Origin of the sequence: Actinoplanes sp. NPDC024001 (assembly GCF_040638955.1) — a bacterium.
In the GTDB taxonomy this organism is placed as follows: Bacteria; Actinomycetota; Actinomycetes; order Mycobacteriales; family Micromonosporaceae; genus Actinoplanes.
In genome coordinates this window covers 1-46,304 of sequence record NZ_JBEZZB010000081.1, presented here as the reverse complement: position 1 = coordinate 46,304, position 46,304 = coordinate 1, and the positions used below count along the sequence as shown (strand labels likewise).

38 protein-coding genes and 1 other RNA gene are annotated in these 46,304 nt (G+C 72.0%); 15 read left to right on the top strand and 24 right to left on the bottom strand.

The window, feature by feature from the left end; translation table 11 throughout:
- Positions 1–316 (top strand): hypothetical protein (locus tag AB0F81_RS28605; RefSeq protein ID WP_360202130.1); only part of this gene is annotated, 316 nt, incomplete at its 5' end.
- Between the two features lie 3 nt (positions 317–319).
- Here AB0F81_RS28605 and AB0F81_RS28600 read toward each other — a convergent pair.
- Positions 320–715: an RDD family protein gene (locus AB0F81_RS28600; RefSeq protein WP_360202128.1), complete on the bottom strand. Its 396-nt coding sequence runs from the start codon at positions 713–715 to the stop codon at positions 320–322.
- Between the two features lie 176 nt (positions 716–891).
- Here AB0F81_RS28600 and glnA point away from each other — a divergent pair, with 176 nt between their 5' ends.
- Together glnA and AB0F81_RS28590 are read left to right on the top strand one after the other, a co-directional pair.
- Positions 892–2,316, top strand: coding sequence for a type I glutamate--ammonia ligase (glnA, locus tag AB0F81_RS28595; RefSeq protein ID WP_360202126.1), 1,425 nt, complete (start codon positions 892–894; stop codon positions 2,314–2,316).
- 114 nt (positions 2,317–2,430) lie between these two features.
- Entirely contained in the window at positions 2,431–2,688 is a 258-nt protein-coding gene (locus AB0F81_RS28590; protein ID WP_360202124.1) for a hypothetical protein, read from the top strand.
- A gap of 248 nt (positions 2,689–2,936) precedes the next feature.
- Here AB0F81_RS28590 and AB0F81_RS28585 read toward each other — a convergent pair whose 3' ends face one another.
- On the bottom strand, positions 2,937–3,584 hold the full coding sequence (locus tag AB0F81_RS28585) for a YdcF family protein (protein ID WP_360202122.1): 648 nt from the start codon (positions 3,582–3,584) through the stop codon (positions 2,937–2,939).
- A 61-nt stretch (positions 3,585–3,645) separates the two neighbouring features.
- Here AB0F81_RS28585 and AB0F81_RS28580 point away from each other — a divergent pair, with 61 nt between their 5' ends.
- Entirely contained in the window at positions 3,646–6,786 is a 3,141-nt protein-coding gene (locus tag AB0F81_RS28580) for a BTAD domain-containing putative transcriptional regulator (RefSeq protein ID WP_360202120.1), read from the top strand.
- Here the strand turns inward: AB0F81_RS28580 and AB0F81_RS28575 are convergent.
- The 5 genes from AB0F81_RS28575 to mptB all read right to left on the bottom strand — a co-directional run bounded on the left by AB0F81_RS28575 (position 6,673) and on the right by mptB (position 13,018).
- Positions 6,673–7,425, bottom strand: a complete 753-nt coding sequence (locus AB0F81_RS28575) for an ABC transporter permease (protein ID WP_360202132.1) — start codon at positions 7,423–7,425, stop codon at positions 6,673–6,675. The genes AB0F81_RS28580 and AB0F81_RS28575 overlap by 114 nt on opposite strands.
- Positions 7,426–7,430: 5 nt before the next feature.
- Positions 7,431–8,369, bottom strand: a complete 939-nt coding sequence (locus AB0F81_RS28570; protein ID WP_360202118.1) for an ATP-binding cassette domain-containing protein — start codon at positions 8,367–8,369, stop codon at positions 7,431–7,433.
- A gap of 66 nt (positions 8,370–8,435) precedes the next feature.
- Positions 8,436–10,541, bottom strand: coding sequence for an esterase-like activity of phytase family protein (locus tag AB0F81_RS28565; protein ID WP_360202116.1), 2,106 nt, complete (start codon positions 10,539–10,541; stop codon positions 8,436–8,438).
- 10 nt (positions 10,542–10,551) lie between these two features.
- Positions 10,552–11,688, bottom strand: coding sequence for a glycosyltransferase 87 family protein (locus AB0F81_RS28560; RefSeq protein WP_360202114.1), 1,137 nt, complete (start codon positions 11,686–11,688; stop codon positions 10,552–10,554).
- A complete protein-coding gene (gene mptB, locus AB0F81_RS28555; protein ID WP_360202112.1) occupies positions 11,615–13,018 on the bottom strand; it encodes a polyprenol phosphomannose-dependent alpha 1,6 mannosyltransferase MptB in 1,404 nt (467 codons plus the stop codon). Before mptB ends, AB0F81_RS28560 begins: the two co-directional genes overlap by 74 nt.
- 57 nt (positions 13,019–13,075) lie before the next feature.
- On the opposite strand from mptB, the gene AB0F81_RS28550 reads away from it, so the two are divergent.
- Positions 13,076–14,602: a hypothetical protein gene (locus tag AB0F81_RS28550; RefSeq protein ID WP_360202110.1), complete on the top strand. Its 1,527-nt coding sequence runs from the start codon at positions 13,076–13,078 to the stop codon at positions 14,600–14,602.
- Here AB0F81_RS28550 and AB0F81_RS28545 read toward each other — a convergent pair whose 3' ends face one another.
- Positions 14,603–14,812 (bottom strand): hypothetical protein, encoded by a 210-nt coding sequence (locus AB0F81_RS28545; protein WP_360202108.1) that lies wholly within the window; start codon positions 14,810–14,812, stop codon positions 14,603–14,605. It lies immediately after the preceding gene.
- 84 nt (positions 14,813–14,896) lie between these two features.
- Here AB0F81_RS28545 and AB0F81_RS28540 point away from each other — a divergent pair, with 84 nt between their 5' ends.
- Positions 14,897–15,334: a MarR family transcriptional regulator gene (locus AB0F81_RS28540; RefSeq protein ID WP_360202107.1), complete on the top strand. Its 438-nt coding sequence runs from the start codon at positions 14,897–14,899 to the stop codon at positions 15,332–15,334.
- Here the strand turns inward: AB0F81_RS28540 and AB0F81_RS28535 are convergent.
- Positions 15,295–16,806 (bottom strand): hypothetical protein, encoded by a 1,512-nt coding sequence (locus tag AB0F81_RS28535; protein ID WP_360202105.1) that lies wholly within the window; start codon positions 16,804–16,806, stop codon positions 15,295–15,297. The two genes, AB0F81_RS28540 and AB0F81_RS28535, sit on opposite strands and share 40 nt — an antisense overlap.
- A gap of 207 nt (positions 16,807–17,013) precedes the next feature.
- Here AB0F81_RS28535 and AB0F81_RS28530 point away from each other — a divergent pair, with 207 nt between their 5' ends.
- Positions 17,014–17,733, top strand: a complete 720-nt coding sequence (locus AB0F81_RS28530; protein ID WP_360202103.1) for a hypothetical protein — start codon at positions 17,014–17,016, stop codon at positions 17,731–17,733.
- Here the strand turns inward: AB0F81_RS28530 and AB0F81_RS28525 are convergent.
- The 3 genes from AB0F81_RS28525 to AB0F81_RS28515 are packed head-to-tail and all read right to left on the bottom strand — an operon-like array spanning position 17,730 to position 21,964.
- Positions 17,730–20,717 (bottom strand): bifunctional [glutamine synthetase] adenylyltransferase/[glutamine synthetase]-adenylyl-L-tyrosine phosphorylase, encoded by a 2,988-nt coding sequence (locus tag AB0F81_RS28525; RefSeq protein ID WP_360202101.1) that lies wholly within the window; start codon positions 20,715–20,717, stop codon positions 17,730–17,732. The two genes, AB0F81_RS28530 and AB0F81_RS28525, sit on opposite strands and share 4 nt — an antisense overlap.
- Positions 20,717–21,502 (bottom strand): type 1 glutamine amidotransferase, encoded by a 786-nt coding sequence (locus AB0F81_RS28520; RefSeq protein ID WP_360202100.1) that lies wholly within the window; start codon positions 21,500–21,502, stop codon positions 20,717–20,719. Before AB0F81_RS28520 ends, AB0F81_RS28525 begins: the two co-directional genes overlap by 1 nt.
- Before the next feature lie 9 nt (positions 21,503–21,511).
- Entirely contained in the window at positions 21,512–21,964 is a 453-nt protein-coding gene (locus AB0F81_RS28515) for a GNAT family N-acetyltransferase (protein WP_360202098.1), read from the bottom strand.
- 29 nt (positions 21,965–21,993) lie between these two features.
- Between AB0F81_RS28515 and AB0F81_RS28510 the strand changes: the two genes are divergently transcribed.
- Complete coding sequence (locus AB0F81_RS28510) at positions 21,994–23,145, top strand: low temperature requirement protein A (RefSeq protein ID WP_360202097.1); 1,152 nt, start codon at positions 21,994–21,996, stop codon at positions 23,143–23,145.
- Between the two features lie 376 nt (positions 23,146–23,521).
- Here the strand turns inward: AB0F81_RS28510 and AB0F81_RS28505 are convergent, their stop codons facing one another.
- Positions 23,522–23,947: a DUF350 domain-containing protein gene (locus AB0F81_RS28505; RefSeq protein ID WP_360202095.1), complete on the bottom strand. Its 426-nt coding sequence runs from the start codon at positions 23,945–23,947 to the stop codon at positions 23,522–23,524.
- Between the two features lie 177 nt (positions 23,948–24,124).
- Between AB0F81_RS28505 and AB0F81_RS28500 the strand changes: the two genes are divergently transcribed.
- Positions 24,125–24,715 (top strand): RNA polymerase sigma factor, encoded by a 591-nt coding sequence (locus tag AB0F81_RS28500; protein ID WP_360202093.1) that lies wholly within the window; start codon positions 24,125–24,127, stop codon positions 24,713–24,715.
- 23 nt (positions 24,716–24,738) lie between these two features.
- Entirely contained in the window at positions 24,739–25,407 is a 669-nt protein-coding gene (locus AB0F81_RS28495; protein ID WP_360202091.1) for a hypothetical protein, read from the top strand.
- Between the two features lie 84 nt (positions 25,408–25,491).
- Here the strand turns inward: AB0F81_RS28495 and AB0F81_RS28490 are convergent, their stop codons facing one another.
- The gene (locus tag AB0F81_RS28490; RefSeq protein WP_360202089.1) at positions 25,492–26,844 is read right to left on the bottom strand and encodes a glutamine synthetase family protein; all 1,353 of its coding nucleotides are present in this window, start codon (positions 26,842–26,844) and stop codon (positions 25,492–25,494) included.
- 89 nt (positions 26,845–26,933) lie between these two features.
- Between AB0F81_RS28490 and AB0F81_RS28485 the strand changes: the two genes are divergently transcribed.
- Together AB0F81_RS28485 and panB are read left to right on the top strand one after the other, a co-directional pair.
- Entirely contained in the window at positions 26,934–28,715 is a 1,782-nt protein-coding gene (locus AB0F81_RS28485) for an NAD+ synthase (protein ID WP_360202087.1), read from the top strand.
- A gap of 142 nt (positions 28,716–28,857) precedes the next feature.
- The gene (gene panB, locus AB0F81_RS28480; RefSeq protein WP_360202085.1) at positions 28,858–29,688 is read left to right on the top strand and encodes a 3-methyl-2-oxobutanoate hydroxymethyltransferase; all 831 of its coding nucleotides are present in this window, start codon (positions 28,858–28,860) and stop codon (positions 29,686–29,688) included.
- Between the two features lie 40 nt (positions 29,689–29,728).
- On the opposite strand, the gene AB0F81_RS28475 is transcribed toward panB, so the two are convergent.
- The 4 genes from AB0F81_RS28475 to AB0F81_RS28460 all read right to left on the bottom strand — a co-directional run bounded on the left by AB0F81_RS28475 (position 29,729) and on the right by AB0F81_RS28460 (position 38,509).
- Complete coding sequence (locus AB0F81_RS28475; RefSeq protein WP_360202083.1) at positions 29,729–31,318, bottom strand: RNB domain-containing ribonuclease; 1,590 nt, start codon at positions 31,316–31,318, stop codon at positions 29,729–29,731.
- Positions 31,319–31,431: 113 nt separating this feature from the next.
- Positions 31,432–36,660: a hypothetical protein gene (locus tag AB0F81_RS28470; RefSeq protein WP_360202082.1), complete on the bottom strand. Its 5,229-nt coding sequence runs from the start codon at positions 36,658–36,660 to the stop codon at positions 31,432–31,434.
- A 480-nt stretch (positions 36,661–37,140) separates the two neighbouring features.
- Positions 37,141–37,347 (bottom strand): hypothetical protein, encoded by a 207-nt coding sequence (locus AB0F81_RS28465; RefSeq protein WP_106316737.1) that lies wholly within the window; start codon positions 37,345–37,347, stop codon positions 37,141–37,143.
- A gap of 136 nt (positions 37,348–37,483) precedes the next feature.
- Positions 37,484–38,509 (bottom strand): aspartate-semialdehyde dehydrogenase, encoded by a 1,026-nt coding sequence (locus AB0F81_RS28460; RefSeq protein ID WP_360202079.1) that lies wholly within the window; start codon positions 38,507–38,509, stop codon positions 37,484–37,486.
- Between the two features lie 102 nt (positions 38,510–38,611).
- Here AB0F81_RS28460 and AB0F81_RS28455 point away from each other — a divergent pair, with 102 nt between their 5' ends.
- Positions 38,612–39,400, top strand: a complete 789-nt coding sequence (locus AB0F81_RS28455) for a methyltransferase domain-containing protein (RefSeq protein ID WP_360202078.1) — start codon at positions 38,612–38,614, stop codon at positions 39,398–39,400.
- A gap of 2 nt (positions 39,401–39,402) precedes the next feature.
- Here AB0F81_RS28455 and AB0F81_RS28450 read toward each other — a convergent pair whose 3' ends face one another.
- The 4 genes from AB0F81_RS28450 to AB0F81_RS28435 are packed head-to-tail and all read right to left on the bottom strand — an operon-like array spanning position 39,403 to position 43,148.
- The gene (locus tag AB0F81_RS28450; RefSeq protein WP_360202076.1) at positions 39,403–39,996 is read right to left on the bottom strand and encodes a M15 family metallopeptidase; all 594 of its coding nucleotides are present in this window, start codon (positions 39,994–39,996) and stop codon (positions 39,403–39,405) included.
- A complete protein-coding gene (locus AB0F81_RS28445; RefSeq protein ID WP_360202074.1) occupies positions 39,978–41,129 on the bottom strand; it encodes an ABC transporter permease in 1,152 nt (383 codons plus the stop codon). The genes AB0F81_RS28450 and AB0F81_RS28445 overlap by 19 nt, the downstream gene beginning before the upstream one ends.
- Positions 41,130–41,169: 40 nt before the next feature.
- Complete coding sequence (locus AB0F81_RS28440) at positions 41,170–42,078, bottom strand: threonine/serine dehydratase (protein WP_360202072.1); 909 nt, start codon at positions 42,076–42,078, stop codon at positions 41,170–41,172.
- An 11-nt stretch (positions 42,079–42,089) separates the two neighbouring features.
- A complete protein-coding gene (locus AB0F81_RS28435; RefSeq protein ID WP_360202070.1) occupies positions 42,090–43,148 on the bottom strand; it encodes a type I glyceraldehyde-3-phosphate dehydrogenase in 1,059 nt (352 codons plus the stop codon).
- A 203-nt stretch (positions 43,149–43,351) separates the two neighbouring features.
- On the opposite strand from AB0F81_RS28435, the gene AB0F81_RS28430 reads away from it, so the two are divergent.
- On the top strand, positions 43,352–43,717 hold the full coding sequence (locus tag AB0F81_RS28430) for a toll/interleukin-1 receptor domain-containing protein (protein ID WP_360202068.1): 366 nt from the start codon (positions 43,352–43,354) through the stop codon (positions 43,715–43,717).
- Here the strand turns inward: AB0F81_RS28430 and AB0F81_RS28425 are convergent.
- Entirely contained in the window at positions 43,707–44,474 is a 768-nt protein-coding gene (locus AB0F81_RS28425) for a sulfite exporter TauE/SafE family protein (protein ID WP_360202067.1), read from the bottom strand. The genes AB0F81_RS28430 and AB0F81_RS28425 overlap by 11 nt on opposite strands.
- Positions 44,475–44,557: 83 nt before the next feature.
- Here AB0F81_RS28425 and rnpB point away from each other — a divergent pair.
- An RNA gene (rnpB, locus tag AB0F81_RS28420) (RNase P RNA component class A) lies at positions 44,558–44,969 on the top strand.
- 12 nt (positions 44,970–44,981) lie between these two features.
- Here rnpB and AB0F81_RS28415 read toward each other — a convergent pair.
- Complete coding sequence (locus AB0F81_RS28415; RefSeq protein WP_360202065.1) at positions 44,982–46,199, bottom strand: pentapeptide repeat-containing protein; 1,218 nt, start codon at positions 46,197–46,199, stop codon at positions 44,982–44,984.
- Positions 46,200–46,304 lie beyond the last annotated feature (105 nt).

The following is a 46,304-nucleotide window of genomic DNA, read 5'->3' as shown; positions in this document are numbered from 1 at the left end:
CCGGCGCCGGACATGGCGAGGGCGCCGGCGGCCAGCAGCCGGACCCACCGATCGCGTCGCATCCACTCCCCCTCGGTCCCACGGCGATGCCGGCCCTCGGCCGGTCGAGCAGACCTCGCCGTCACGGCCCGGCACGGTCGCGCCTGAGCTGGGCAAACGCCGCCACGGCGGCGAGCCGGCAGCGGCGCGCGAGGCCGACGACATCGTCACCGACACCCAGGCTTTCGGGGTACGCACTCCCGGCGGCGGCGTGGTGACCGGCCGGGAGGAGCCGGGCGCCGAGCCGGAGATCAAGCGCGCGTTCCGGGGGAAGTGATCGTCAGCGGCGCGGCTGGGTGGCCATGATCGAGTGCGCCGCCCGGTCGTGCACGCCGCGGCCCTGACTGTTCAGGATCATCGCGGGGATGAAGAGGCCGAGCAGGACCGCCCGGATCAGGCCGCGCCGCAGGCCGAGCACCCCGCCGTCCGGGTAGGACGCGCAGCGGATGCGCAGCAGCCGCATCCCCGGCGTCTGCCCGAACAGGCCGGCGAAGAACGTGTTCACCACGACCAGGACGAGCACCGCGGCCCAGGGCTTCTCGTTGGGGCTGGCGTAGAGACTCGCGACGAGCAGGCAGAGAACCCAGTCGATCACCAGAGCGGCCAGCCGCGGGCCCAGTCCGGCGGGCTCCAGACCGGCCGGTGCCAGGGGCGATTCGTTCACGGAAGCAGCCACGTCTGCCGAGCGTACGCGATAGGGTCCGGGTGGTCCGCCGACGCCTGCTGCGCGGCGTAACACGACGGAAACAATAGGGATACGCCGGGGCAACTCCGCACCCATAACGTCGCGACCAGCCTTGCCAGGTGGCGGCCCGTGCCGCCCGGTATCGGAAAACTGTGCCAGGAGGACGTGTGTTCGCCAATCCCGAGGAACTCCTGCGATACCTCAAAGACGAGGACGTCAAGTTCGTCGACGTACGTTTCTGTGACCTCCCGGGTGTGATGCAGCACTTCAACATCCCGGTCGAGTCGTTCGACGACAGTGTGGTCACCGACGGCCTCGCCTTCGACGGATCCTCGATCCGCGGGTTCCAGGCCATCCACGAGTCCGACATGATGCTGCTCCCGGACGTCGCGACCGCGTTCGTCGACCCGTTCCGGATCCAGAAGACCCTCGCGCTGAACTTCTTCATCCACGACCCGTTCACCCGCGAGGCCTACTCGCGTGACCCGCGGAACGTGGCGAAGAAGGCCGAGGCGTTCCTCGCCTCCAGCGGCATCGCCGACACCGCCTACTTCGGTGCCGAGGCGGAGTTCTACATCTTCGACTCGATCCGCCACGAGACCTCCGCCCACCAGTCGTTCTACTACATCGACTCGATCGAGGGCGCCTGGAACTCGGGCCGCGAGGAGCCGGGCGGCAACCTCGGTTACAAGACCACCTTCAAGGGCGGCTACTTCCCGGTCTCGCCGGTCGACCACTACTCCGACCTGCGCGACATCATGGTCCGCAAGCTGATCGACACCGGCTTCACCGTCGAGCGCTCGCACCACGAGGTCGGCACCGCCGGCCAGGCCGAGATCAACTACAAGTTCTCGACCCTGCTGCACGCCGGCGACCAGATGCAGCTGTTCAAGTACATCATCAAGAACACCGCGCGGGCCGAGGGCAAGACCGTCACCTTCATGCCGAAGCCGCTCTTCGGTGACAACGGCTCCGGCATGCACACCCACCAGAGCCTGTGGCTGAACGGCGAGCCGCTGTTCTACGACGAGACCGGCTACGCCGGCCTGTCCGACATGGCCCGCTGGTACATCGGCGGCCTGCTGCACCACGCGCCGTCGCTGCTCGCGTTCACCAACCCGACCGTCAACTCGTACCGGCGCCTGGTGCCCGGCTACGAGGCCCCGGTCAACCTGGTCTACTCGCAGCGCAACCGCTCCGCCTGCACCCGAATCCCGGTGACCGGCAGCAACCCGAAGGCCAAGCGCGTCGAGTTCCGCGTGCCGGACCCGTCGTCGAACCCGTACCTGTCGTTCTCGGCCCAGATGATGGCCGGCCTCGACGGCATCAAGAACAAGATCGAGCCGCCGGCTCCGATCGACAAGGACCTGTACGACCTGCCGCCGGAGGAGTGGGGCAACGTCAAGCAGGTGCCGGGCTCGCTCGACGCCGTGCTCAACTCGCTCGAGGCCGACCACGAGTACCTGACCGCGGGCGGCGTCTTCACCGAAGACCTGATCTCGACGTGGATCGACTACAAGCGCACGAACGAGGTCGACCCGGTCCGCCTGCGGCCGACCCCGCACGAGTTCGAGATGTACTACAACGTCTGACCGGCGTCCCGAACGGCGGTCACGCCCGGCACCGGCCGGCCGTGGCCGCCGTTTCGTGTATGCCCGGCAGGTTCTGCCACTGCGGGATCGCGCTCTTCGGGTTTGACTGTCTGCATGACTGACAGCGAACTTACGGACCTGCGGCATCAGGCCGCGCAAGGAGACCGGGACGCCATCGATCAGCTGGTGGAGCTGGCGGCCGAGCGGGGTGACTTCGACGAGCTTCGCCGCCTCGCCGAGGCCGGCAGCAGCGACGCCGTGGATGTGCTGGTCGAGCTCGCCGGTGAGCGCGGCGACACGGCCGAACTGCGCCGCCTCGCCGCCGCCGGGAGCAGTGATGCCGCCGAGGTGCTCGCGGAGCTCGAAGACTAGAGACTCTCCGGGGGTCGGGCTGCGGCGGCTGGCCCGCAGTGCTCGCTCGCTCCGGCGCTCCCGCACGACACTGGCCGCCAGCCGACCGACCCGGCTGACGCACAGCGCTCGTCCAGCGGGCGAAACACGACACTGGCCGCCAGCCGACCGACCCAGCTGACGCACAACGCCCGTCCAGCGGGCGATAGGCGACACTGGGCGTCAGCCGAGAATGGCTGCGGCGGGCAGGTCCCGACCGCGGAGGCTGTCTAGTGGTAACCGCGTTTGCCGAGGCGGCGGGCCGTACCCCAGAGGAGCTCGGCGCGGTGCGTGGCGGCGGCGATCGCCGCCGCCGGGTCGGCCGGCAGGCGGGCGCTGATCAGTCTGCTGACCGGTACTGCGAGCGGGTTCTCCCGGGTCGCGTCCGCCGCGGGCACGACTACGCCGAGGTAGGCCCGGCGCAGCGTGCGCGGAGCGATCACCGACAGGATCCGGCGCAGGTGGCCGCGCTGGGCCACGACGGCGACCGGGCGGTCGTCGCCGAAGTGCCCCTCGTGCTCGGCGCGGAGCAGGTTGGTGACGGTGTCGACGGAGTGCCGCTCGACACGGATGACCGCCTCCGGGATCCCCGCGGTGAGCAGCCAGGATCGCATCAGGTCCGCTTCCGGCACACCCTGGAAGGTCTCGCCGGCGACCGTCCACGGTCGACCTTTGCCGTCGATCGGCGACTTGTAACCGGAGCAGACGATCACCCCGGGCAGACCGGAACGATGCAGTTCGGCGGCCTGCCGGCAGCGGTCCGCCCCGCCGGGGTTGAGGCCGGCGCCCTCGCTGTCGCGGCCGTGGCCCGGCACGAGGATGTGCGCGACGTCGGCGAGCGTCAGACCGGCCGTCCCGGGCAGCACGTCGAATCCCACAGTTGATCAGTCTGCCAACGGGCGCGGAAAGGTGATTGCGCGGCGCGGCAGAATCGGGCCTGTGGACATCGCAGTGCTGGGGCCGGTCGAGCTTCGGGCCGGCACCGGGGAGGTCGTGCCCGTCACCGGCGCGCGCCTGCGTACCCTCGTCGTCCTGCTCGCTCTCGATGCCAACCGTGCTGTTCCGGCCGGCCGGTTGATCGACGGGGTGTGGGGTGACGCGCCGCCCGCCGGCGCGCCCAACGCCCTGCAGGCGCTGGTTTCCCGGCTTCGGCGCGCCGCGCCGGAGTTGCTCGTGGAGGCCGCGCCGGCCGGCTATCGCCTGGTCATCGATCCGGACCGGGTCGACGCGCACCGGTTCACCCGGCTGGCCGCCGCCGACCCCGGCGCCGCGCTCGCGCTCTGGCGCGGCGACCTGGACTTCCCGGAGGTGGCGCGGGCCGAGGCGGTGCGGCTGGAAGGGCTGCGGCTGAGCGCGTCCCGCGCCCGGCTCGCCGCCGAGCTGGCTCACCGTGACGTGGTGCCCGAGCTGGAGTCGCTGGTCGCGGCGCATCCTTTGGACGAAGCCCTGGTCGCGCTGCTGATCCGGGCGCTGCGCCGGGCCGGGAACCCGGCCCGGGCGCTGGCGGTTTTCGAGGCCGCCCGGCGCCGGCTCGCCGATCAGCTGGGTGTGGATCCCTCCGACGAGCTGGCCGGGCTGCACCTGGAGCTGCTGCGCGATCAGCCGGCCGTCCGGCGCGGAAACCTGCCGGCCGAGGTGAGCAGTTTCGTCGGTCGCGGCGCTGACGTGCGGGCGGTGCGCGAGCTGGTCGGCGGGCACCGGCTGGTGACGCTGACCGGTCCGGGTGGCAGCGGCAAGACCCGCCTGTCGGTCGAGGCCGGCGCCCGGCTGCCGGGTGAGGTGTGGCGGGTGGAGCTGGCGCCGGTGCGCGATCCCGCCGAGGTCCCGCAGGCGGTCCTGAACGCGATGGAGATGCGCGGCCGGGTGACCATCGCCGGGGTGGTCGAGTCGCTGTCCCCGCTGGCCCGGCTGCGGGACGCCCTGGCCGGCCGGGAGCTGCTGCTGATCCTGGACAACTGCGAACATCTGATCACCGCCGCGGCCCAGCTGGCGGACGCGCTGCTGCGGGCCGCTCCCGGTCTGCGCCTGCTCGCCACCAGCCGGGAGCCGCTGGGCATCCCGGGTGAGCGGATCTTCCCGGTGGAGCCGCTGGCCCTGCCGCCGGCGGGCGCCGATCCGGGGGTGGCGACCGGCTTCCCGGCCGTACGGCTGCTGCTCGACCGGGCCCCCGGCGTCGAGCTGACGGCGGCGAACGTCGAGCCGGTCGTGCGGGTCTGCCGTGCCCTGGACGGGATGCCGCTGGCGATCGAGCTGGCGGCGGCACGGCTGCGTACGCTCCCGGTCGCTGTCCTGGCCGACCGCCTGGCCGACCGGTTCCGCCTGCTGACCGGCGGTAGCCGGGCCGCGCTGCCCCGGCATCAGACGCTGCGCGCGGTGGTGGACTGGAGCTGGGAGCTGCTCAGCGCACCGGAGCAGCGGCTGTGGCGCTGGCTCGCGGCCTTCCCGGGCGGCGCCGACGTGACCGCGGCCGAGCAGGTCTGCGGGTCCGATCTGGACCTGCTCGGCGCGCTGGTGGACAAGTCGCTTCTGGTGCTGGGCCCGGACGGCCGTTACCGGATGCTCGAGACGATCCGGGAGTACGGGCTGGAGCGTCTCGCCGAGGCCGGCGAGACCGAGGAGTGCCGCCAGGCGCTCACCGGTCATCTGCTGGCGCTGGCCCGGGAGGCCGAGCCCCGGCTGCGCCGGCCCGAGCAGCTGACCTGGCTGCGCCGGCTGGACGCCGAGCACGACAACCTGCACGCCGCGGTCCAGGGTGCGATCACCGCCGGCGACAAGCGCACCGCCGCCGCTCTGGTCGCGTATCTGGGCTGGTACTGGTGGTTGCGCGGGCACCGGACCGAGGGCGCCCGGCTGTGCACCGCGGTGACCGCGATGCCCGGTGACGCGGACCGCGAGGAGCTGGCGCTGGTCCACACGTTCGCGGGGCTGAACGGCGTTGAGGGTGAGCTGGACGCGGACGCCGCACTCGGCGCGTTCCGGGCCGCGCAGCGGCTGGTCGCGGGGACCCCGGCCGCGCATCCGGTGCTGCGGTTGTTGCGCCCGCTGGCGGCGGTGTTCGCCGGGCCCGCCGAGTTGGCCGCCTTCTGCGGCGCCGAGGCGCTGCACCACGACGACGACCCGTGGCTGCAGGCGGTCGGCAAGATGATCACCGCGCACGTACGCCTCAATTTCGGCGGCAGCGCGGTCGACGCCGAGACCGAGATGAACGACGCGCTCGCCGGTTTCCGGCAGGTCGGCGAGCGCTGGGGCATCGGTTACACGCTCAGTGCCCTGGCCGATCTGGCCGCGGCCCGGGGCGCCTACCGGCCGGCGGCGGCGTGGCAGCGGGAGTCGCTCGACCTGGCGGTGGAGATGGGTTCGCGGGAGGATCTGCCGCAGCTCGCGGTGAAGCTGGCGGACGCGCTGCGGCTGGCCGGCGAGCACGCCGAGGCGCGTCGCGCCCTCAAGCTCGCCGAGCGGTACGCCGAGGAGGCCGGCCTGCCCGCGCTGATGGCGACGGTGCACCACGGGTACGCGACGATCGCCCGTGCCGACGGTGACCTGACCGAGGCCCGGGAGCGGATGGCCCAGGTGCTGCGGCTCATCGACCGGGCCACGGTCGCCCCGCAGTTCCGGGCGACGGCCCGCAGCACGCAGGGGCTGATCGAGGGCGCGGCCGGGAATCTGCCGCTGGCCCGGCGGCGGCACGAGGACGCGCTGCGGACCGCGGTGGCGTCACGGGACTCCCCGGTGATCGCCATCGCGCTGACCGGCCTGGCCGACCTGGCGATGCGCGAGGGCGATCCGGCTCGGGCCGCCTTTCTGCTGGGTGCGGCGGTGTCGGTGCGCGGTTCGCGGGACCGGTCGGTGCCGGACTTCGACCGGATCGCCCGCGCGGCCCGCGACGCGCTGGGCGACGCGGGCTTCACGGCGGCGCACCGGCGCGGTGACGGGGTCACCATGGCCACGGCCTGGACGGCCGGCGGGTCAGACGCGCCGCTGGAAGGCCCGGATGGAGAGCGGGGCGAAGATCACCAAAAGGATCGCGCCCCAGATCAGGGACTGGGTGACCGGTCCGGCGACCGGCCCGCCGTTGAGTAGCCCGCGGGTCGCGTCGGCGAGGACCGACACCGGGTTGACCCGCACCCAGGCCTGCAGCCAGCCGGGCATGGTGTCGGTGGGTGCGAAGGCGTTGCTGGCGAAGGTGATCGGGAAGATCAGCACGAACCCGAAGATCTGCACCTTCTCCGGTTCGCTGACCACCATCGCCACCAGCACCGACATCCAGGACGCGGCGAAGCCGACGGTGAGCAGCAGCGCGTAGACGCCGAGCACTTCGAGCGGCCCGGTGACGATCCGGAAGCCGAGCAGCATGCCGACCCCGAGCAGCAGGCTGACCGCCCACGCCTGCTTGATCAGGTCGGCGACGATGCGGCCGGCCAGCGGGGCGAAGCGGGCGATCGGCAGCGACCGGAGCCGGTCGAAGACGCCCTTGCTGATGTCGGTGTTCAGGCCGACCCCGGTGTTCAGCGTGGCGAACAGCAGGTTCTGCACGATGATGCCGGGCAGGGCGAAGGTCAGGTACTCGCCGGGCGAGTCGGCGATGGCGCCGCCGAAGATGTAGGTGAACAGCAGCAGGAACATGATCGGCTGCACGCTGAAGTCGATCAGCTCGAACGGGTTGTGCTTGATCTGCACCAGGCTGCGCCAGGCCAGCGTCGCGGTGTTGCGCAGGGCCATCGTGCTCACGAGCGGGCTCCCGTCAGGGTGAGGAAGACCTGGTCGAGGCTGGGGCTGCGCAACGCGAGCTCGGCGACGGTCAGGCCGTGCTCGTCGAGGTCGCGGACCAGCTTGGCGAGTGTGCCGGGGTCGGCGACGGCCGCGGTGACGACCTCGCCGGCCACGTCGACCGGCCCGGACGCCACCCGGGCGACGGCGTTCTGGATCGCGACGAGGTCGCCGGGCCGGGCCGCGCGCACGGTCACGGTCTGCGCGCCGGTCCGCGACTTCAGCTCGGCAGGGGTTCCGGAGGCGATCGTCCGGCCGTGGTCGATCACCACGATCTCGTCGGCGAGCTGGTCCGCCTCGTCCAGGTACTGGGTGGTGAGCAGCACCGTCGTGCCGTCGGCGGCGAGGCCGCGGACGATGTCCCACACCTCGTTGCGGCTGCGCGGGTCGAGGCCGGTGGTCGGTTCGTCCAGGTAGAGCAGGCGGGGCCGGCCGACCAGGCTGGCGGCGAGGTCGAGGCGGCGGCGCATGCCACCGGAGTACCGGCCGGCCGCCCGGCCCGCGGCGTCCAGCAGGTCGAATCGCGCCAGCAGCTCCCGGGCCCGGGCGCGGGAGGCGGCGCGGGAGAGTCCGAGCAGGCGACCGATCATGATCAGGTTCTCGGTGCCGGTCAGGGTCTCGTCCACCGAGGCGTACTGGCCGGTGAGGCCGATCAGCGCGCGGACCTGGTGGGCCTGCCGGACGAGGTCGAGGCCGCCGACGAGGGCGCGCCCGGCATCCGGCCGCAGGAGGGTCGAGAGCACGCGGACGGCGGTGGTCTTGCCGGCCCCGTTCGGGCCGAGCAGGCCGAGCACGGTGCCGGCCGGTACGGCCAGATCCACGCCGTCCAGGGCGGTGGTCTCGCCGAAGCGTTTCACCAGCCCCTCGGCCTGGATCGCGATGTCGTCAGATCTCATGCCGCCACTGTGGGCGGACCCGCTGACACGGCGCTGATATCGCGATCAGCGCCGTGTCAGCCTCGATCAGAGCAGGCGGCCCAGGTTCAGGAAGACGGTCTCGCCGGTGGCGTCGTCGAGGCCGTCGTTGTCGGTCACGGCGTAGGTGCGGCCGTCGCCGGCGATCGCCAGGCCCTCCACCTTGTCCTGCACCCAGCCGCCGTCCGCCTTGAGCAGCGGCAGCAGGTCCTTGACCAGCTTCTTGCGCACCGTCGGGGTGCCGGTCCAGGTGGCCGGGACGTCGAACGTGTAGATCTTCTTGATCGCCGCGAGCGGGCCGCGCTGGTTGTCCCGCTCGATCACGGCGAACGTGTTCGCGTCGACGGCGACCAGCTCGGACAGGCCGACCCAGCCGGCCGGTGCGGTGTCGAGCGGGTAGAGCAGCCACGACCAGGTCTTGGTGACGGTGTCGTAGCGGCCGATCCGGGCGGTGTTCGCCGGGTCGCCCTTGATGGCGCGCTGGACGGCCACCCAGACGGAGGTGCCGACCTCGGCGATGCCCTCCAGGCCGTTGCTGGTGATCGCGGCCGCCACGTCGGCCGGTAGCGGGATCTCCTCCTGCACCTCGGCGCGGGCGTTCAGCCGCACCAGCAGCTCGGAGCCCTCGACGGCCAGCCAGTATCCGCCCTGCTTGCGCACGACCAGGCCTTCGGCGTCGTAGCCCACGGGCGCTCCGTCCTTCGTGACCGTGAGGGCGGAGTCGATCACCCCGCCGGTGGACAGCCCGAGGATCCGGGTCGGCGTGTAGACCGCGTCGGTCACCGAGGCCAGCCGGTCGCGACGGCCGGGCACCGCGGAGAGCGCGGAGAGCGCGCCCCACGGAATGCCCTTCTTGGAGACCAGCTGCGACGGCGAGCCGGCACCGAGACCGAAGACCTGGACGGTGCCGCGGATGCCGATCGACGCGTCCTCCTCCTCGCTGGAGACCACGACCAGGCCGCGGGACGGCACGGCGACCACGCCCTCCGGCCCGTTGGTGGTCGGCAGCAGCTGCTGGAAGCGCGGCTTGACCGGGTTGGAGACGTCGTAGACGGCGGTGAAGTTGCCCCGCTCCGAGTTCACGAAGACGTACGGCACCTTGCCGATGCGGGCGAACGCCACGTTCTCCGGCTCGATGCCCTTGGCGTCGGAGCGCTTGTCCGGGTAGTGCCCGTGCGCGACGGCGATGCGCTCCAGGGTGTTGCCGGCGTCCCAGACGACCTTGCCGCTCCGGCTGAAGATCGACCAGCCGCGCGAGCCGCCCTCGTAGTCGCCCTCGTTGGCGGCGGCGAACAGGTCGTCGGTGATCCAGGCGACGCCGTCCGGCTCGCGCTTCGCGGTGATCGTGCCGGTCGGCGAGATCTGGTCGTCGTCGAGAGTGTCGACGCCGCTGACCTTGACGCTTCCGGCGGAGAAGTCCGAGATCACGGTCTTGGACCGCAGCGAGACCACGGCGAGGTGGTTGTTCTCCTGCAGCGAGACGACCGCCTCGTCACGGGAGTTGACGCTGACGTACTCCGGCTCCGGGTCGGTCGGCGCGACGTCGGACAGCCCGGACAGGGAGACGCGCGACACCTTCCAGGACCGGGTGTCGATCACGGCGAGCCAGCCGGCCGGCGCCTGCGGGACGGCCCCGTCGTTGACGTCCTCGTCCCGCTCGTTCTCGATGGCGACCGCGACGTAGCGGCCGCTCGGCGCGACGGCGACCGAGTCGGGCTGGCCACCGAGGTCGATGTCGCGCAGAACCTTGCGGGTCACCGAGTCGATCACCAGGAGCTTGCCGGACGGATCGGTGAAGCTCGCCCGGGTGTTCACACCGGCCAGCAGCAGCCGGCCCAGGTGCGCCACCGAGGTGGGCTCGCCGCCGACGGCGAGCGTGCCGGCCGCGGCCGGGCGGGCCGGGTCGGTGATGTCGACGAAGCCGAGGCGCTTGCCCGGGCTGTCGGTGTAGACGACCGTGCGGCCGTCCTCGGTGACGGTGGAGATCTCGGCGGCCGCCGTGTCGTCGACCGACGAGTTCAGATAGGCCGGGAACGTGGCGAGCCGGTGGAACGAGTCGGCGCGGCCGTGCGCGGCCGCCGCGGCGGGCACACTGCCGACCGCGGCCAGGGCCACGACGGAGACAACCGCCGAGGTGGAACGGCGTAGAGACATGCGCCTCTGACTACGCGATGATCTTGTCCGGTTCGTGGACGTCAGACGAACGGCGGGTGCCGAGAGGTGTCCAGACCAGCAGAGCCAGGCTGAACCAGACATAAATGTTGGCGCCGAGCAGCTCCAGGGGCGGACGCGGCCGTTTCTCCCAGAGCCAGGTGAGGCGCGACGTCATCAGGACGTAGGCCGAGATCGCCAGGTAGGGCCGGCCGGCGTCCAGGCAGCGGATCAGCGCCGGGATCAGCCAGACACAGTGGTGGATCCAGGTGACCGGGCTGATCAGGCAGCCCAGCACGCCGGTCAGGGCCAGCCCGCCGAGCACGTCATCCGGCGCCCGGGACACCCGCCAGGCCCAGAACCCGAGCGTCGCCAGGACGCAGGCCAGCCACACCGCCGACTCGACGGTGTCGATCGGCAGGCGCGCCAGGAACCCGCGTTCGGACTGGTTGGAGAGGTAGTAGAGCAGCCCGACCCGGTTGGTGTCCCACAGCGCGGAGGTCCAGAACTCGCGGGACTGGTCCACGAACAGCGCCCCGGCCAGCAGCGTGGCGCCGGCCGCGGCGCCGATCGCGGTGGCTGCCGCCCGCCACCGCCGGGTGACCAGCAGGTACAGGATGAAGACGCCGGGAGTCAGCTTGATCGCCACGGCCAGGCCGATGCCCACCCCGGCCCACCGGCGGTTGCGCGCGACGCCGAACAGCATGTCCGCGGTGACCAGGGCGAGCAGCAGCGTGTTCACCTGGCCGAAGGTGAACGTCTCGCGGACCGGCTCGAAGCTCAGCGCCAGGCAGAGCGCGACGGCGAAGGCGAACCACGGCGTCCAGCCCTTGCGGCGGATCATCGGCCCGGCCAGCCACCAGACCAGCAGGCCGGTGGTGACCACCGTGCCGAGGCAGGCGAGCACCACGACCGCGGGGAACGGCAGGTACGCCATCGGCAGCATGACCAGCCCGGCGAACGGCGGGTAGGTGAAGCCGTACGGGGTCTCCGGCCGCATCCAGTCGTAGACCATCCCGCCGTCGCGGAACCAGTACTGGATCGCGCCGTAGTAGACCTTGGAGTCGAAGTACTCGTTACGCCTCGCGGCGAGATAGATGATCCCCACCGTGATCACGGCGAGGCCGGCGACTGTCCCGAAACGCTTCATGCAGCACTTTCCACGCTAGATAACCGGCGAGCACGGTCATCACGACCGCGCCCTGCGCCCTGGTCACGAGGGCCAGGTTGTATCCGTCCGGCAGGCAGAGCGCGGACACCACCGCGCACGGCGCCACCAGCCAGAGTGTCTCCCGGCGCACGGTCGCGGCGAGCACGGCGAGCGGCCACAGCGCGTACCAGGGATGGAAGACCGGGGCGAGCAGCACGGTGGCGGCCAGCGCCAGACCGGCATGGTGCAGCGGGTCGCCGCGCCGCGCCCGCAGCCAGAGCACGACCAGCACCGGGACCAGCACGACCAGGCCGACGACCCGGGTCACCGGCACCGCGTGCGGCACGCCGAGCAGCTCCAGGGTCAGCCCGGCCGCGGTGGGCGGCGCGGTCCACTGCACCGAGGCGCCGCTGCCGGCCAGGCCGGTCACCCAGCCCAGCCCCAGGCCGGAGCCGAACGAGACGGCCGCCAGCGCGGCCGCCGCTCCCCCGGCCACCACCGCGCCGGCTCGCCACCAGCGGGCCGGGAACATCAGGACGGCGAAGGGCAACACCACCGCGGCGGTCGCCTTCACCCCGACGGCCAGCCCGAGCAGGGCGCCGGCGAGCAGCATCCCGCGTACCGAATCGCCGCCCGCGGCCACCGTCAGGCCGGCCAGGATCAGCGCGATCATCACCGCTTCGTTGTGCGCCCCGGAGATCAGGTGGATCGGCACCAGCGGGCAGGCCAGCACCAGCCAGACCGCGCGTGCGGGCGGCACACCGGCCCGGCGCGCCAGCACCGGCAGGCACCAGCCGATCACCGCGACGCCGAGCACGGCGATCAGCCGCAGTCCGGCGACGGCGCCGGTCAGCGAGCCGCCCAGCTTCGCGGCGGCCGCCGCGAGCACCAGGAACACCGGGCCGTAGGGCGCCGGCGCGTCACGCCAGGTGGGTGCGACGGCGTCGGCCCAGGGACACCCCAGAAGATCAACCCCGCCGGCGTACGGGTCCAGCCCCGCCGCCTGCTGCCAGCCCTGACAGGCGTACGAGTAGACGTCGTAACTGCCCAGCGGAAGGAACGGGAGCAGTGGCAGCGCCCACAGCCCCGCCGTCACGTAGGCCCACCGCAGCGACGGCACCACCCGCCGCCCGGCCCACCAGGCGCCGATCAGCAGCAGCGTGCCGAACAGCCAGGCCAGCGGCAGCAGCAGCCCGTCACGTCCGGCGAAAATCGTGCGGGGCGTCACCGTGGGTTCCCACGGGTTCGTCGCGCCGCCCCGCCAGGCCGCCACCGCCAGCAGCAGAGTGCCTGCCAGCCCCGCATATCGGACGAGGAACGGTCGGGGCATGGCGACGACCCTACCGTGACAGGCTGCAACCACTGGCGAACCGGTACTGTCGGCGGGATGTGGGCCCGGCACCGGCTGGAATGGAGCACCGCGCTGGTGGCGGTGGTCCTCGGCGCCGTTTACCTGCTGCTGCCCCCGATGGGTTCCGACCTGGCCGCCCAGGTGGCCCGGGCCGGCTTCTTCGCCGAGCACGGCCTCACCCCGGTCGACCTGCGGTGGTACGCCGGGGTCGAGCAGTTCGGCTACAGCCTGGTATCGCAGCCGGTGATGGCCCTGCTTGGGGTACGGGTCACCGGAGTGCTCACCCTGATCGCCGGCCCGGTGCTGCTGGCGGTGCTGTTCCGGCGTACCGGCGCCGCCCGGCCGGCACTCGGCGCGGCCCTGGGGCTGGCCGGTTTCGCCGGGAACCTGGTGAGCGGGCGCGTCACGTACGGCCTCGGGGTCTGTCTGGGGATCGCCGCGCTGGTGCTGCTCACCGTGCCGCGGCTGCGCCGCCTCGCGGCGCTCGCCGCGTTCCTCGCCTCCGCGACCAGCCCGGTCGCGGGCCTGTTCACCGGCCTGGCCGGGGTGGCCCTGCTGCTCAGCCGCCGGGTCGGTGACGGCCTGCTGCTCGCCGTGCCGGCGGCCGTTCCGCTGGCGCTGACCGCGCTGCTGTTCGGTGACGGTGGGTGGATGAACATCAGCCGCACCGACACCGTGCGCGCGGTGCTGACCGGCGTGGTGGTGGCGGTGTTCGTGCCGCTGCGCCCGGTCCGGATCGGCGCGCTGCTCGCCTCGGCGGGCGTGCTGGCCGCGGCCCTGATCCACACCCCGGTCGGGCTGAACGCGACCCGGCTGGCCGTCATGTTCGGCTTGCCGGTGCTGGCCGCCTACGCGGTGCTGCCCCGGGTGCGGGTGCTGCTTCCGCTGCTGCTCACGGCGGTCTTCTGGTGGCAGCCGCCGGTGGTTCTCGACGACGTGCGCGACATCGGGAACCCGACCGCCGATCCCGCCTATTTCGCGCCGCTGCGCGACCGGCTCGCCGCCGAGCGGCTGACCGGGCGGGTGGAGATCCCGCCGACCCGGGCCTACTGGGAGGCGGCGCACCTGGGCGACGTTCCGCTGGCGCGGGGCTGGCTGCGGCAGGCCGACATCGACCGCAATCCGCTCTTCTTCACCACGGTGCCGGGCGCCGCGGGCACCGGGGTGGAGCTGACCGCTTCCGCCTATCGGGTCTGGCTGGACGAGCAGGCGGTGCAGTTCGTGGCCGTCCCGGACGCCGAGCTGGCCTGGCCGGGGCGGAAGGAGGCGGCCATGGTGACGGCCGGCCTGCCGTACCTCTCGCTGGTCTGGTCGGACGCGCACTGGCGGCTCTACGCGGTGGCCGATCCGCGGCCGATCGTCGCCGCCCCGGCGACGCTGGTCCGCCAGGACTCCGCGAGCGTGGTCTTCGACGCCCCGGCCGCCGGCGAGATTCCGGTGCGCGTGCGCCACCACCGCTGGTTCACCGTCTCCGGCGGCGCCACCGTCACGGCCGACGGCGACTGGACCGTCGTCCGGGTGCCCGCGGCCGGGCGATACACCCTGACCAGCACCCTGTTCTGATCAGCCGGCGCGCTGGGCCTCGCGGGCGGCGCGCTTGCGCTCGCGCTGTTCGCGGGTGTAGCGCTTGCGGTTCTCCAGATCGCGTTTCCACTGCTCCCGGGCGAACTCGTCGCAGCCCTGCACCGCGCCCTTGGTCTGCGCCGGGCCGATCATCGAGCGGAACAGCCAGTCGTCGAACGTCCGGTGGAACCAGTCTGAGAACTTCGACACAGCGCACTCCTCCGAAGGTTTGCGGGCCAATGGTTGGTGCCCCAACTATTGGTAGAGTAACCGTCGACCTGAGGAGATTCGCAAGTGAGTGATCCGGTCGACGATCCGCTGGCGCTGGAGCAGCAGGTCTGCTTCGCCCTGTCGGTGGCCGCCCGCAGCGTGGTGGCGATCTACCGTCCGCTGCTCGAGCCGATGGGCCTGACCCACCCGCAGTACCTGGTGATGCTCGCCCTCTGGCAATACGCTCCGCTGTCCGTGCGCCGCCTCAGCGAGCTGCTCCAGCTCGACCCGGGCACCCTCTCGCCGCTGCTGAAACGCCTGGAGGCGATCGGTTACCTGCGGCGGGAGCGGGATCCGCAGGACGAGCGGAGCCTGGCGATCACGCTGACCGAGCGCGGCCGGGCGCTACGGGCCGAGGCGGAGAAGATCCCGCCCGCCGTGGTGGACCGGCTCGGCATGCCGATCGAGGAGCTGCGGACCGTTCACGAGGCGTTGACCCGGGTGATCGCCGCGGCCCGCTGAGAGACGATCGGCGCGGCGGCCCCGGTCGCGAGCTCGGTGGCGCCCACCCCGCTCGCGGAAAGGAATTCATAAATCGCCTCGGTGGCCCGCCGATCGATCAGCCGCCGGTATTTCTCGGCGTCCAGCCGCTGCAGATAATTCGCGAATCCGGTTCGCGCCGCCAATTCCCGGACGTCCCACGGGGCGCCGCATTCGTGCGGCCGGCCGCGGCGCAGGGCGGCCGCTCTCCCGAGGGCGCGGACCAGCCGTAGCGGGGCCAGGCCGACCGCCGGCATCAGCCGGATCGCCGCCTCGCGCAGCGCCATCGCCCGCCGGTCGCCCCGGTCGTAGGCGTCGATCTCCCGGTAGCGCCGCCGGATCGGGGCGAGGACCGCGCAGACCACCTCGACGTAGAGCATCCCGCCCTCGACCGCCACGTGCACGAACGTGGAGACGACCGCACCCTGGCACTCGGCGGCGCCGACCGAGGCGCGCAGGAAGTGCCGGCCCTCCGGCCGCGGCGCGCGGATGACGCTCTCCACCGCCTCCGGCGCGGCATGCGAGTACGGCACCCCGCACCCCTCGTCGATCAGCCATCGCGCCCCCGGCGAGACGACCAGGTCCCGCAGCTGCAGGCCGGTGATCCGCTCGTGCTCGGGCAGGTCCCGCGAGCGCAGCCCGGCGAGCCGGCGCCGCAGGTGACCGACCAGCTCGACCGGGTCGATCGGGACGTAACGCACACCGACCGGCCGCCCGCTGCCGTTGAGCAGCGGCTCCCGGTCCTCCACCGGCTTGAGCTCGGTCGCCAGCGACCAGGCGCCGACGGTCTCGCCCGCGCCGACGAACGGGTCGTACCCGGCATGCAGCAGGATGTTGCCGTGCTGGGCGGTGTCGATCACCCGCAGGCGCTGCTCCACCTCCTCGACCCGGCTGACGGCCGGGCCCTCCGGCTCCCCGGCGATCGTCATGATCATGCGGTAGCGCGACCAGGTCAGGGCGGCGAGCACCGCGACCACGACGACCAGCACACCGCCGACGAAGACGGTCACGCCACTGCCCGGCTCGGGCGCGTAGCGGTAGTAGAGCGCCAGCGCCCCGGCCATCAGCGCCAGGCCGGCCAGGATCGCCCACCGGCGGTACGCGGCCGGCGCCGAGAGGATCAGCGCCCAGCCCAGGCCGGCGACGACCAGGGTGGCCGTGGCCGCGGTGAAGACCACCAGGCCGAGCAGCAGGATCGCGGTGACCACGGCGTTCTGCGCCAGCCAGAGCCGGCGGGCCCGCAGGCAGTGCCGGATCACCGTGGTCAGGTCGTAGCCGAGCGACGGCGGGACGGCCCGGCGGCGGTCCGCGACGAAGCGGTCCACCACGGCGGCGGCGTACCACTCGTCGAGATAGGCGGCGCCGCTCAGGTAGCGGGTGGCCGAGGAGATCCGGGCGGCCGGGTCGCGAGCGGCGCCGTCGCCATGGCCGAACAACGATTGCTGAGACATCATGAATCAATTCCGCATTCGGCGGCGAGTGGGCAGAACCGAAGCTACGGCCATTTCCAGCCGGGCACGTAATGCCGGAACACAAATCAGCTGTTAATCCGTCACCCGGGTCGGACGATCGGCGGAAATCGTTGGCCGGAGGGGACATTACGGGGGACGAGACATGGCGATTCACTGGATTTCCGGCAAACCCACGGCGAGGACGGTCGGATGTGGATCTGCGGCAACTGCGGCGAGTGGAATGCCGATGCGCCGGACGGGTGCGAGGTGTGCGGGCATCCGCGGGCGGTCCGGGCGTCCCACCCGTACCCGGATCCGGAGGTGGCCTGGATTCCGGAAGCCGCGGATCCGCCTGAACCCGGACGCGGCCGGCGCCTCGTACCCGCGCTCCTGATCGTCGTGCTCGTCGCCGCGCTGGCGACAGCCGGCGTGCTGGCCGGGCCGCGGCTGCTGAGCTCGCCCCCGGACCGGGCCGCGAAAGAGGTCCGGCCGGTCGTGCCGACCACGGAGAACACCACCGTGAGCCGCCTCGTCACCGTGGACGCGGCGGTCACCGATCCGCGCGCCCCGGCGATCGCCGCGATGTTCGAGACCTACTTCGCCGGGATCAACGAGAAGGACTACGCGGCGGTGGCCGAGGTGTTCGACCCGGCCGGCGCGTTCGACCCGGGCGACCCCGAGCAGATGGCCGCGTTCTCCGACGGGACCGCCACCACGGTGGACTCCGACGTGCTGCTCGCCGGCGTCACCGACCTCGCCGACGGCCGGCTCCGGGCAGACGTGACGTTCCGCAGCGAGCAGGAGGCCGGCAACGGCCCGCCCGGCCGGCTCGCCGAGACCTGCACCCGGTGGCGCGTGGGATATGTGCTGAGCAGGGCGGACGACGAATACCGCATCTTTCGCGGCAAGGGCGTCTCCGAGCCCTGCTAGGACTCCAGGACCCGCTCCATGGCCGCCCGGGACCGCCGGCCCAGCCGCAGGTAGCGGTCGACGAACTCGCCGGGGTCGCCGCCGCCCAGCAGCAGCACCGTGCCCGCCAGCTCGGAGCCGTGCCGGGGCAGCTGGTCGGTCGGCCGGCCGCGGACCAGGGTGAGCGCGTTGCGCACCTCCGCGGCCAGGGTCCAGCCGGCCGCCATCGCATCGGCGTCGGCCGGGTCCACCAGGCCGGCCCGCGTCTCCGCCTCGAGCGCCTCCAGCGTCGAGGTCTTGCGCAGTTCCGGCTCGGTGTGTGCGTAGCGCAGCTGGAGCAGCTGGACCGCCCACTCCACGTCGGCCAGGCCGCCGCGGCCCAGCTTGGTGTGCGTGTTCGGGTCCGCGCCGCGCGGCAGCCGCTCGGTCTCCACCCTCGCCTTGATCCGCCGGATCTCCACGATCTGCTCCCGGCTCAGGCCACCGCCGGGATAGCGGACGCCGTCGGCGAGAGCCTCGAACTCCGCGCCCAGCGAGGCGTCGCCGCAGATGAACCGGGCCCGCAGCAGCGCCTGCGACTCCCACACCTTCGACCAGCGCGCGTAGTACTGCTGGTACGCCTGCAGGCTGCGGACCAGCGGTCCCTGCCGGCCCTCCGGGCGCAGGTCGGCGTCGACGCCGAGCGGCGGGTCGGGCGCCGGCGCCCCGAGCAGCCGGCGCAGCTCCTCGGCGATCGCGTGCGCGGCGGCGCTGGCCTCGTTCTCCGGCGTGCCGGCCGGCGGCTCGTAGACGAACAGCACGTCGGCGTCGGACGGGTAGCTCATCTCGTAGCCGCCGAGCCGGCCCATCCCGATGATCGCGAACCGCAGGCCGGGCGGTCCCGGCTTGACCCGGCGGGCGATCTTCAGCGCGGCGCCCAGCGTCGCGTCGGTCACGTCGGACAGGGCCACCCCGATCGCGCCGATCCCGAGCGGCTGCGCCGGGGCCAGGTCGCCGCCGTGGCGCAGGATGTCGGCGCAGGCCAGCCGGAACAGCTCCCGGCGGCGCAGCGCCCGGACCGCGCCGATCGCCTGGACCGGGTCCGGATGCCGCTCGCCGGCCGCCGCGAACCCGTCGAGCAGCTTCTCCCGCGAGCGGGGCTGCAGCTCGGTGTCGTCGGCGAGCAGGCGCAGCGCCTCCGGGTCGCGGGTGAGCAGGTCGGTCGCGTACCGGGACAGGCTCAGCACCCGGGCCAGCCGGCGGGCCACCGGACCGCCGTCGCGCAGCAGCCGCAGATACCACGGGGTGCTGCCGAGCTTGTCCGACACGTGCCGGTAGTTGAGCAGGCCGCGGTCCGGTTCCGGGGAGTCGGCGAAGTCCTGCAGCAGCATCGGCAGCAGGGTCCGCTGGATCGCCGCGGTCCGGGTCACCCCGCCGGTGAGCGCCTCCAGGTGCCGCAGCGCCGCGGCCGGGTCGGCGAAACCGAGGATCTCCAGGCGTTTGCGGGCCGACTCCGGGGTCATCCGCAGCTCCTCGGCGGGCACCCGGGCGACCGCCTCCAGCAGCGGTTGGTAGAGCAGCTTCACGTGCAGGCGGCGGACGTTCGCGGCGTGGCCGATCCAGTCCGAGCGGAAGGCCTCGACCGCGTCCTGGCCGGGCATCGCCGTGTAGCCGAGGGCGGCGGCGAGCCAGCGCAGCCCACCCGGGTCGTCGGGCACCGTGTGGGTCCGTTTGAGCTGCTGCAACTGCAGCCGGTGCTCGACGCCGCGCAGGAAGCGGTAACCACGCAGCAGGGTCTCGCCGTCCTGGCGGCCCACGTAGCCCCCGGAGACCAGGGCGCGCAGCGCCGGCAGGGTGCCCGGCGCGCGCAGCGTCTCGTCCACCCGGCCGTGCACGAGCTGCAGCAGCTGCACCGCGAACTCGATGTCCCGCAGCCCGCCCGGCCCCCGCTTGATCTCCCGGTCCAGCTCCTTCGGCGGCACGTTGTCGATGATCTTGCGACGCATGTCGCGGACGTCGGCGACCGCCTCGGGCCGCTCGGCGGCGTGCCAGACCAGCGGCGCCAGGTCGGCGATCCACTCCTGCGCCAGTGCCAGGTCACCGGCGGCCGGGCGGGCCTTGAGCAGCGCCTGGAACTCCCAGGTACGCGCCCACCGCCGGTAGTAGGCCTGGTGGCTGGCGAGGGTGCGGACCAGCGGGCCGCGGCTGCCCTCCGGGCGCAGCGCCGCGTCCACCGGCCAGGCGACCAGCCCGCAGATCTCGATCAGCCGGGCCGCGATCGTGGTCCCCGCGGTCAGGTCCTCGTCCCCGGCGGCCACGAAGATCACGTCGACGTCGGAGACGTAGTTGAGCTCGTTGCCGCCGCACTTGCCCATCGCGACCACGGCGAGACGCGGCTCCGGCGTGCCGGCGGGCAGGTCGGTTACGGCTATCGCGTAGGCCGCGGCCAGCGTCTCGTCGGCCAGCCGGGACAGCGCGGCCATGGTCGGCTCCAGGCCGCGGCCGCCGGTCAGGTCGGCGGCGGCGATGCGCAGCAGCGAGATCCGGTACGCCTTCCGCAGCGCCGCGACGGTCGGCGTGTCGTCGAGATCCGCGAGCCGCCCCTCGGCGTCCGGTGGCATCCCGCTGCGGCTGGTGGCGAGGGTGCGCCACTCGTCCGGGTTGGCCACCAGGTGGTCGCCGAGCGCCGAGGAGGCGCCCAGCACAGCGAACAGCCGGCGCCGCAGGCCGTGGTCGAGGTGCAGGGAGTCGAGCAGCTCCTCGGTGGCCGCGTTGGTGACGATCGACCCGGTCGGGCGGGCGCCACCGGCCCGGCCCACCGACTCCACGATGCGGTGCAGCTGACGCAGGGCCAGGTTGGGGTCGGCGGCCTTGGAGAGCGCGTCCAGCACGTCGGCGGCCCGGCCGTCCACCGGGCCCGGCGTCTCCGGGTCCCACAGCCCCAGCCCGCCGGGGCCGAGCAGGTCGGCGGCGCGGGTCCCGTTGTCGGCGAACCCGTATCGGGCGAGGCGGGTGGGCCTGGTCATCACTGCCCCAGCAGGGGAAGGGTCCGGCCGGTGCCGGTGTCCGGGATGTCGGCGTCCGGCAGGGTGCCGAGCGCCAGCGAGGCGAAGCGGACCGCGAACGGCTGCCAGACCTCCTCCACGTCGGCGAGGACCGCGGCGACGGCGGCGGCCACCACCTCCGCGTCGTAACCGAGCTCGTCCAGCTCGGTCGCGCCGATCCGGGTCCAGTCGGCGAACATCTCGGCGTCGCACTCGATGTGGAACTGCACGCCCCAGGCCCGGTCGCCGATCCGGAACGCCTGGTGCGGGTAACGGCTGGAGGCGGCGAGCAGCACCGCGTTCAGCGGCAGCTCGGTGATCTCGTCGCGGTGCCACTGCACCACGTCGGGCAGCAGCGGCACCCACTTGAACAGCGGGTCGGTGTCGGCCGCGTCCCGCTTGCCGACCAGCCCCGGCCCGATCTCCGGGCCGTTGGTGCTGCGCTCGACCAGGCCGCCGTGCGCCGAGGCCAGCAGCTGGCCGCCGAGGCAGATCCCGAGCGTCGGCACCCGGTGCCGGACCGCTTTGCGCAGCAGACCCTCCAGCGCCGGGAACCAGGGCGCGCCGGGGCTGCCGGCGGCGTCCGGATAGGCGCTCTGGTCGCCGCCGAGCACGATCAGCGCGAGGAAGCCGTCGAGGGTCTCCGGCAGCGGATCGCCGGCGAACGGCCGGAGCACGGTGACCTCCAGCCCGGCCTCGGCCAGCCAGTCCCCGAGCCGGCGGAGATCATCGGTGGGGTCGTTCTGGATGACGAGTGCGGTGGCCACGTGTCGAGGCTAACTGGTGGCGGGCGTCCAGCGGGCGATCACCTCCTCGCCGTCGGTCTCGCCGGTCTCCACGAAGCCGAGCGACAGGTAGAGACGGCGGGCCGCCTCGTTGGCGGGCTGATAGCTGAGCGCCACGTTCGGGGTGCCCGGCTCGGCGATCAGCCGCTCGCGCAACTGGCGGATCATCGCCGTGCCGATGCCCTGCCCCTGGTGCTGCGCGTCCACCACGACACCGCCGATCCAGCGGCTGCCGTCGTCGTCGACCCCCCACATGGCGAAACCGACCACCGCGCCGTCCCGGGTGACCGCCAGCGGGTTCCAGGTGTCGCCGTAGTTGCACAGGCAGAGGTAGTAGGTGACCTCGGCCACGAAGTCCCGCTGAGCAGGCTGGACCGTGAGCGCGGCGCAGTCACGCCAGTTGTTTGCGGTGACCGGCTCGAGCCGGATGCCATCGACAGCCATCTGATGATCTTGGCATAGGCTTTCCGGTCATGGCCCAGCAGTCCGCCGGCATCCGGGTGTCCACCCTGGAGCTGTTCTTCGATCTGGTCTTCGTCTTCACCGTGATGCAGCTCAGCGAGACGCTCTACGACGACCTGTCGCCGGGCGGGCTGCTCGACGTGGTGCTGATCCTCGCGGTGCTCTGGTGGATGTACTCGGGTTACGCCTGGCTCACCAACGCGGTGGCCCCGACCAGCACCACCCGGCGCACCCTGCTGCTGGCCGGCATGTCCGGGTTCCTGGTGATGGCGCTGGCCATCCCCGAGGCGTTCGGCGACTACGGCTGGATCTTCGGCATCGCCTACGTGGTGGTGAACGTGGTCCACTCGGTGCTCTTCCTGAACGCCGGCCCCGGCGCGGTCCGGATGATGCGCACGCTCGGCCCGCTCAACCTGCTCGCCGCCGGCCTGGTCCTCACCGGTGGGCTGCTCCCCGAGCCGTACCGGCACCTGTGCTGGATCGCCGCCCCGCTGGTGCAGATCAGCGGCGGTTATCTGCACGCCATCGAGATGCACGCGATCGCGGCCGCCCACTTCGTCGAACGCCACAGCCTCGTCATGATCATCGCCATCGGCGAGTCGATCATCGCGATCGGTCTGGGTTTCCGCGAGGTCCGCCTCGACGGCGGCGCCGTCCTGGTCGCCGTGCTCGGCCTGTGCATCGCCTACTACCTGTGGTGGTGCTACTTCGCCGGCGACGACAAGCGTTCCGAGGAGGTCCTGGCCCACGTCACCGACACCCGCCGCCGCAGCCGGCTCGCCCTCAACGCCTGGGGTTACGGCCACGTGCCGATGCTGCTCGGCATCGTCGTGCTGGCCGTCGGCATCAAGAAGACCGTCGGCCACGCCTTCGAGCCGCTCCACTGGGGCCCGGCCGTGGCCCTCAGCGGCGGCGTGGCGCTCTACCTGCTCGGCCACGCCGTCTTCCTGCGCCTGCTGCACCTGCCCGGCGCCGTCTACCGCCTGGCCACCGCCGCCGCGGTCCTCGCCACCGTGCCCCTCGGGCACACCGTCGCGGTGGCCCAGCTCGTCGCGATCCCCCTGCTCATGGCCGCCGGCGCGATCGCCGAAGACCTACCCCGCATCCGGCGCGACGGCATGGCCGCCGCCATCGGCGACTTCGGCCGAACCGAAACCCATTAACCCCATCATCGGTACGCCTACCACGCCCGCCGAATCACAACGCCCGTGCCTGCACCGCGACCTGATCAGCACACCGGGCCCCAACGCGACCGCCGGGCTCACCCTCACCCCACGCATCAACCCCCAATGCCACTCCCCCAAGTTGATCTTCCAGCAGGGTGTGCCCTCCCGCGGTTGCTCACCGTTACTGCGCGAGTGGAGCGCCGGAGGGAGGACGTGGGTAGCAGGCTGTGGCAGGGCGGCCGCTCGGCCGAGGTGGGCGGCGTCGCCGTTCTAAGGCGGCGGCGGGGCCCATAGGGGCACGCGGGCCGCGATGGTGCTCAGGCCGTACCGGGAAGGAACGCGCCTCGGAGTGAGGCGCGCTCCCACGCCGGTGTCAGGAAATGCAGGCGCAGACGATCAGGGCCGCGCCGAAGTGCGAGGCCGCGCTGACCATCGCGCCGCCGTGGCGCTCCGGTGTGCAGATGACCTCGCCGAGCTTGCCCGGCGTCATCCAGTCGAGGACCAGGAAGGCCAGGCCCATGATGCCGATGCCGACCAGGCCGAACAGCACCGTGGAGGCGAGCCCCTCGCCGAACGAGTCGTAGCTGGTGAAGATCGCGGTGAACACGATCGCGGCGATGCCGAGCTGGTTGGCGGCCAGTAACAGTGAAGCGTTCGGGTTGCGCTCGACGAAGATCAGGTCTTTCAGCTTGCCCGGCGTGAGCAGGTCGACCAGCACATAACCGACGGCCATCAAACCGATGCCGATCAGCCCGAACACGATGCTTCGCCCGGCGCCCTCCAGCAGATCTTGAAGCACGGCCTCTCCCTTGTCGCGTGATGTCAGGTCCAGACCGTATCGGAGACGATCTAGCACGTCGATCGGACGTCGCCCTGTCACCCGATGTTGCGGTGACACTTTTCCGTCCGTAGGCGCTGTAACTCAAGGAGCCCGCGTCTGTCGCGGGCCCGCCGGCGAGACGCGCGGAGGTCGCGGATGGTGGCACCGGAGGACCCGGACGCCCTGGTGCGCGCCGCCCGGTCCGGCGACGAGGACGCGTTCCGGCTGCTCTACCGGCGGCAGCAACCGGCCCTGCTGCGCTACCTGCGGGTGCTGGTCGGCGACGACGCCGAGGACGTCGCCTCTGAGGCGTGGCTGCAGATCGCCCGGGATCTGCGCTCGTTCTCCGGCGACTGGGACGGCTTCCGCGGGTGGACGGCGACGATCGCCCGGCACCGGGCGATGGACCTGTTGCGGGCGCAGCGGCGCCGCCCGCAGGTGAGCGCCCCGCTGGAGCAGCTCGACGAGGTGAGCGCGGGCGACGACACCGCCGACCGGGCTCTGGAGCTGGTCACCACCGACGCCGCGATAGCGCTGATCGCGTCGCTGCCGCCGGAGATGGCGGAGGCCGTGATGCTGCGGGTGGTGGTCGGTCTGGACGCCCGCCGCACCGGCGAGATCCTGGGGCGCCGGGCCGGGGCGGTGCGCACCGCGGCCTACCGCGGGCTGCGGCAGCTCGCCCAGCGGGTGGCCGCCCGGGATCCGGTGACATCTTCGCCGGGCCCGGCGCTGAGGGAGATGAGATGACCGGCGCGGGAGGAGGCAGCGGCATGGACCGGGAAGACCTGGACGGGGTACGGCCGATCGTGCTGCCACCCGGGCATCCGCTGAGCGAGGTGCTGGCCGCGGCGACCGCGCCGGGCACCGCGCACGAGCTGGCCGGTGAGGAGGCCGCGGTGGCCGCGTTCCGGGCTGCCGCTCCGGGCCGGGTGGGCGGCGGTTCGTGGCCGGCCCGGCTGTTGACGTTGAAGCTGGCGGCGGCCGCGCTCGCCACGACGGTGACGGTCGGCGGCATGGCGCTGGCGGCGAACACCGGCGCCCTGCGCGAGCCGGCCGGTCCGCCCGCGCCGGTGGCCTCGACCGCGGTGGTGCCCTCGACCGCGGTGGTGCCCTCGACCGCGGTGGTGCCCTCGACCGCGGTGGTGCCCTCGACCGCGGTGGTGCCCTCGACCGCGGTGGTCAAGCCTTCGGTCACCCCGCCGCCCGCGTCGCCGAAGCCCACCGCGTCACGCAAGTCCGCGGCGCCGAGCCGTACGCCGGGCTGCCCGCGACGATCCACCGACGTCCGCCGCGACCGGCGCTGGGACCGGGACCGGCGGGAACCCTCCTGCCGGGACCGGCACCGCCGGGAGCGGCGTTCCTACCAGCACAGACCGGCATCCGGTGAACTGTTTCATGGGGAACGGGCGGTTCATCGGATGCCATCCCGGGTCGGCTGACAACGGGGTGCCCCCACCCCAGCGCAGGCAGCCGAACCGGTCGGGCGGCGGTGGCTCATCGGTCCGCCGCCGCCCGGCGCCCGGTTACAGCGCGCCGAGGTAGCGCTGCCGCTCGTACGGCGTGACCTCGCGGCGGAACTGCTCCCACTCGGCGCGCTTGTTGCGCAGGAAGAAGTCGAAGACGTGCTCGCCGAGCACCTCGGCGACCAGCTCGGAGCCGGCCATCACGTCGATCGCCTCGGACAGGTTCTCCGGCAGCGCGTCGTAACCCGCGGCCTTGCGCTCGGCGGGCGACAGCGACCAGACGTCGTCCTCGGCGCCGGGCGGCAGCTCGTAGCCCTCCTCGATGCCCTTGAGGCCGGCGCCCAGCATGACCGCGAAGGCGAGGTACGGGTTGGCGGCGGAGTCGATCGAGCGGACCTCGACCCGGGCCGAGCTGGGCTTGCCGAACGCCGGCACCCGGACCAGGGCGGACCGGTTGAGGTGGCCCCAGCAGACGAACGCCGGGGACTCGGTGATCCGGTCCGGCAGCTGCAGCGGGAAGAGCCGCTTGTAGGAGTTCACCCACTGGTTGGTGATCGCCGTGTACTCCCGGGCGTGCACCAGCAGGCCGGCGATGAACGCCCGCGCGGTCTTGGACAGCCGCTGCGGGTCCTCGCTGTCGAAGAAGGCGTTGCGCTCACCCTCCATCAGCGACAGGTGGGTGTGCATGCCGGAGCCGGGCTGATCGGTGTACGGCTTCGGCATGAAGGTGGCCCGCACCCCCTGGGAGAGCGCCACCTCCTTGACCACGTGCCGGAACGTCATGATGTTGTCGGCCGTGGTGAGGGCGTCCGCGTAGCGCAGGTCGATCTCCTGCTGGCCGGGCGCCACCTCGTGGTGGCTGAACTCGACCGAGATGCCGATCCGCTCCAGGGCCAGCACGGCCTGCCGGCGGAAGTCGCGGGCCACGGCGTGGGTGGTGTGGTCGAAGTAGCCGCCGCTGTCGACCGGCACCGGCACCGAGCCGTCGTTCGGCCCGTCCTGGACGAGGAAGAACTCGGCCTCGGGGTGGGTGTAGAAGGTGAAGCCCTTCTCGGCGGCCTTGGCCAGCGCCCGGCGCAGCACGTGGCGCGGGTCGGCCCAGGCGGCGCTGCCGTCGGGGAGCAGGATGTCGCAGAACATCCGCGCGCTCTCGCCGCTGGCGCCGCCCTCGAACGGGAAGACCTGGAAGGTGGTGGGGTCGGGCATGGCGACCATGTCCGACTCGTAGACCCGGGCGAAGCCCTCGATCGCCGAGCCGTCGATGCCGATGCCCTCCTCGAAGGCGGACTCGAGCTCGGCGGGCGCGACCGACACGCTCTTCAGGGTGCCCAGCACATCGGTGAACCAGAGGCGGACAAAACGGATGTCGCGCTCCTCGAGCGTGCGAAGCACGAACTCCTGCTGTCGGTCCACTGCCACCCCTCGTGTGCCGGTGTCGATCCTTTCCGCCGAGACTACGCTGGCCGCGCCCCGTGATGATGGCCCGGGTAAGAATGTGGGGCATGCCAACGCTGCGCATCGCCCTCGCTCAGGTGAACTCGACAGTCGGTGACATTTCCGGCAACGCGACCGCGATTCGCCACTGGTCGCGGGAAGCGGCCGGCGCCGGGGCCCACCTGGTCGCCTTCCCGGAGATGATGCTGACCGGTTACCCCATCGAGGACCTGGTCTTCCGCAACTCGTTCGTCTCCGCCTCCCAGCAGGCACTGCGCACCCTCGCCGCCGACCTGGCCGCGGACGGGCTGGGCCACCTGGCCGTGGTGGTGGGTTACGTGGACGCCGACGGCCCGGCCGCCACCAGCGCCGACGCCACGCCGGGAACCGGCCGGCGGGACGCCTCCGCGCTGCTGCACGGCGGTGCGGTGGTCGCCACCTACTTCAAGCACCACCTGCCCAACTACGGCGTGTTCGACGAGGACCGCTACTTCGAGCCGGGCACCGAGCTGACCGTGGTCCGGCTCGGCGGCGTCGACGTGGCGCTGACCGTCTGCGAGGACATCTGGCAGGCCGGCGGTCCGTTCACCGCGGCTCGCCGGGCCGGCGCGGGGCTGGTCGTCAACATCAACGCCTCGCCGTACGAGCTGAACAAGGACGACGTCCGCCTGCCCCTGGTGCAGCGGCGGGCCGCCGAGGCCGGGGCCACCGTGGCGTACGTGAACGCCGTCGGCGGGCAGGACGAGCTGGTCTTCGACGGCGACTCGATGATCGTCGCACCGGACGGGACGCTGCTCACCCGGGCCGGGCAGTTCACCGAGGAGCTGCTGGTCCACGACCTGGACCTGCCGGCCGCGGACGCCGCCCCGAACGCGCCGGGCGAGACGGACGCGGCCGCACCGGCGTTCGAGCAGGCGATCGACGACGACATGGCGGTGACCGTCGTGACCGTCGATCAGGCGCTGAGCCCGCTGACCGGCCGGCGCGACGGCGGGATCGCCGACCGGGTCGCCGACGAGGCCGAGGTCTGGTCGGCGCTCACCCTCGGCCTGCGCGACTACGTCAACAAGAACCGCTTCCCGTCGGTGGTCTTCGGCCTCTCCGGCGGCATCGACTCGGCGGTGGTCGCGGCGATCGCGGTGGACGCCCTCGGCCCGGAACGGGTGGTCGGCGTCTCGCTGCCGAGCGGCTACTCCTCGGAGCACTCCAAGGACGACGCGGCCGACCTGGCCAAGCGCACCGGCCTGGACTACCGGGTGCAGCCGATCCAGCCGATGGTCGACTCGTTCCTGGCGAACATGTCGCTCTCCGGACTCGCGGTGGAGAACCTGCAGGCCCGGGTCCGTGGCGTGATCCTCATGGCGCTCTCCAACCAGGAGGGCCACCTGGTCCTCACCACCGGCAACAAGAGCGAGCTGGCGGTCGGCTACTCGACCCTCTACGGCGACTCGGTGGGTGGCTTCAACCCGCTCAAGGACGTGCCGAAGAGCATGGTGTGGCAGCTGGCCCGCTGGCGGAACACCCAGGGCGACCCGCCGATCCCGGAGAACTCGATCACCAAGGCGCCCAGCGCCGAGCTGCGCCCGGACCAGAAGGACTCCGACTCGCTGCCGGACTACGCGGTCCTCGACCCGATCATCAAGGGCTATGTCGACCACGACCTGGGGCGCGCCGAGCTGGTCGCGGCCGGCAACGATCCGGCCCTGGTGGACCGGGTGCTCCGCATGATCGACATCGCGGAGTACAAGCGGCGGCAGGCCGCGCCCGGCACCAAGATCTCCGGCAAGGCGTTCGGCCGGGATCGGCGTCTGCCTATCACGAACGGGTTCCGCGAAGGACAGAGCCTTTAGTCCGCTTCAGGGGCGGCGGGCGGGGCGGTCGGACGGCTGTGAGAACTTCCACTGAACCCTGACCGTGGGCCGGTTCCCGGTGCGACGATGTGCGCACCCGGGGACCGCATCCGCGCGGCCTCGAGGGAAGGAGATTTACCAAATGTCGGAGATTCCCACCCTGTACGGTGGCCCGCCCACCCGTCGAGTCCGCACCCGCGACCTGATCAACGCGAAAGTCCGCGGCGACCGCTGGCCGATGCTCACCTCCTACGACATGTACACCGCGTCGATCTTCGACCAGACCGGTGTGCCGGTCCTGCTCGTCGGCGACTCGGCGGCCAACAACGTCTACGGCTACGAGACCACCGTGCAGGTCACCGTCGACGAGATGCTCCCGCTGGTCAAGGCGGTGGTCCGGGCCACGAGAACCGCGCTGATCGTCGGCGACCTCCCGTTCGGCAGCTACGAGGAGGGCCCCACGCAGGCCCTGCGCACGGCCGTGCGGTTCATGAAGGAGGGCGGCTGCCACGCCGTCAAGCTCGAGGGCGGCCGCCGGATGGCGCCGCAGATCGAGGCGATCACCAGCGCCGGCATCCCGGTGATGGCGCACATCGGGTTCACCCCGCAGCGGGAACACACCATCGGCGGTTACCGCGTCCAGGGCCGGGAGAATGAGGGCGCCGAGGTGATCTCCGACGCCCGCGCGGTCGCCGACGCGGGCGCCTTCGCGGTGGTCCTGGAAATGGTGCCCGGCGAGGTCTCCAAGCAGATCACCAAGGAGCTGGCGATCCCCACCGTGGGCATCGGCGCCGGCCCGGACACCGACGCGCAGGTGCTGGTCTGGCAGGACATGGCCGGGCTGCGCACCGGCAAGGCGCCGCGCTTCGTGAAGCGTTACGCCGATCTCGCGGGCACGCTCGCCGAGGCCACGCGGCAATTCGCCGCGGAGGTCCGCGGCGGCGAGTTCCCCGCCGCCGAACACACCTTCTAAAACCCTTTCCGGTACGGGACGAGCACCGTCCCCGTACCGGTCAGGCCAGTTCGAACCGGACCGTGCGGGTGCCCGGGTCGGCGACCGTCAGCCGGACCGGCACCCGCCGGCCGAGCGGCAGTTCCCCGAGGCAGCGGGCCCGCACGGCCGGGTCGTCCACGGCGACCGTGCCGCCGGGCGGCCGTTTCGCGGACGGCTCGTCCAGATCCAGCACGGCCGCCTCGAAGGTCTCACCGACCCGGTGCTCCAGCAGCACCGCCTCGGCCAGGTCGATCGCGCCACGGTCGGCCGCCGAGGCGAGCCGGTCGGTGGCGGCCATCGCCTTGGGCAGACGCGGCAGGGCGTCCCGTGCCCAGTCCGGAACCGGGCGGCCCTCGTGCAGGGCCAGGCACACCTCGGTCGCGTACCGATCAGCAAGCCGCCGCAATGGGGCGGTGACGTGCGCGTAGGGCGCGCCCACCCCACCGTGCCCGGCCGCCGCGGGGTCCTTCATCAGCTCCGCCCCGCCGTGCCGGGCCGCCGCCCGGTCGCTGATCGCCTCCGCCCCGCCGTGCCCGGCCGCCGCCCGGTCGTTGACCGGCTCCGCCGCGCCGTGCCCGGCCGCCGCCCGATCCGTGATCGGCTTCGCCGCGCCGTTCGGCTCGACTGCAGCGTCAGCGGCCACGCCGAACGCCGTGTAGGCGGCGCCGCGCAGCAGGTCGGCCGCCTGGTCCAGGAAGGCCGCACCGTGCGGGCTGGCCGGATCGACCGAGGCCACCACGACGGACACCGGCGCGCCGGCCGGCCACGGCACGTCGAGCGCTTCCGCCGCGATCCGCAGTTTCGCCACTGCTTCCGGTTTCGGCGCCGGCATGGTCCGCAGCAGGCCGATCCCGCCGTCCAGCATGATCCGGGCCGCGGCCATACCGGTGAGCAGGGAGATCTGCGCGTTGTGCTCCTCCACCGGCAGCGGCGCCCGCAGCACCAGCCGCCAGCCGTCCCCGTCCCGCTCGATCTCCTGCGCCGGCAGCGGCAGATCCACCGCGCCCCGCTCGGCCGCCCGCCGCGCCAGCAACGTCCCGATCTCGGTCAGCAGGATCACCGGCTCCGGCGCCGTCCCCGCCTCGATCTGCTGCTGCACCCCGGCGTAGTCCAGCTTGACCCGGCTGCGAACCCGGGCCCGCTCCAGCGACACGGCAACCGTCTCGCCCGCGCTGTCCAGGTCGATCGTCCACACGACGGCGGCCCGCTCCACGCCGGGCAGCAGACTCACCGCCCCCTCGCTGAGCACCGGCGGGTGCAGCGGAATCCGCCCGTCCGGCAGATAGATCGTCTGCCCCCGAACCCAGCTCTCCGCCTCGATAGCCCCACCCGGCCGCACATAGGTCGCCACGTCCGCGATCGCATACCGCACGCGGTATCCCCCGCCGTCACGCCGGCTCAGATGCATGGCCTGGTCGAGATCCTGAGAACCCACCGGATCAAGCGTCAGGAACGGAACGTCGGTGCGATCCACCCCCGGCAGCGGCGTCACCCGCGCCACTTCCTCAGCCTCAACGATCACCGCGGCCGGGAACTCACCCGGCAGCCTCAGTTCCCGCCGCAGCACGGAGAAGTCGATCTGCGGCGCCAACACCCGTTTGATCGGCACCGACCATTCCTACCAGGCCCGGCCCCGCCCCGCCCTTTTCGCCGCGCGCCGCTCCCCAGGCCGGCCTTCAACACGACGACGGGCCGCACCTTCCGGCGCGGCCCGTCATCGCCCTACTTCTTGCGCGCCGCCACCCGCGTTCCGGTGCGCGCGGCATTGCCCCCCGAGGTACGGGTGACGCCGCCCCCCTTGGCCACGTTCCGGCCGGCCTGCTCTGCCTTCCCCGCGGTTGCCTTCCCGCTCCCGGCCTTGCCGGCTGCCGCGTTCCCGGTGGCCGACCTGCCACCCGCCGCCTTGCCGCCGGCCTTGCCACCTGCCGCATTGCCGGTAACCGACCTACCACCCGCCGCCTTACCGGCTGCCGCGTTGCCAGTAGCCGACCTACCACCCGCCGCCTTACCGGCGGCCCTGCCGTTGGCAGCGTTGCCGGTATCCGACCTACCACTCGCGGCAGTGCTGGCGGCCCTGGTGTTCGCCCGCCCAGCTCCGGCCTTGGCCGCCGTCGACCGGTTGGCCGCCCGCCGGGTCCCCGTCTCGGCCGCGACCTCAGCCGTAGCCTTGACCACCCGCTTGGCCGTAGCCGAAACGCTGCCGACCTCGGCCTCCATCTCGGCGACCGCCGCTTCCGCAGCCCGGGCCGCCTTGGAGACAGCCGCCTTCGCCGCGTGAACCGCACTCTCCACCGCGGCCGCCTTGGCCGCCGTAGCCTTGGCCCGCGCCACCGTCGTCTTGGCCGGTGCCGCAGCGCCGGCCCGCCCGCTGCCCCGCCCAGCCCCGGCAGCCTTGCCAGCGCTCGCCTTGGCTCCGCTCGCCTTGGTCCCGGCCGCCTTGGTCCCGCTCGCCTTGGTCCCGGCCGCCTTCGTCGCAGCCGCCCTGGTCCCCGTTGCCTTGGTCCCGGTCGCCCTGGCCGCTGTCGCCTTGGCCGCTGTCGCCTTGGCCGCTGTCGCCTTGGTTCCCGCAGCCCTCGCCGCTGTCGCCCTAGCTCCCGTCGCCTTTGCCGCCGCGGCCTTGGTGCCTGTCGCCTTAGCGGCCGCGGCCTTGGTGCCTGTCGCCTTAGCCGCCGCGGCCTTGGTGCCTGTCGCCTTAGCCGCCGCGGCCTTGGTGCCTGTCGCCTTAGCCGCCGCGGCCTTGGTACCCGTCGCCTTAGCCGCCGCAGCCTTGGTACCCGTCGCCTTAGCCGCCGCAGCCTTGGTACCCGTCGCCTTAGCCGCCGCAGCCTTGGTACCCGTCGCCTTCGTACCTGTAGCACTGGACGCCGCCCGGGTCCCCGCAGCCTTCGCTGCCGTCGCCTTGGTCCCGCCGGCCCGGGCTGCCATCGCCTTGGCGCCGGTTGCCTTCGTGCCCGCCCTGGTCCCGGCCGCGTTGGCCGCTGTGGCCTTGGCAGCGGTTGCCTTTGCACCAGAGGCCTTCGCCGCCGACCTGGTGCCCGCCGTCGTGGCCCTAGTGCCCGCCGCCTTCGCCGTCGTGGCCTTGGTGCCCGCCGCCTTGGCCGCAGTGGCCTTGGCCCCGGTGGCCTTGTTCGCCGACGCCTTGGCCCCGGTCGCCTTGACCCCCGCAGCCGCCTTGGTGCCCGTAGCCTTAGCCACCGTCGCCTTCGCGCCTGTCGCCTTGGCCGCCGTCCTGGTTCCCGCCGCCTTCGCTGCCGTCACTCTGGTACCGCTCGCCTTGGCAGTGGCCGCTTTCGACGCCGTTGCCTTGACCGCACCAGCCCTGGTTGCGGCCGTCGCCTTGCTCCCCGCCCGGCCACCGGCCGTCGCCTTGCCGGCCCGTGCGCTAGTTGCTTTGGCAGCGGTCGCCTTCGCCGGCATGGCCTTGGTCCCAGCGGCCTTCGTCCCCGTCGCCTTGATCCCTGCAGCCTTGGTCCCCGCGGCCTTTGCCCCCGCCTTCGTCGCGGTGGTCTTCACAGCCGTGGCCTTGGTCCCTGCGGCGGTCTTCGCAGCTGTGGCCTTGGTCCCGGCAGCCTTCGTCCCGGCAGCTTTGGCCCCTACGGCCTTGGTTCCGGCCGCCTTTGTCGCGGTGCTCCGAGTCCCTGCCTTGGTCGCGGTCGCCTTCGCCGGTGCCGCCTTAGTCGCTGTCGCCTTCGAGCCGGCTGCCCGAGTCCCAGTCACGGTGGACGAACCGGCCTTGGCCGCAGCTGTCTTAGCGGCCGCGCCCTTGGCCGGGGTGGCTTTCGCTGCGGTCGTCTTCGCTGCGGTTGCCGTTGCCTTCGTGGCGCTGGCCTTGGCGGCCTGCGCACCCGTGGCCTTAGCGCCAGTCGCCCGAGCGCCAGTCCCTGTCGCCTTGGTCCCCGTCGCCTTGGTCCCGGTCGCCTTGGTACCGGTCGCCTTGGTACCGGTCGCCTTGGTACCGGTCGCCTTGGTGCCCGTTGCCTTGGTGGCAATTGCTTTGGCAGCGGGCGCTTTCGCTCCTGAAGCCTTGGTACCGGCGGTCTTGGTGGCTGTTCCGCCCCCAGACTTCGCAGCCTTGGCGCCTGTCGCCGTCGATCCGGAGACCTCTGATCCGGTTTCGGCGGTCTTGGTGGCTGTCGCCCTCGATGGGGTACCGGTGGACTTGGACGCGGTGGCCTTCGAGCTGGCCTTGCCCGCGGCCTTTGTCCCGGTCGGGGCCGTTCCAGCGTCTGCGGTGGATGCGCCGCTTCCGGTGGTCACGGCTGTCTTGCGCGCCCCGGAACCCTTGACGCCGGCCGCCTTGGCGGCTGTGGCCTTGGCTTTCGCGCCGACCGCCTTGGTCGCCCGGGTCAGAGCTTCGCGTCCGCCGACCGATTCCGGGCCTGCGGCCTGCGAACCGGTGGGGGTCGTCTTCGAGCCGGCGCCGGTTCGCTCGGTGTTGGACCCGGCGCTGGTCGCCCTGGTCCGCCGGGGGCGCGCTGGTTCGGCGGGCGTCGTCGTGATGGCTTCCACCTCGGCTTCGACTTCGGCGCCGGCTTCGGCGGCGTCCTCTGCCGCTTCCGCCGCCTCCTCTGCGGCTTCGGCCGCGTTCTCCGCAGCCCAGGCCGCGGCTTCAGCGGCGTGGGCCGCCGCTCCGGCCGCCTTTGCCGCGGTGCCCGCAGCCTTGGCGACGACTTCGCTCGCCTGGACGCCGGACGCCTCCGCCGGTTCCTCGGCGGCGGGGGTGTCGGCGGTCCGGCCGGCACCGTTCTGCGCCGTCTCGGGAGAGCCGGTCTCCCTGCTCACCGGCATGGTGTCCGGTTCGGTGAGGTTCGGCACCCGGGCCACGCCCACCGCGACCGGGGCCGGTTCGTCGTCCTGGTTCGATGTCGACACGGCTTGGAAAGCCGGCGTCAGCCCGGCCGGCACGTCACCGTCGCGAAGGGGCCGAACCACCTTCGGCCGGTCGTCGTCCGCGTCGGCGGTGCCGAGAGCTTCCAGGTCGGGCCGGTCTGCTCCCCACTGGTCGGAGTCCCGGTCCGGGTGTGCCTCGTCGTCCTGCGGCCGGAACCAGCCACCCGCGAACGAAACGTCCGCCACCGAGGCGGCGTCGACCACGCCGGTCTCGTCGTTCTCGCGGACATCATCGGTGGAGACGGTGATCTGCGATTTCGGCATGTTGCTCATCGCGGCCGCGACGCGCCGGGGCTTGGCAGCCCGGCCGCCGGCCGCAGCACCAGCCCGGCCCGCCACCCGCTTGCCCGCCGCCTCAGCAATAGACCGAACCGGCACGCTTACCTTCGCCGAGCCCGCGCCGGCGTTGCTCTTCCCACGCCCAGCAGCCGCGGTACCGGCATTGCCCTTCCCGCGCCCACTAACCGCGGATCCGGCGTTGTTGCCACGCCCACCAACCGCGGCTCCAGCGTTGCTCTTGCCACGCCCACCAACCGCGGATCCGGCGCTATTGCCACGCCCGGCAACCGCGGATCCAGCGTTGCTCTTGCCACGCCCGGTGGTCTCGGAAACGGATCCGGCACGGGCCGTGATCGGCGCTGATCTGGAGTTCTGCCGGGAGCGACTGGCCGGAACCGCGACTGCCGAACCCGTCTTGGCCCGCCCCGTGCGCGGAGCAGGAGTGGCTGCTGCCGTCGACCGTCCGGACGCAACCGTCCGGGGAACGGCTCGGCTCGCGCCGGCCACAGACCGGGCTTTCGGGGCACTCGCTGCCGCAGTGGTTCGGCTGGACGCCTTGACCGCGGTTCCGGATGTCTTACGCGGCGCCGGAGCGGCCTTGCCTGATGCCCGGCTCGCCTGCGCCGGCGCAACGGCTCTCGTGGCGGGCGCCGCCTTGGCGGCCACGCCCTTCGTGACCGGGATCTTCCCGGCCGGCGCTGTTTTGGCGCTCGCTCGCTTCGCGGCGGCCGGGGTGGCGACCCCTTGCTTCTTCGCCGCTACGGCGTTCACCGCGCCCGGCTTCGCAGCCGCAGCCTTGCCGGCTGCCTTAGCGGTCACGGCCTTACCGGCGGCTGCATTGCTAGCCGCAGCCTTACCAGCAGTCGCTTTGGCAGCCGCAGCCTTACCAGCAGTCGCCTTGACAGCCGCAGCCTTACCAGCAGTCGCCTTGACAGCCGCAGCCTTACCAGCAGTCACCTTGACAGCCGCAGCCTTACCCGCGCCCTTGGCAGCCACGGCCCTGCCAGCCACCGACTCCGTCGCCGCAGTCTTACCAACGGCCTTGGCAGCCACGGCCTTGCCAGCCACCGACTTCGTCGCCGCGGTCTTACCGACGACCTTGGGGGCCACCGTCTTCGTCACTGCGCTCTTGCCAGCAGCAGCCACGGTCTTGCCGGTCAGCGCCTTGGTCGCCGCAGTCTTACCGGCCGCAGTCTTCGCACCGACCGCTTTGGCAGCCGCTGTCTTGGCATTCGCGCCGGCCGCACCCTTGAGGGTCGTGCTCTTGCCACCTGTTGGCTTGGCTGCCGGCTTCGCAGAAGCGCCGGCAACCGCACCAGCACGTCCCACCTTGGCGGTTCCGGCCCCGATCGCGCCGCTGGCCTTCTTCACCGCAGCAGACTTGCCGGCGATCGGTGCCTTCACCGTCACCGAGGCTGATCCACTTCGGTTCTTCACCGACGACGTCGCGGCCGCGACCTTCTTCGCTGCCGAGGGCTTGGCGACCGAAACGGACGCCTTGGCCGGCGCGGTCTTGCCAGACGCGGTCTTAGCAGGCGTGCTCTTAGCGGCCACGGCCTTGGCCGCCGCCGTCTTAGCAGGCGTGCTCTTTGCGGACACGGCCTTGGTCGCCGCAGTCTTGGCAGACGCGGCCTTAACTCCCGCGGCCTTGGCAGACTCAGCCTGAACCGGCGCGGCCTTGGCAGACACAGCCTTGACTCCCGCGGCCTTGGCAGACGCAGCCTTAGCCGGCGCGGTCTTGGCAGACGCGCCACCCGACGCCGGCACGCGCGGCTTCACCACAGCCCCGCCCTTGCTCCCCGGCCCACCGGCAGTGGTCCGTTTGCCAGCCGCCGCACCCTTCCCCGCCACAGCCCTCGACCCGGCTGCGGCCTTGCCCGCGACAGCCCGCTCAGGCGCCGCAGCCCCGCCAGCGCGCCGACCGGCCGCGGTGGCCGGCTTGGCAGCCGCCTTACCGGACCGGGCCGCCGGGATCGCCTGCGACGTCGCCTTGGCGGGCCGGGCAGCAGACTTCACGCCGGAAGCAGCAGCAGAGCGGGCCGGTTTGGACGCTGCCACGGCGCGCGTGCGGCCAGCCGTACCGGTGCTTGGTGGTTGGGGTTTGCTTTTTGATCCGGCGCCGGAGGCGGCGGGTCTGGTCGAGGCCTTCTTTGCAGCAGGCATCGAGGCAGCGGGCATCGAGGTGTTCCTCCTTGCGAATGACTGCGGGCACGTCCGCGCCTGGAGATGCGCGGTTCCGGCTGGAATCCCGGCACCGGGCGTTTAGCTGGCCTCCCCTGTCCAGCGGGCGTCCTCGGCATCCCACTCGGCATTGCGCTTCTCGACCGTTTCGAGTGCCCGCGTCGCTTCGTCAGCCGTGGCGTAGGGACCGAGCCGGTATTGGGCGGGGCACACGTCGTCCCCGCTTTCCACCCGGTGGTCGCGGAGGCACCAGAAGTAGCCTGCTCCGCCGAGCCCACTGTCGTTCATTCCATCACTGTGCCGCTAAAACCGGCCAAGCGCTACCGATTCGTGCCAAAAAGCCCAGATTTCAAATGTGTATCCCTCAGAAAACGACAAAACCGCCCCGGCCGAGACGGCCGGGACGGTTCGGAAACGCGAGAGATCAGCTCAGCTCGGCGGCGACCAGCTCCGCGATCTGTACGGCATTGAGCGCCGCCCCCTTGCGCAGGTTGTCGTTGGAGATGAAGAACGACAGCCCGTTCTCCGCCGTGGGGTCGACCCGGAACCGGCCCACATAGGACGGGTCCCGCCCGGCCGCCTGCAGCGGGGTGGGCACTTCGGACAGCTCCACACCGGGCGCGCCGGCCAGGATCTCACGGGCGCGCGACGGAGTGAGCGGCCGGGTGAACCGGGCGTTGACCTGCAGCGAGTGGCCGGTGAAGACCGGCACGCGCACGCAGGTGCCGGAGACCAGCAGATCCGGCAGCGCCAGGATCTTGCGGCTCTCGTTGCGGAGCTTCTGCTCCTCGTCGGTCTCGAAGCTGCCGTCGTCGACGAACGACCCGGCCTGCGGGATCACGTTGAACGCGATCGGCTTCGGGAACACCTTGGACTCGGGGAACTCCACGGCGGACCCGTCGTGGGTCAGCTCGGTCGCCCGGTCGGCGACCTTCTTGACCTGCTCGTCGAGCTCGGCCACGCCGGCCAGCCCGGCGCCGCCGACCGCCTGGTAGGTGGTGGCGATGAACGAGACCAGGCCGGCCTCGTCGTGCAGCGGGCGCAGCACCGGCATCGCGGCCATGGTCGTGCAGTTCGGGTTGGCGATGATGCCCTTGGGACGCTGCCGGGCCGCGTCGGGGTTGACCTCGGCGACGACCAGCGGCACCTCCGGGTCCATCCGGTAGGCCGAGGAGTTGTCGACGACGACGGCGCCGGCCTCGGCAACCCGGGGCGCGTACTCCTTCGAGCTGCCCTTGCCGGCGGAGAAGAGCACGATGTCGAGACCGCGGTAGTCAGCGGTCGCGGCGTCCTCGACGGTCACCTCGCCGGTGCCCCACGCGATGGTGCGGCCCGCGCTGCGCGCGGAAGCGAAGAGCCGGAGCTGGTCAACGGGAAACTGGCGCTCGGCCAGGATGCGGCGCATGACGCCACCGACCTGTCCCGTCGCACCCACAATGCCGATCCTCATGGGCACCAAAATACGGCCTGAACTGCGAACAAAGAAATCATGTTGTTCATCATGTGGGATAGGTGTCCCACATTTGAAGATCAGGGGTCTAGCTTCGAGGGCATGGCGACGTACACCCACGGGCACCACGAGTCGGTCTTGCGCTCACACCGCTGGCGCACCGCAGAGAATTCGGCGGCATACCTGCTGCCGCATCTTTCCTCCGGAATTTCCCTGCTGGACGTCGGATGCGGCCCCGGCACCATCACCGCTGACCTGGCGAGGCGTCTCACACCCGGCCGGGTCACCGCGCTGGAGCGCACAGAGGAGGCGCTCAGCCTGGCCCGCGACGCCATCGATCTGGCAAACGTGGACTTCGCCGTCGGTGACGTTCACTCGCTGGACTTCCCGGACGACAGCTTCGACGTGACGCACGCCCACCAGGTGCTGCAGCACGTGGCCGATCCGGTGGCCGCGCTGCGGGAGATGCGGCGGGTCACCCGGCCGGGCGGCGTGGTCGCCGCCCGCGACAGCGACTACGCGGGCTTCACCTGGTTCCCGCAGCTGCCCGAGCTGGACGAGTGGCTGGCGCTCTACCAGCGGGTGGCCCGCGGCAACGGCGGCGAGCCGGACGCCGGGCGGCGGATGCTGTCCTGGGCCCGCGCGGCCGGCTTCACCGAGGTCACCGCGACCGCGTCGGTCTGGTGCTTCGCCGACCCGGAGGACCGCGACTGGTGGGGCGGCCTCTGGGCGGACCGGATCCTGAAATCGGACATGGCCGACACCGCGCTGCGGACCGGCGCGGCCACCCGGGCCGACCTGGAACGCATCTCGGACGGCTGGCGGCGCTGGGCGGACGACCCGGACGGCTGGCTGATCATCCCGCACGGCGAGATCATCTGCCGCGCCTAGGCTCACCCCTTCGGGCGATAGGCCCAGTGCCACGGCTCGCGCGGCACGTTCTCCACGAAGCCGTACTTCTCGGCGTTCTGGCGCATCCAGCTCAGCGCCTTGTTGTTCAGGTCGAGGTCGGTGGCCATGCCCCAGCCGTGCGCACTGGTGCCCGGCTTGGCCGCCAGCCCGCCCTGGGAGTACAGGCCCTTGCGCCGGGCCAGGTCGACCTGCTCGGCGTAGGGCCGGTACGAGTCGGTGATGCCGATCGTGACACCCTCGCGCTTGGCGTCCTCGATCATCCGGTTCAGGTTCTCCGCGGCCGGCGCCCAGAGCTTGTGACTGGTGTTGCCGACCCGGCCCAGGGCGTTCTCCGGGATCCGGCCGTTGCCGAACCCGGCCAGGTCGACCGGAATGCCCTTGGCGTTGACCTCGTGCGAGTGCGAGTGGTTCTCCGCCGTCGACGCGACGGCGCTCTTCAGGTGCGCGGCGAAACTCGTGCCGCCGGCGCCGGACGTGGCGGTCCGCGCCGCCGTGGTGGTGGCCTGCTGAGTCTGCATCGCGATGATCCGGCTCTGGATGTCGGCGATGCGCGCGTTCACTCCCTCGATTCCCACGACTGTTCGTTCGGCGTGCGCCCGGAAATCTGAGGCTCGGCCGCGGAAAAACGTACCGTCGCCGCGAGATCGACCTCGGAGGTCCGGTCGCCCCGGTTCGGCAGGATGTTGGTGATCAGCACGATCAGGCAGCCGATCGCCGCGTACAGGCCGAGCACCAGCAGGTGGCGGCCGATCGGCGCGTCCGGGAAGTAGAGGTTGTCGCGCACCGCCTGCACGCCCGCGCCGGTGGGCAGGTTCTCCCCGAGGTGACGGCCGAAGGCCGGCAGGAACTCCGGCAGGATGCTGGCCCCGGAGATCACCGTGCCGACCGTGAAGTAGAACGCGCCGACCAGCGCGCCGGCCGGCCCGACCAGCGCCACGGCGCCGGCCGTCGACCCGGTCACCGCGAGCGAGATCAACGAGAAGATCAACAACATTTCGGTACGGTCAGCGCCCGCACCCACGCCGAACCAGCTCATCGACCAGAGCACCGCGGCCGCCGACCCGACCGCGTAGACGACCAGCGTGGCCAGGTGTCCGGCCCCGCGTTTCCAGGACCGCCGGGTGCGCGGGATCAACCGCCCCAGCCCCATCGAGGCGATCGTGCCGCCCAGCGACAGCGCCTGGGTCAGGAAGCCGAGCGAGACCCCGTTGACGTCGTCCGCCGGCAACGGCACCACGTCGGTCACCGCCGGCGCGGCGATCAGCGCCTGGGCCCGGGCGGCCGGGATCTGCTCGCCGAGCGCGGCCAGCTGCTGGGCCTTCTGCTGCTGCATGATCCCGGCGTAGGTGGTGCGCAGCAGCGACGCGGCGGAGGCGCCGGCCGCCCCGGCCACGTAGAGCATCGGCCGGTCACCGGTGAGATCCACCCCGCCGTAGACGTCCCGCTCCCGGATCGCCGTCAGCAGCCGGTCGGCCGAGGTGTAGTCGGTGACGGCGAACGCGCCGTCCTCCTCCAGCATCCCGGTGACGTGGGCGCGGTCCGCCTCGGCGGCGATCAGCCCGACCGGCAGGTCGTGCGGCGCGGCCCGGTGTCCCATGCCCAGGTAGTAGGCCGTGAGCAGAAGCTGGACGAGCACGCCCACCACACAGACCGCGAGGGCGAAGCGGCGGAACTGGCGTACCGAACTGATCTGGTTCTCCTCGGTCACGAGGTGAGCCTCGCCGACGCGGCGCCGCCGCGCGGGCGAATCAGGTCAGATCGGCCGGATCCGTGTTGGCGCCGCACAGCAGAACCGCCACCCGCTCCCCCGGCTCCGGCCGGTAGGCGCCGCAGATCAGGGCCGCCTGCGCCGCCGCGGTGCCGTGCTCGACCACGATCCGGTAGTCGTCCCAGAGCCGCCGGCGGGCCTCCACGATCGCCTCGTCCGGCACCAGCACCGAGGTGATCCCGGCGTCCGCGGCCAGCTCGTAGGCGATCCGCCCGGCCCGGCGCGCCCCCAGCGAGTCGGCGGCCACCCCGGAGACCGGCACGTCCACCGGCTCGCCGGCCGCCAGCGCCGCGTGCAGGGCACACGAGGTCACCGGTTCGACGGCGACGATCCGCGCGTGGTCACGCAGGGCGGCGATCACACCGGCGATCAGGCCGCCGCCGCCCACCGCCACCAGCACGGTGTCGAAGCCGTCCGGCAGCTGCTCCCGCAGCTCCAGGCCGAGCGTGCCGTTGCCCGCGACCATCGCCGGGTCGTCGTAGGCGTGACAGAACAGGGCGCCGGTCTCGTCGGCACGGACGGTCGCGGCCGCGTACGCCTCGGCGTACTCCTGACCGACCTGGACCACCCGCGCGCCCAGCTTGCTCAGCTTGGCCACCTTGACCGCCGGGGCGGTGACCGGAACGTAAACCTCGGCCGGCACGCCCAGCTCGCGCGCCGCATAGGCGGCCGCCAGGCCGGCGTTGCCGCCGGAGGCGGCCACGATGCCGGCCGCCGGCGGATCACCGGCGAGGATCTGGTTGAACATGCCGCGGGTCTTGAAAGACCCGGCATGCTGCGTGAACTCGAGCTTGAACCACCGGTCCGGCCCGGCCTGCACCACAGGGGTACGGCGGATCCGCCCCGCCACCCGGCGGGCGGCCTCGTGCACCTCGGAAATGTCGATCATCGGTTCCGAGCCTAGGCGACACTCCAGCTGACCCGGCTGGATGGGACGGGTAACCGCTCCCCCACGAGGCGAGCGATGTCGAGTAATCGGTTCGAGAAGCCCCACTCGTTGTCGAACCAGCCGCGGACCTTCACCCCGCCGTCCGCCGTGGTCTGGGTGCCGGACGGGTCGAACAGGCAGGACGCCGGGTTGTTCTTCACGTCGATCGACACGGTCGGGTCCGGGTCATAGGCCAGGATGCCGCGCAACGGCCCGGCCGCCGCCTCCGCCATCGCCCGGTTGACCTCCTCGACCGTCACCGGGCGGTCGGTCTGGCCGGAGAGCTCGGCCAGCGAACCGACCGGGGTCGGCACGCAGTAGTAGCTGTAGCGCATCTCGCCGATCTCCGGCAGCGCCACCCGCACCAGGTCCCCGACCACGTAGTTGTGCGGGATGATGCTCTCCCCGGAGGCCCGGCCCAGCCGCGGGTCGTCACGCGACGTGCCGATCACCGAGTCCTGCACCCGCTGCCAGCCCTGCGTCGCCAGCATCACCGAGGTGTTCACCGAGCTCAGGCCGAACCGGTCGAGCAGCACCTTCGCCATCACGGTGAGCGCGTTGACCCCGCACGAGGCCGGCGAGACCACGTCGTGCACCGCCGGGTTGTAGCTGTGATGGTTGGCCCCGAAGACGAGGAACGCGTCCGGGTCGTCGGCCGACGCGCTGATCACCACCTTGCGGGCGCCACCGTGCGTGATGTGGGTCCGCGCCGCGCTGCCCGCCCGGAACAGGCCGGTGGCCTCGATGACGACGTCAACACCCTCGTCGGCCCACGGGATCCGCTCCGGGCGCTCGTGGTGGAAGGCCCGGATCGCGTGATCGTTCACTACCAGATAGTCGCCGCGGGCGGTCACGGTGCCCGGGAACGCGCCCCGGACGCTGTCGCGCCGCAACCCGTAGGCCAGCTTCTCGGTGGGGGCGATGTCGTTCACCGCAGCGATCTCCACACCCGGGCTGGGCATGGTGGCGACCACCCGGGTCAAACTTCGGCCGATCCGCCCGAGTCCGTTGATCCCGATCGCGATGGTCATCGAGCGCTCCTCGGCTCCGGCTGCTTTGTCAGCATGTTCCCGTGACCAGGTGCCCTGTTTCCATTAGGGTCCACCCCCCGTCACCACATCGACACTATGAGTTGTGCAAGTTGCACGTCAACGGACGACATTCTCACACCACTCCAGCGACGGACATCGAATCCCAAGGGGCACAGTGGAGCGTCATCCGGCATGCTTTCAACGTGCCCATATTCGTCTCCCACGCAGCTCCGGATGAGCCCTGGGCACAGTGGATCGCCCACGAGCTGCGGGCCGCCGGCCACGTCGTACGCCTCGAAACCGCCGGTTCCGACTTCGCGCAGCGGATAACGACCGCGCTTTCCGGCCCCGATTCGGTCCTCGTTCTGATCTCCGCCGTGCATCGTGGCACCGACCTCGACTGGGCCGCCGTCGCCGCCCGGTCCTCGCACCGCGTCACCGTCGTCCGCCTCGACGCCGCCGAACCGCCCGGGCCGCTGCGCGCCCTGCCCTGCCGCAGCCTGCACGGGCTCGACGAGGAGGACGCCGTGGACACCCTGCTGGAGCTGGTCGGCGGCCCTATCCGATGAACGCCCGGCAGAACAGCAGCAGGCCGATCGCCGTGCCGAACGACACGATCAGGTATTTGAGGACCTTCGCCGGGAGGCGGCGGGCCAGCCGGGCACCCAGGTAACCGCCGACCACGGTGGCCGGCGCGACCAGCGCGACCGCGGCCCAGTCGACCTCCGCGAAGATCGCGAAGGTCAGCAGCGTGACCGAGCCGACCATCACCGACAGCACGTTCTTCAGCGCGTTGACCCGGTTCAACGGCTCGTCGATGATCAGCGCGAGCGCCGCCACGTACATCACGCCGAGCGCCGCCCCGAAATAGCCGCCGTAGACCGAGCCCGCGAACACCACCGACTGCAGCGTCACCGCCGCCCGGCGCGGCGACATCGCCCGCGGATGCCCCACCAGCGCGCGCAGCCGCTCCTGGAAGGCCAGCGTCGCCGTCGCGCCCAGCACCAGGAACGGAACCACCACCTCGAACGCGCGAGGCGGCGTCAGCAGCAGCAACGCGCACCCCGCCGCCGTGCCCACGGCCGCCGCCGGCAGGATCACCCGCACCCGCCGCCCCTGCCCGGCCAGATCGGCCCGGCTGCCCACCACGCTGGAGACGTAACCCGGGAACACCGACACCGAGTTCGTCACGTTCGCCTCGACCGACGGCAGCCCCACCGCGATCAGGCTCGGGAACGTGATCAGGGACCCGCCGCCGGCAATCGCGTTGACCGCTCCGGCGGCGACACCGGCCGCGACCAGCAGCAGCACAGAGGTGAGATCCATGGTGCCAGTGAATCTACGGCCTCCCGGTGCCGCCCGCGCTGCGATCTTGATCGAGCCAGGACGTAGGATTGCAGCGCGACGGACGAGTCGGCTGGGCGGCCGCGTCGGTGCCCTGCGAGGCATCGCCGAGGAACGTCCGGACTCCGCAGAGCAGGGTGGTTGTTAACGGCAACCCGGGGCGACCCGCGGGACAGTGCCACAGAAAACAGACCGCCGGCACGCACCACGGTGCGGCGCCGGTAAGGGTGAAACGGTGAGGTAAGAGCTCACCAGCACCCCGGGTGACCGGGGTGGCTCGGTAAACCCCACCCGGAGCAAGGCCAAGCAAGGCCACTCGCCGCAGGGCGGTGGCCGGCGCAGGCGTTCGAGGGCTGCTCGCCCGAGCCTGCGGGTAGGCCGCACGAGCCTGCCGGCAACGGCAGGCCGAGATGGATGGCCGCCACCGGCGACCAGAGGTCGCCGGAACAGAATCCGGCGTACAGGCCGACTCGTCCGTCGCCCACCAGGTCACGACCCCGAGGGCGGCGTTGACCACGTCGCGTCGTCGAACTCCGCGGGCTTGGCGAACGTGGCGTCATCGAACCGGGCTTCCGCGGAGAACGTCACCTCGTAGAACCAGGCGGTGTCGGAGAACGTCGCCTCGTCGAAGCGGGCATCGCCGGCGAACATCGCCTTTCGGAACCTCGCTCTCCCGGAGAACGTCGCCTCCCTGAACCAGGCCACCGCGAGGAATCTCGCCGCTCGGAATGTCGCTTCCCCAGAGAAGGCCGCCTTGTCGAATGCCGCGGCCCTGGAGAACGTCGCTTTCTCGAACGTCGCGTCACCCGAGAACGTCGTCCTCCCGAACCCGGCTATCTCGGAGAACGTGTCGTGAGCAAACCCGGCGTCTCCGGAGAACTCCGCTCCCGCGAACCGCGCACCTTGGGAGAACGTCACGGCGGTGAACCACGCATCCCGGGCGAACCTCGTCGCCCGGAAGCTCGCTTCGCCGAGGAACGTCGCCTCGTCGGACCACGCAACCCCGGAGAACGTCGCGTCGTCGAACACCGCCGGTCCGGAGAACGTGGCTCTCTCCAGCCACGTGTCCCCGTGGAACACCGCCTTGTCGGCCCGCACGTTTCGGACCCGGCATCGCGCAAAGTCAAGGTCGACCAGATAAGCACCGGTCAGATCAAGGTCGACATCGGGCCAGAACGCGGAGCCCGGCCGCAGATGGCTGGTGAGGATGCGCTGGGCGGTGAGCCGCACCTGGAGCTCCTGGTGCGAGTGCGCAAGAAGCGGCGCTTCCGCCTCGGCTGGTGGCGTGTAAGGCATCCGCAGGTATGCGCACAACACGTTGACGATCGTCTGCCGCTGCTCGGGGCTGTTCTGCGCCAGCCGCTCCAGTGCGTACAGCCCGCCCAGGCGGACCGCGGCATCAGCGTGGCCCAGCTGTTCGACGGCCTTGGTGTACAGCTCGGTCACCCGGCGCTCGGCCGCGTCCGCTTCGGCGTGTTCCTGCTTGCGCAGCTCGAGTTCCCGCGAACGCTCGGTGTTCTGCTCCGCGTGGTCCTGTTTCCGCAGTTCCAGGTGGTGAGCGTGCTCGGAGAGCCGCTGCCGGCGCATGGCGAGCAACAGTGCGGCGGCGGCGCCGGCCGCGGCGACGAACCCGAGGCCGTACTTGAGCGCTTCGATCTGCAGCTTGGCCCGGTCGGCGCCGGCGGTGTCGCCGGCGATCAGCCACATGCCGACTAGGTGTGATGTCCGGGGACGTTGGTCGAGCAAGTGTGACCACTCGATCTGACGATCGGCAACGGATCTTGTGAACAGATGAAGGCCTCCAACGGTGCA

What these genes read in the sequence shown, in the direction of transcription:
- AB0F81_RS28590 (WP_360202124.1), top strand. Translation starts at nt 2,431, where the DNA reads ATGACTGACAGCGAACTTACGGACCTGCGGCATCAGGCCGCGCAAGGA.
- AB0F81_RS28575 (WP_360202132.1), bottom strand. Translation starts at nt 7,425, where the DNA reads ATGGCCCTGCGCAACACCGCGACGCTGGCCTGGCGCAGCCTGGTGCAG.
- AB0F81_RS28570 (WP_360202118.1), bottom strand. Translation starts at nt 8,369, where the DNA reads ATGAGATCTGACGACATCGCGATCCAGGCCGAGGGGCTGGTGAAACGC.
- AB0F81_RS28565 (WP_360202116.1), bottom strand. Translation starts at nt 10,541, where the DNA reads ATGTCTCTACGCCGTTCCACCTCGGCGGTTGTCTCCGTCGTGGCCCTG.
- AB0F81_RS28560 (WP_360202114.1), bottom strand. Translation starts at nt 11,688, where the DNA reads ATGAAGCGTTTCGGGACAGTCGCCGGCCTCGCCGTGATCACGGTGGGG.
- mptB (WP_360202112.1), bottom strand. Translation starts at nt 13,018, where the DNA reads ATGCCCCGACCGTTCCTCGTCCGATATGCGGGGCTGGCAGGCACTCTG.
- AB0F81_RS28550 (WP_360202110.1), top strand. Translation starts at nt 13,076, where the DNA reads ATGTGGGCCCGGCACCGGCTGGAATGGAGCACCGCGCTGGTGGCGGTG.
- AB0F81_RS28535 (WP_360202105.1), bottom strand. Translation starts at nt 16,806, where the DNA reads ATGATGTCTCAGCAATCGTTGTTCGGCCATGGCGACGGCGCCGCTCGC.
- AB0F81_RS28530 (WP_360202103.1), top strand. Translation starts at nt 17,014, where the DNA reads ATGTGGATCTGCGGCAACTGCGGCGAGTGGAATGCCGATGCGCCGGAC.
- AB0F81_RS28525 (WP_360202101.1), bottom strand. Translation starts at nt 20,717, where the DNA reads ATGACCAGGCCCACCCGCCTCGCCCGATACGGGTTCGCCGACAACGGG.
- AB0F81_RS28515 (WP_360202098.1), bottom strand. Translation starts at nt 21,964, where the DNA reads ATGGCTGTCGATGGCATCCGGCTCGAGCCGGTCACCGCAAACAACTGG.
- AB0F81_RS28510 (WP_360202097.1), top strand. Translation starts at nt 21,994, where the DNA reads ATGGCCCAGCAGTCCGCCGGCATCCGGGTGTCCACCCTGGAGCTGTTC.
- AB0F81_RS28500 (WP_360202093.1), top strand. Translation starts at nt 24,125, where the DNA reads ATGGTGGCACCGGAGGACCCGGACGCCCTGGTGCGCGCCGCCCGGTCC.
- AB0F81_RS28495 (WP_360202091.1), top strand. Translation starts at nt 24,739, where the DNA reads ATGGACCGGGAAGACCTGGACGGGGTACGGCCGATCGTGCTGCCACCC.
- AB0F81_RS28485 (WP_360202087.1), top strand. Translation starts at nt 26,934, where the DNA reads ATGCCAACGCTGCGCATCGCCCTCGCTCAGGTGAACTCGACAGTCGGT.
- panB (WP_360202085.1), top strand. Translation starts at nt 28,858, where the DNA reads ATGTCGGAGATTCCCACCCTGTACGGTGGCCCGCCCACCCGTCGAGTC.
- AB0F81_RS28465 (WP_106316737.1), bottom strand. Translation starts at nt 37,347, where the DNA reads ATGAACGACAGTGGGCTCGGCGGAGCAGGCTACTTCTGGTGCCTCCGC.
- AB0F81_RS28460 (WP_360202079.1), bottom strand. Translation starts at nt 38,509, where the DNA reads ATGAGGATCGGCATTGTGGGTGCGACGGGACAGGTCGGTGGCGTCATG.
- AB0F81_RS28455 (WP_360202078.1), top strand. Translation starts at nt 38,612, where the DNA reads ATGGCGACGTACACCCACGGGCACCACGAGTCGGTCTTGCGCTCACAC.
- AB0F81_RS28440 (WP_360202072.1), bottom strand. Translation starts at nt 42,078, where the DNA reads ATGATCGACATTTCCGAGGTGCACGAGGCCGCCCGCCGGGTGGCGGGG.
- AB0F81_RS28435 (WP_360202070.1), bottom strand. Translation starts at nt 43,148, where the DNA reads ATGACCATCGCGATCGGGATCAACGGACTCGGGCGGATCGGCCGAAGT.
- AB0F81_RS28425 (WP_360202067.1), bottom strand. Translation starts at nt 44,474, where the DNA reads ATGGATCTCACCTCTGTGCTGCTGCTGGTCGCGGCCGGTGTCGCCGCC.
- AB0F81_RS28415 (WP_360202065.1), bottom strand. Translation starts at nt 46,199, where the DNA reads ATGTGGCTGATCGCCGGCGACACCGCCGGCGCCGACCGGGCCAAGCTG.